The following is a 57,671-nucleotide window of genomic DNA, read 5'->3' as shown; positions in this document are numbered from 1 at the left end:
AAGTTTACGAACCGGCCACCGAACTAAAAGACGGCCTGATGACATCGTTGGATAGAATACAAATGAACAAACTAAACGCTGAATCGTTAGAGATTAACTCTCCAAACGGGACAGCGTTTTTGATTACCGTTTCAAATGACGGAAAATTATTAGTGAATAAGAAAGGGGTTTAAATAATGAAGCTTCCAAACCTATTTTTAAAAGATGAACCAAGTCCAATGCAGAATCGAGAAGCACGCAACCAGAAACAATTTAATTGGGATTCATTGCGAAATTTTGGTAAAGGTGTAGGTGGATTTCTAGAAGATTCTGTCAATGAAGTAAATGATGCTGTAGAAGACGCCGATGATCGTGTTGGAGATTTAGAAGACCGCTATGATGACCAGATTGCTGGAGCTACTGATTTGGATGAAGTGATTGATGCGCGGAAACCTAAAAATGTGAATGGATATAAGACGTTGGGCGAGCGATTAGACAAGGAATACAATGAATTGCCATTTACGGAAACAGATACCGAGGTAAAAGAAGTGTTTAAGCAGCCCTTGGCTAGATTAGGCAGTAAGATTAATCAAAAAAACTTTAATATGGCATTTTGGACGGATGCACATTTCCAGCGCGAAGTAAAAGGCTATCCATACGGCTATTTAAGTATGAATCATCTCAATAACGTGTTGGCTGTCCAGGATAAAGTAGATGTGATAGTTGCTGGTGGGGATAACAATAATAGTTATTCGTTAGGAGTTGATTTAGTTAAACATAATTTGACTGAAATATCTGAAAGATTCTTATTTAAAGGGACAAGTGCAGATAGATTTCTGTTATTAGGTAATCATGATAATGGGGATTTCAGAAGCTATTCAGGTAGACTAAACAGACCACTTCACATTGAAGATATTGCGAGCGAGGATTATTTGAAGGAAGCATACCATACCGGTGATAGATTGTTTGATGAAGTCAGAAATGGAGATAGCCTGTATTTTTATAAAGATTATCCAGATAAGAAAATAAGAGTAATTGGGATTAATACAATGGATATCGATGATACGTTAACCAAAGAAGATGGTTCGTTGAAATACATTCGATTACACGATTTTGCAGTCAGACAAGAACAACTACAATGGCTGGCAGAAGTAGCATTGGCTAACGTTCCAGAAGATTATCACACGATGGTAGTCACGCATGCGCATGCAACGCTAGATTCAAATGGTAGTGGAGATTCTATAGAAACGCATCGTAATTTTGGATTGATGATGAATCTTTTAGAAGCTTTTAAACAAGGAAATAATGTGACATTAAACGGAATAGAAGAAGATTTCAAGGTAAATGTGACGGCTAATTTTTCAAAACAAGGCGCTAGAAATTTTATTGGTTACTTTAATGGTCATGTTCATGATGAACGAATCAGTGTCTATACACAATTTGGTAGCACATATACATGTTGCTGCTTATTGAATTCAATTGATTATAAAATTGATGAACGTCCATTGGATACGCCTGAAGAAGATGCTTGGACGGTTATTTCTGTTGATACAATAAATAGAAAAGTAAATTTAATCGGTTTTGGAGCGGCGACGGACAGAGAATTTACATATTAAAGGAGGATACGGAATGTCGACATTAAAAGGAACACTTAATATGCTGTATCGAATGATTAAAGAACACGCAGGAGCAGGCGATAAAGCTCATTCAGTGGCAGATACAGAGCATAATGGATTTATGAGTTCAAAACAAAGTGACGAATTGGACGCTGCGAGTGGTCGACGCACGGTATTACCTGTAGGAGCGGATGTATTTACGTTAACGCCTGGACATTACGAGGGAGTTAACATGATTAATTCCCCCAATAACGGTTTAGTAGAAATTGATGTATCTATTGGTGCAGGTGGCAGAAAACAAATTTTCTTATGCGTTTCAAGTACTGGACAATTATGGTCATACACTTGGCATTCTACTGGTAGTGTCGATAATTTTGGTTGGATGTCCATTCCACGTAGGAAGACACTGTGGGCTGGATCGCTACACTCACCTGGTCAAAACATGACACTTAATGATTCACTTTCAAAATTTGATTATTTAAACGTCGAATTCGACAATGGGGCTATTGGCCGAAGCGTGACAAAAATATTAATTTCTGGCGGAAATGTTGAATCAATGAATCAAGCCAAATCAGATTCTTATGCAGAAATTTCTTTATACGAGGCTGGTGTTTGGAAAAAAACAGACACCAGCATGACGCTGGTAACGAATAGGAAAATGCATTTAAGCGGAACAAATGGGTTAGTGATAGATGATAGTGGCTTGGGAGCAATCGTTAAAATAGAGGGGGTGATTGAATGATTAAAATTAGTTTAAATCACTTAAATGAGGTTATTAATTTTGCTAAAATTGGTGATATTGAAAATTCAATTGAATACGTTGGCGTAATCCCAGACGATTTTGAAGTTAAATTCAAACCGTCTTTTTTTATGCTTGAAAATGATGTGATTATCGGTAATCCGGACTATAAAGAACCGGTCATTGAGGAACCAAGTAAGGTCCCAACTAAAACGGATAAAACAATCGCACAATTAATGTTACAGCAAGCGCAGCAAAAGCTGGCCCAGGATAAATTTAACGCTCAAATGTTGTTAGAGATAGCTAAATCAAAGGAGAATACAAATGTTTGATTATATTAAGACATATTATGAAATGGGATTGTATACAAAAGAAAATCTAGAGACGTTTCAAACGTCAGGCATGATCACTGTGGGAGAATATGGTGAATTAGTTAAATAAAAAATTCAAAAATGAAATGAGGTGATGAGATTGGATAACGATAAAGATGTGGTTGACCGTTTAGCTCGCATTGAAACAAAACTAGATGTTTTTAATAAGGTCGAAATAAAAGCAAATGATGCGGCTAGAGTGGCTGATAAGGCTTACATGATTGCGAAAGAAAATAAGAAACAAATCGTCGAAATTAAAGATAACAATAAATGGATTTGGGGCTTCGTTATCACATTTGCATTAACGTTAATCACAGGATTTTTAACACATACGATTTAGCAGGCATCATAAATAGGTGTCTATTTTTATACAAAAAATTAGGAGGAAACATATGAAAAATATTAATGTAAATTGGCATTCGAAAGCACTCTGGGTATCACTAACCAGTCTATTCATTGTGTTACTTGAACAAGTATTTGCTTTATTCGGTTTATCGCTACCAGAAGGATTTGAGAGTCAAGTAGGCGGATTAATTAACACACTATTAACAATGGGCGGGTTATTTGGGATTGTATATGACACAACTACAAACAAAGGAGAACATCATGACTTATAAAATAAATAAAACATTCGCATTATCAGGGGCACAAGGCGATGCAAGAAAAGCTAAAAATAACGTTATTGTCCTGCATGATGTCGGTAACATGGGTACAACTGGTAAAGCTAATGCCTCATATGCCAGGGACAATTGGGGAAATGCATATGTCCAGTTCTTTATTGATGGTGACACTGTCTACCAAGTGGGCGAACCAGGCTATGTAGCATATGGTGCTTTTGATTGGGCAAATGAAAATTCACCAGTTCAGATTGAAATTGATAACCAAACGGATCCAGCTAAATTTAAAAAGAGCTATGCTACATTTATTGCTTTAACTCGTGATATGGCCAAGAAATATGATATTGATTTAGACTTAGATACTAAGCATGATTATGGGATTAAAACACATAAATGGGTATCCGATAATAAAACGGGTAATCATCAGGATCCATATGCCTACTTGGCTAAGATGGGTATCTCAAAAGCACAACTCGCTAAAGATTTAAAGAATGGTGTCGGTTCATCAGCTAAACCTAACAAGCCAAGCGCACCAAGTAAACCCAATAAGCCTAGTGTATCAACAGGTATTAAATGGATTGCGCAAAAAGGAACGTTTAAATTAAATTCAAACTTGCCATTAACAAAAGACGCTAGTGGTAAGGGTGCTTTAATCGCTAATATTGGTAAAGGTCAATCTATTGATTACAACGCTTATGGAATTGGTAATGGTTACGTCTGGATTAGACAACCACGAGGTAATGGATATGGTTACATGGCTACTGGTAACGCAGCGAACGGTAAACGTAAAGATTACTGGGGTAGTTTTAAATAATTAAATGCTAAAATTAAAGCCAACTTCTTATTGATTTAAGAGGTTGGCTTTTTTATTTTGACTTATTTCAATTCTTATTTTGAAAGAAAGTTTATTACTTTTTAATTCAAGTGTAGTACAATAAGTTAATAAGTTAATTAATAGGAGGTAGTAGAGCATGCAAAATTTTATTAATATAACAGTTAAGACCATTAGTGATGCAGTTGCTTTTTCAGATATTTTAAAACTTTCTAAAAAGGATACTCCACATAAAAATCAGTCAAAAACTGTAGGTGGATTTACTAATAAAGATTGGGAAAATATTGGTAGTGATATGAAGCGAGGAATAATACAGTTTGGAAAACAATAATGAAAATAGTTTAGCAAATAATTCCAATAATCTAGATAAAGACGACCAAGAAATACTTGATCAGGTTAAAAATCTTCCTATTTCAGAAAATGAAAAAGAAGATATAATTGCTACTATGGAAATGTACAGTGGTCCCATTCCTCATCCTAAAATATTAGCAGGTTATCAGGCGCTTTATCCTGATGCTGCAGAGAAAATAATTGAAAATGGATTAGAAGAATCACGTCATAGAAGAACACTAGAAACAGCTCGTCAGAAACGCAGAGGAAATTTAGCGTGGGCATCCATGATTATTCTTACTATAGTTTGTGTTGTTTTTATGATTTTTTCATTTGAATTAATTATGACAGGACATACTGCAATAGGATCAGTTTTTGGCGCTGGCTCTTTTTTAACATTTTTAGGAACATTGGTAAATAATGTTACTATATTGTCGGGAAATAATGATATATCATCAGAGAATAATGATAAAGATAATTAAATAGAAGATAAAGCCTATCTCTTAATTGAGGTAGGCTTTTTGTTTGGTTAAAAATAATTAAACATTAACAAAAATAATGTTTTGTCAAAGTTCGATATACACGTAATTGTCCAACTTCAACAAAAAAATTAATTTGTTGAAGTCTTATTTTCTCAATTAACCTAAAATATTCCAAAACGCAGTCATATCAGTTAGTCTGTTTTTTATTAATTAAACTAAAATGTTTTTTCTACTATTGATATAGTTAGTTATAAGACATCAAATAATAGTTGATTGTAATAAAAAATTCAACTCGTAATATAGATACGAATTGAATCAGAAAATAGCTATTATTCTACGTTAACCACACAAAAACCACACAAAACGTCTAAAAAGCACGGTGTTAAAGGTAATGGGATGTCCCTGATCAGAGTCGAACTGATGACCTACCGCTTAGGAGGCGGTTGCTCTATCCAGCTGAGCTACAGAGACAAATGACTAGCTACTTCAGTATAAATGGCAGAAATAAATAAGTCAATTTGATTTTAATGGTAAGGCTAATACGTGCTGGAATTTGTGATAAGATATAATAATATCTTAATGAAAGTGTGAGTAAAATGACAGGAAAAGAAAGACAAGAAAGTATTAAAGAACAATTGCGTAATAATGAAGTTTCAATTAGTGCGAATCAGTTTGCTAAACAATTTAAGGTGAGCCGCCAAACAATTGTGGGAGATATCGCATTGCTTAGAGCCCATGGTGAAAAGATTTTGGCATCGTTCAATGGTTATACCTATGAAAAAAGGCCAAATCAAATTATTAAAATGATTGTCTGCAAACACCAAGCTAGACGTGTTAGGGAAGAGTTAGACATTTTAGTTCGTAATGGTGCTGAAATGCAAGATGTCACTATTAATCATGAAATTTATGGTGAGTTGTCTGGAACGTTACTGATTAAAACGCCAAGTGATGTAAATGAATTTATGACAAGAATCAATGAGAATAAAGAACATCTTCTTTCAGAACTAACGTCAGGGATTCACACACATCTGATTAAAGTCCCATCTGAAGAAAGTTTTGTTAAAATTCAACAAGAATTAGCGGATGCTGGTCTTAGTTATCAAACAGATTAATTTGACAAGACATCCATTCATTGGCATACTTTGTTCTAGAGGATGTCAAGACACCTTTAAATAAATGGATGGAAAGAGACGTTGTTAGATGGATGCTCAGAAAAAGAAGGAACATAAATTACTTGCTGTTGCAGGATTTGCATGGTTATTTGATGCAATGGATGTTGGTCTTTTATCATTTTTAATTACAGCACTTGAAAAAGAATGGCATTTATCAGAAGTTCAAATGGGTTGGATTGGTAGTGTGAGTTCAATCGGAATGGCTGTTGGTGCTTTAATATTTGGTATGTTGGCCGATCGTATGGGTCGGAAAATTATTTTAATTGTAACGCTATTATTCTTTTCAATTGGTAGTGGGCTGTCTGCATTAGCAACAGGCCTGACCTTTTTCCTCATCATGCGGTTCTTTGTTGGAGCCGGACTTGGTGGTGAATTACCGGTAGCATCAACACTTGTTTCTGAAAATGTTGCACCTAAAAGACGTGGTCGAATTGTTGTTTTACTCGAAAGCTTTTGGGCAGGTGGATGGATTGTTTCAGCAATTGTTGCGACAGTTGTGATTCCTAGATATGGTTGGCGAGTAGCAGAAGTCGGAACGATGTTGACGGCTATTTATGCTATCTTTATGCGTTTAGGAATGAGAGACATAAACGAACCTACAGTTATTGATAAAATGCAGCGATTATCATTTTTTGCGTCAATTCGAGAGGTTTGGTCGAAAGCATACCGTCGCCAAACAAGTATGTTGTGGATTCTTTGGTTTACCGTCGTATTTTCTTATTATGGGATGTTCCTTTGGTTACCCAGTGTGATGGTGATGAAAGGATTCGATCTGGTTCATAGTTTTAGTTATGTTATGATCATGACTTTAGCGCAGTTGCCGGGTTACTTCAGTGCAGCATGGTTAATTGAAAAGTTAGGTCGCAAACTTGTTTTAATTAGTTATTTATTAGGAACGGCTTTATTTGCGTTTCTTTTTGGAAATGCAGTTAGTGTCTTCTCACTGGTTACTTATGGCGCTTTACTGTCATTCTTCAATCTCGGTGCATGGGGTGTGATGTACGCCTATACGCCAGAACAATATCCATCCGTAATTCGTGGAACGGGAACAGGGATGGCGGCTTCATTTGGCCGAATTGGTGGTATTATTGGGCCATTGTTAGTTGGTTATTTGATTAGTAATCACGTTACTGTGGGTCATATTTTCACATTATTCTGCATAGCCATCGTAATCGGTGTGATTGCCGTTTTCTGGTTAGGTGATGAAACTAAAGGAAAAATTTTGGATTAACATTAAAAAAGTATCTAAATGGTAGTCAACTAATGATTGTCTACGGCATTCGTGGATTCGCAACTATTTATCAATGGATAGAACAATTTAAATTGTTTGGAATAACCGGGTTAGAAAATTCATTCAAGAAGATTTTTTATGACTATTTCTTTAAAATAAGAGTTATTAAATGGCGTCAGATCTCAAGAAAAAGCCCAGATAATTTCTGAGCTAAGGCACTTCAAACGTGAATTGAACGTGGGTTAGGGTAGTCTTTATATGCTATACTGAATAAATAGAAAAGTGAAAAGACGGTGGCTATTCTTGAGGAGAGGTGATGCTTATGAAAATAAGTGTTCAATCTAGGAAAGGAAATGCCTGATTGTATCTAATCGGAATTGTACTTGTGATTTTAGGCGGAGTATCAGCAATCATATTAGCTTTTGCTAAAGTAATCAATGCTGTAACAAAACTCATTATTTCATGGCAAGACTTAAAAAAGACACAAAAAAAATAATCGTCTCATTATCTTTGGCGAGATAAACGATTATTAGTAATTAAAATCTGGTCACCGTCTTAAACGGTTCTATGTGAGAAGTCCTGTTGAAGCAGGGCTTCTTTTTCATATATTTAGTATAGCACAGTTAGTCATAGTAGGTAATAACTGTGCTATAATTTATCAATTTTCTTTACGTTATATGTTGTGTTCGGAAATACTGATTAGATGAAAGAAAATGATTAATTGGATCTAATCGGAATTTCGTTTGTGATTTTAGGTGGAGTATCAGCAATCATATTGGTTTTTGCTAAAGTGATTAATGCTGTAACAAAACTAGTTATCTCATTGTAAGACTTAAAAAAGACACAAAAAAAGGCTCTACAATATTTGTTGGTGATAGAAAATCGATCACTGGCGGCAATTTTTATATATAATAATACAAAAAAAGGAACTTCGTTTCCTTAATGGCCAGCCAGCCCAAAAGAAAGAGGTTCCCTCATAGTTAATCATACTAAAGTTTTACTTGGAATAGAAGGCCCAAATATTATTATAATAATATTTGGGCCTTCAGTCTGATAGTACTATTTTTAATTATGGTTGGCGAACTATTATTCTAAAATTACATAAATAAACTTTCCACTGTAAAAAATACCACGGGTACTTTTTGGCACAAACAACAACACATTGTTTTATTTCACTTAACTGCCGTAAAGCTTGTATTGAAAAGTTAAAAGAACTCGCTAATTCGACTTCGCTATAATTAGGCCCAATCGCCATTACGGAATACGGGAACTTCATTACCATCTTCACGAATACCATCGATTGACATTTTAGCAGATCCGACCATGAAATCAACATGTGTTTGGCTTAAATTTAAACCAGCAGCAGCTAACTCATCATCGTTCATTTTAGTGCCATCTTTGATAGAAAATGGATAAGCAGAGCCAAGTGCGAGATGATCACTCGCATTCTCATCGAATAATGTATTGTAGAATGTGATTCCTGACTGTGAAATGGGAGAAGGGTCTGGAACTAAGGCAACTTCGCCCAATGATTTGGCGCCATCATCAGTATCAAGTAGGTGTTTCAAGACTTCTTCGCCCTGTTCAGCAGTTGCTTCAATGACTTTACCAGCTTTGAACGTGAATTTCATACCACTTAATGTTGTTCCAGCGTAACTTAATGGTTTTGTCGAAGAGATGTAGCCATCAATGCGTCTAGAATCAGGGGCAGTGAAGACCTCTTCAGTTGGCATATTGGCCATGAATTCGTGACCTTGGGCATCAAATGAGCCAGCGCCTTCCCATAAATGATTTTTGGGTAAACCAATGACGATATCTGTGCCTGGTGCAACATAATGTAAAGCAGAGAACTGTTCTTTATTTAGTTCGTCAGCTTTTGTCCGTAAGGTTAAATCATGTTGGTGCCATGCTTCAATTGGATCGGCATGGTCAATCCGTGTTGTTTTGAAAATCTCTTCCCAAAGACGTGAAACGGCTGCTTCACCTTTTAATTCAGGGAAGACGAGTTCCGCCCAAGCTGTATCAGCAGCTGCGACAACTGTCCAACTGACGTCATTATTTTGAGTGGCTTTACGTAAAGGGCGTAAAGCTTGACCCATAGCCTTTTGACGAGAGGCAATTTTTTCAGAAGGAATCCCAGCAAAAGCATCGGGGTCATCTGACATCACTGAAATACGTGAGGCCTTTTTAGCAACCCAATCTTCAACTTCTGAAGTTGTGTAGCCAGGGACATCTACTAGGCGGTCAAGTGGGGCAAATTCAAGAAATGATTTTGACACATGACTGTCGGCCCATTTGACGATAACTTCACTTGCCCCGGCAGCATAAGCTTCATCAACGATTAAATGAGCTAATTCCTGTTGAGTAACGGAAATTTGGAGCACAATTGTTTGGCCTTTTGACACATTAACACCGACTTTAACGATTAATTCGGCGTATTTTTTGAGTTGATCTTTAAAATTTAATTTTGACATATCAAAACCTCCAAATTCATTTATGAAATAATAATAACATATTAATGAGAAAATGATTAGTGTTTAGAACATTAAATTTTTTCTAACAACTTCAGATTTTTTTCGTTTCTTTGGTATAATACTAATTAGAATCATTATTGAGGAGGCCAATCATGAAAAAAGTGAAAGTTATGACTGTATTTGGCACACGTCCAGAAGCTATCAAAATGGCACCAGTTGTCTTAGAATTAAAAGAACGTAACGCAGAATTTGAAACAGTGACGGTTGTGACAGCACAACATCGTCAAATGTTGGACCAAGTTTTAGACATATTTAAAATAATTCCAGATTATGATTTGAATGTCATGCATGCCAACCAAACATTGAGCGATACCACTCGTAATGTTTTGCAGAAATTGGATGACGTTATTAAACAGGAACAACCTGACATTATTTTAGTTCATGGGGATACGACGACAACATTTGCCGCCAGTATTTCGGCTTATTATAACCAGGTTGCGATTGGGCATGTTGAAGCGGGACTCAGAACGTGGGACAAATATTCACCTTTCCCAGAAGAAATGAATCGTCAGTTAACGGATGTCTTGGCTGATCTGTATTTTGCACCAACCTCACAAAGCGAAGCTAATTTAATATTAGAAAATCATCCGAAAGAAGCAATTTTTGTAACCGGAAATACCGCAATTGATGCTTTAAAACAAACGGTTCAAAAAGAATATAATCATGATGTGTTAGCAGAAGTAAATCCTAACAATAAAATGATTTTATTAACAATGCATCGTCGTGAAAATCAAGGTGAACCAATGCGTCGGGTTTTTGAAGCCATCAAAGAGGTTGTTAATAATCAACCAGATGTTGAAGTGGTCTATCCTGTCCATTTAAATCCAGTTGTTAAGGATTTAGCTAACGAAATTTTAGGTGAAGTAGACCGTGTGCATCTTATTGAACCGTTAGATGTTGTTGATTTTCATAATTTAGCGGCTAAAAGTTACTTTATTATGACGGATTCAGGTGGCGTTCAAGAAGAGGCGCCTTCACTTGGGAAACCAGTGCTGGTTTTGCGTGACAATACAGAACGTCCAGAAGGCGTGGATGCGGGGACATTGAAGTTGGTTGGAACTGACCCTGTAAAAGTTAAAGAAACCATGCTATCATTAATAACTAATAAGAGAGAGTACGAACGAATGGCAAATGCAAAAAATCCCTATGGAGATGGGCAAGCGGCTACTCGGATTTTAGATGCCATTGCTTACCGACTTGGAGATAGTCAGCAAGAACCTGAACGTTTCGAATAAATGGAGGATTTTTAAAGTATGAGCAAACGAACAAAACGTCCCATTATTATTGGTGTGACAGGTGGTACTGGTAGTGGTAAAACAACAGTTAGTAATGCGATCTATTCACAATTAGCTGGTGAATCAATTATGATTTTACAGCAAGATACGTACTATAATGATCAAGCTGATATGAGCATGGAAGAACGTAAAGCAGTTAATTATGATCATCCACTTGCTTTTGATAATGAACGGATGATTAGTGATTTAGAACAATTGTTGAACAATGAAGCCATTGATATGCCAGTTTATGACTACACAAAATTCACGCGTTCAAGTGAGACAATCAGAACAGAACCTCAAGATGTGATTATTGTTGAAGGAATCCTGATCTTAGGGGATGAAAAGCTCAGAAATTTGATGGATATCAAAGTATTCGTTGATACAGATGATGATTTGAGAATCATTCGCCGTATTACCCGCGATATGAAGGAACGTGATCGTTCATTGCAATCCGTTATTGATCAATACGTTAAAACGGTTAAACCGATGTATAATCAATTCGTGGAACCAACAAAACGTTATGCCGATATTATTGTGCCAGAAGGTGGCGCAAATACGGTTGCCATTGATTTATTATCAACTAAAGTTCGTGATATTTTAAAACAAGATTAGACTAAAAAACACTCATAAATTTAGGGCCTACAATATCTGTTGTTGAGTAATAGAGTTTAATTTATTACTGACAACGGATTTTTTGTATAATAACCAAAAGTCTTATGACTTTTGGTTACGGGTTCATCCAGATCCATTATTGTTCAACCACCATAGATGAATTAATAAGAAAGAAGGAATCTCCACATGTCTAAGCATACTAAATTTTGGCTTGAAATTAGAGAAAATAATCTAATGATGATGTTACTCGATTTAACGGCGTTCAACAAAGATATTTTAAATGCAGTGAGTGCCAGTCTTATTTTCCGTATTTAATAACAGAAATTGATATCATTAACCATTTATTAGAGTTATATCCTGAATTTAGAAAAACATATGAACCATGAATCAAATAAGAATAAGATCAGCCCTTCATCTGAAATCAAAAATACCCCTTTAGCCAGCACTATTCTAACGGCACTTAGGAGGCCACCAATAATAAAATCAAGGTTATTAAATGTGGTAGTTTTGGCTTTAAAAATTTTTACAGATTTCGAATCAGACTATTTTATACACTCAAAGTACATACAAAAAAAGTTCTAATCACTAAGTGATCAGAACTTTTTTGTATTATGTAACAACAGTTGATGAAGAGGGAAATATATCAGAATATCGAAATCATGCCTTATCATCTTAAATAATATTAATATGGCTAACTTTTTGGATATATTTCACGGAAATCATAAACTATATCTGATTTGTTTACCAAAAGAATTAATTATTTTTTTTATCTTTATAAGTAAAAATGATGGTAGCCAAAATAATGAATATCCAGGATGCAATCACAACTACTAGCCTATTTTTAGTAATAATTTTAGAGCGATAATTAAGTACTAATCTATTTTCCCCTATTTTAGTTGATTTAATGACCGGACTGCCCATAGGCAATAACTTAATCTTTTTTGGATTAAGTTTATTACCGTTTAGATTAACAGTTGAATGATTATATATCACGATTGGTAAGGATATAGATTCACCTTTAGTCATTGCTTTCCAACTAATGACTAAAGATCCATCACTTTTAACTATTTTCTTAACATGGGCTTTGTTCATAAGGATTTCATTTTTATAATCTCTATAAGGACGGTTACTAACTCCACGGTTAGCGGGTAAGTAGTCAGGGGTAGGTTTTTGAACTATGTTTAACCCTTTCACTAAATCTTTACTAGTAAATGATTTAGTGATTTGATTGTTACTTACATGGTCTGATACTATGATGTTCTCTCTTGCTACGATAGGATTTTCTGAATTCCAAAGTTCACTCTTTTGTTGAATTTCTCCATAAGATTGTCCTAAAATAAAAATACTTCCCACAATCAAAAATAACTTCCCGTTTTTTTGTAAGTTTTGGGAGGAGATTGTTGAACCAAATCCTGCTAATAGTAGAATAGAAGCAAAACTATAAAAGCGATAGGGAAATTGTAAAAGTGTTTGAAATTGTGGAATTATAGTTGATAGCTTTGTCCAAGGAACTAAATTTGAACTTAGAATATAAAAAAATATACCTAAAATGGTGACTATTCTATTGGATGTATTTAGCTCACTCCATTTTGAAAATAGCCAAATGATTTGTAAGATGAAGATTGTACTCATGATTAGACCAATTTGTGTATTAATATTAATACTAAAGGTTGACCTCGACATATTTAAATAAGCAACAGTGGGATATAATTTATTTGTTGTAAAGACGTCAAGGAAAGCGCCCCAAACATTAAACGTCAGAATTAACGTTAATAGACTTGCAATAAAGCATTTTATTAAAAGACTAAATTTTTGATTAGTTTTAATGAAGCCAACAATGAAAAAAACAACTAAAACTCCGATTGACATTAGGGTACTGAATACGTGTATTTGAATGAGCAATGAGACAATTAATGCTAAAGGGAGTACTTTCAAACCTTTTGCATTATTTTTAATCATCTTAAGCCCAGTCAAAACTATCAGCGGTAGTAACATAACTCCAAAGGTCATAAAATTTTGAGAGGATGACCAACGAATGATATAAAAACTACCCATGAAAAGAATAGAAGTAAGTATCGAAATTTTCTTGGTAGAATTCATCTCTCTAGATAAAAAGTACATCGAATAGCCACTAATAAAGTAAATGAAAAAAGAAGTTATAATTTCGAATTTAATCCAACTATGAACGAACAATAATAATAGTCCTAAAAGGTAAGTGATTCCGGGGCCGTATAGAGCGTTAACAATTCGACCACTTTGATGAAAACCATAATTAGATTGAAAATAATTGAAATTACCTGTTTTAAATTGCATATACGTATCATAGACACGGTTAAAATGAAATATTGAATCAGCACCCAATATTAAACTATGATTTAACATTAAAGGAAGCACTAAAAATAAACTAGTACTAAAAATAACACCAAATATAAGTCCATTTTTTTTTAAACAGCTAAAATTTCTTTCCAAAATAACATCTCCCTAAATAATTTATTTAATAGATTTAAGTAGTAAGAATATCATTATTACTAATCTTTAACAATAGATACATAATTACCGATTTTTAAAATAACGCCAAATAATAGGAACAAGAATATAAATAAACCAAATGAGTACGCCTAAAATACTTAGAATGATTCCTACGTATAGTCCGGGAGTTTCATAGTGATAAACAATTTGATGTGAACCACTTTTTAGTTTTAGACCAACAAAGGCAATATTGGTCTTTAAAACAGGAATAGAATGTCCGTTATCAGTAGCTTTCCAGCCTTTAGAATAAGGAATAGAAGAGGTTAAAATACCTACTTTACTAGTTGTCATATTTCCAGATACTTGGTTAGTTGTAAACTTTAAATCATTCAGTTTGTGACTTTGTAGTTTGCGAACCTCTTTTACATAAGTTTTACCAAGAGGAACTGCAGTCACGTTAATCTTGAATGAGTAAGTACCAGGTTTTGATAGTAAAAGATTAAGACTACTTGGAAACTTTTTCAAATACCCCATGTTAAAAGTTGTATCTGATAGTACTTTATAGAATGATGAATTTTCAACGCTTAATTGGTTAATTTTATTGGTTGTTTTTGCTGATTGAATTGAAATTGAATAACCAGTACCAGACGTACCAGAGCGTAATTGCTTTCTGAACGCCTTTTTCTCTGATAACGACCTATTTATGTCTAATAATTCATTTGACTGATTACTAGCATTATTTAATACTGACAATTGAATTTGTTTTTTTGATGATAATGATTTTTGTTTGATTCCGGATAAGGAAATGTGCAACTCGGAATTTTTATATTTTTCTGGATATTTAAATTTAATCTTAAATTGGTCTAAATCAGGATTAGTTATAAACTTATTATTTTTAATGACGCTAGTCTTTTCATTTGATTGGCCAATATTAGATTTTTTTTCGATTATGAAGGGAACATCTTCAGTGCTAGATTCTAGCGATGCTTTCGTTAATCCGGTAGAATCATTGACACTAACAGCTTTAGAAAGGTTTCTTTCTTTATCGCTTGGAGATAATTTTTGATAGTTCTTATCTGAAATGACAGTTGATTGCCAGTAGATAAGTGGAAAATTATTCTTAGTTGAGTAGCGGTCAGTTTGCGTTATTTTACCGGTATCGGTAATGGCCGATTTAGATAATGTATAACCATAAGGGATTTTTGCGATAGTATCGTTATTTTTTTTTGAAAATAGATATTTAACGCCTAAAAAGTTATTTGCGACGGTTCGATCGTCAAAGTTTTCGATGGGGACATTATTGTTGTACTGAACATTGCCTAAAATATTTGAAAATTTGCCAATATCACCATTTTGGATAGAGTAGTAAGAATTAATTATATTTAAGTGACTATTTAAGTTGTTTCTTAATTTAAAATTGGCACCTAAATCGTAGTTAGTACTACTTGTTGATGCGCGAAATGAGTTTGATGTGGGGATAGATTTATCTAAGTCAGAAAAAGCACCTGTTAACAATTTATTATAACTACCAGCTGGAATAAGGGTCTGACTGAAAAAACCGGTAAAAGGTGATGCAAACATAATACCGGTACATGCGATATTAATCAGGATTAACCCAAATATCACACGGTTTGCATTGTCTTTATTCTTATATAAAAGTATAACAATAAAGAAGAGAGTTAAAAAAATAATGGATATAAAAACGTCTGAATTTCCATTAATAAAGAATGGGATAATCAGTAGCAGAAGGTAGCCAACTAACATTTTTGTCAGAAATTTGATCTCAGCTAGTTTTATTGTGGCCAATGAGTCAATTAAAAAGGCACTGGTTAACGCGATGGGAAGAAATAAAGTCAGAATCCAACGGTTAGATGTTGATTGGAAACCATTGAATATAGCACCGAACATTGGGAATAGGAGCATAATTAGACCAATAATAAGGCTAATAGAAATTAATGGATATTTTTTATGATGATAAAAAATATGGAAAATAGCAATTACAGCAAAGCTACTTAAACCTAATTTTGTCCAAAAGGTTGATTCACCACTGGCAAGTAATTGAGCAGGAAGATTGATGTAGTAGTATGCTGGAAATAAAGTTAAGCCATTAGCAAATACCCCCCCTGAACGAGTTGAACCGAGGATTGCGATAGTTGATGGAACTAGCATGAAAGCAGATAGTAACAGACTGATTAGTGCTGTTACTATGAACGTTCTAGTTATACGTAAAAAAGATAAATTTTTTCGGTAATACAGTAGGTAGCGTAAAATTAAGTAAATTAAGGCACCAACTACCAAGATAATTGAGAAATAAAAATTATTAATAAAGGTCCATGACAGTATTAAAATAAAAAAATGTGGTTTCTGACTTTGTAAAATTTTCTCGATACCAATAATAAGTAGTGGAAAAATAATGAAGGGTGTCAGAAAGAATGGCTGCATTAATGATGAATAGAGTGTGAATGATGTAAAGGTATAGATGAAGGTTCCACCTAAGATAGAACTGTTAGTCAGATTAAAGTGTCTTGCAAAGAAAATAAAAGATGCCCCAACACAGAATAACCTCAAGATTAGTGTGAACTGATAAACAGTAATCACGGAACTTGAAGGAAATAATAAGCTGACATAAGAAAAAATATCACCAATGATATAATAGGCAAAGATTTGGAACTGATCAGCGCCAAGACCTAATTTCCATGACCACATGGTTAATGGTTGAAATGGATGTTGGAGATAAGTACCAAGCAAGTTTCGATAGTTTTCTAAGATAGGTAGATGCTGTTCTGCGGGATCATGACTTTGAATGAGTGAATATCCAAAAAAGGCATAAGTGCCAAAAATAAGAGCGGTAAGGACTAAAAAAAAGGCAATATAGTATAAGTAAACCATTTTAGACTTTTTAATACCGAATTGAAATGTCATAATAAGTGACTCCTTACTTTTTACGATTTAAATATAACAAAAAAGGTGTTTATAAATTATTATGAATACCTTGTTGATTGATTTTTTAATTAAGTGATTTCTTTCTCTTATTATGTGTAGGTAAGGATAAACCAGACTGTTAAATATCCTTTTTTGAACTGAACACATCTGATTCTTTTACAATATAAATAGGTCGATTTTTAACTTCTAAGAAAATTTTTCCAAGATATTTTCCTAAGATACCAACACAGAATAGTTGGATACCACCCATCATTAAGATAATTGAAATAGTAGAGGGCCATCCAGCAGTTGGATCACCATAGACTAAAGCTCTAATAATAATAAAGATGATAGCAAAGAAAGAGCCAATAAATGACAAAAAGCCAACGTAAGTTGCAATTGAAAGAGGTGCCTCAGAGAATGCGATAATGCCGTCTAAAGAGTATTTAAATAATCCCCAGAAATTCCAACTGGTTTTTCCGGCAATACGTTCTTGATTTGTGTACTCTAAATATTTTGTGTTAAAACCTACCCAGCTAAAAATACCTTTTGAGAACCGATTGTATTCCGACATAGATAAAACGGCATCAACCATTTGACGGGTCATCAATCGATAGTCACGCGCACCGTTTACAATTTCAGTACTTGAAATACGGTTAATTAGCTTGTAAAAAAGAGTCGCAAAGGCAGAACGAATAGCAGGTTCACCTTTACGGGTCGTTCGACGTGTACCAACACAATCGTAATCATTATCGGGATCTTCTAAAATAGCTAACATTTTAGGTAAGAAAGAAGTTGGATCTTGTAAATCAACATCCATAACTGTGACATAGTCGCCAGTAGATTTTTGAAGGCCACAATATAGGGCGGCTTCTTTACCAAAGTTACGTGAAAATGAGGCATAATGAACGGTTTCTGGATGTTTTTTTTGTAACTGACGCATTTCACTAAGTGACTTATCTGATGAGCCATCATTAATAAACCAATATTCTAATTGAATATTTGGTAAGTTAACAGATTCTTTTTCAACCGCATCAAAAAAGAGTGGGATAGATTCTTGTTCGTTGTAGCATGGAACGACAATTGAAAGAACTTTGGTTGACATAAATGGAGCCCTCCTAAATATGAATTAAATTTTATGATTTTTTGAAAATAAATAGTTTACTAAATGCATAATTAATTACAACAATGAAGACTTGGTCAATTAACTTAACAAGTGAAGCATCTAAGTGGAGTACAGAAATACCAATTGTCATAATCAGTTGATCGATGACTAATGATAGAATCCGGAAACCAAAGAATGACAGAATTTCACGCATTAGACCAGAAAAGTTAGCATTTTTTGAACCAAAAACCCAGAGCTTATTCGTAACAAATGCAAAAATAACAGAGACAAACCAAGCAATGATGTTGGCAAACTGATAGTTCACGCTAAGATAGGAATGGAAAATAACAAAAATAATAATATTTATTAAAGTTGTTAGTCCACCAAAAATTAAATACGAAATTAATGCATAATGCGTTCGAATTAATTCATTAATTTTTTTCATAGGTTAATTTTCACCAACATTTGCTTTATCAAATAATTCTTTAGCAAAACCTTCAAGTTTCTCAATATCTTCTTCTTCGGGGGCTAAATCAATTTTTAGATTAGCTGTACCCTTAGTTGCGCCAGCTGATTCAAATGCGTCACCATACTTGTCCACGGCAGTACCGAAGAATTCACCATAGAATGTATCGCCAGACCCAGCAACGCCGAATAACTTACCAGTTAGATCAAGTTCTTGTAAGTCTTCATAGAACTCCATTCCTTCGTCAGGGAGTGACCCTTCATCATAAGTGTAAGGGACAACCACACTTATATCGAAGTTGGTTAAATCAGAGGCATCTGATTGTGAGATTTCCTCCATCTCAACGGTGGCACCTAAATTCTCGAATGCTTCTGTAATAATGTCAGCAACATCTTCATTATTACCTGTAATTGTTGCAAAAATAACCTTAGCTGAAACCAAACTAAATTCCTTCTTCCATTTTTAAATAATACTCAAAGTATATCAGATAAAAAAATGATTGTGAAAGGAATTAAGCATCTCGTAACAAATTCTAATCAATTGCGGTATAATAATTAAGAAGAATTATTTATAACTTAGGAGGAAATATTTATATGATCACATTAAAATCAGATCGCGAGATTGAAGAAATGCGTGCTTCAGGTGCTATTATTGCCGGGATGCATAAGGGATTACGCGATGTTATCAAACCAGGTATTTCTAGTTGGGAAATTGAAACTTTCTCACGTAAATATATTGAAAGCCATGGCGGTGTTGCTGAACAAATTGGTTTCGAAGGTTACAAATACGCAACTTGTGTCAGCATTAATGATGAAATCTGTCATGCTTTTCCACGTAAAGGGTTAATTTTAAAAGACAATGATTTAGTTAAAGTGGATACAGTTGTTAGTTTACATGGCGCAATGAGTGATTCTTGTTGGAGCTATGTTGTTGGTGAATCAACGCCAGAAATTGATAAATTAATGGCAGTCACACATAAAGCACTTTACTTAGGGATTGATCAAGCAGTTATTGGTAACCGTATTGGTGATATTGGTCATGCTATTCAGACTTATACGGAAGACCAAATGGGTTATGGCGATGTCCGTGAATATGTCGGGCATGGTATTGGACCAACAATGCATGAAAGTCCTTCAGTTCCTCACTATGGCCAAGCTGGTAAAGGGTTACGCCTTAAAGAAGGAATGACCATTACAATCGAACCCATGATTAACGTTGGCGGTTGGGAATCAGAAAGTGACGATCCTAATGGCTGGACTGCAAGAACTGCTGATGGTAGTTTGTCATGTCAATATGAACATGTGATTGTCATCACAAAAGATGGTCCCAAGATTTTAACATCACAAGATCCAGAATTTGACGCAAAATATCTATAAAATCTTCACTAACTATATTCAAAAATTGCCTTTAGATTAAATAAGTTTATTTTTAACTTATTTAATCTAAAGGCAATTTTTTTAATTTTAAATCGAATTCATGATAGAATTTACTACTTTAAATGATTAGGTGTGATAAAATATAATTTAATAATTGTTGGGATAAGATAAAAAGGTTAGTAATTAAATGAATGGATGAGGTGTATTGGGAAGATGGAACGATTAATTATTGTAGTACCTGCATATAATGAAGAAGAATCATTACCTAAATCAATCAGGGTATTAGACGAATTATTAGAAGGTTTTATCGAACAAAAACGTATTTCAGAGAAAAGTAAGATTCTTTTTGTTAATGATGGTTCAAGTGATAAAACATGGGAGATTATTAAGAGTAGTGCTGAACAAAATAAAAACATAACGGGAATTCAATTTAGTCGTAATTTTGGCCATCAAAATGCAATTATTGGTGGATTAACAGCAGCACGTGATTATGGAGATGTTTTCATAACGATTGATGCTGATCTTCAAGATGATGTTGAGGCAATGAGTCAGATGTTGGACGCTCGGTTAGAAGGTTATGATATCGTATATGGTGCCAGAAATGCTAGAGAAACAGATACAAAATTCAAGCGATGGACTGCAGAATTATTTTACGGATTTATGAAAAAAATTGGAGTGGAAATGGTACCAGATGCGGCAGATTATCGGTTAACTTCTCAACGTGTTGTAGATCATTTGTTACAGTACAAAGAACGTAATCTCTTTTTAAGAGGTATTATTCCGAAGATTGGTTATCCTAGTACAGTTGTCTATTATGCACGGAAAGAACGAGAAGCTGGGGAATCGAAATACCCCTTAAAGAAAATGTTAGCATTCGCATGGGATGGAATTACTTCATTTTCGATGGCGCCAATGCATTTCGTTTTAGGAATGGGTGTTATAACGACCTTGGTTTCATTTTTTATGGTAGTTTATTCAATTTGGCAATATCTTTCTGGACGAGTCATTCCAGGTTGGTCGTCCTTGATGATTTCAATTTGGTTTATCGGTGGAATTCAACTGATTGGGATTTCTGTGATTGGCGAGTATGTTGGAAAAGTCTTTAATGAAACTAAAGAGCGTCCTCGATTTATTATTCAGGATAATCTGTTGGTGACGGAGAAAAAGATAAATGAAAAGAAATAATTATTTTAAATTATCATTTATAGCACCGATTTTTGTGGTACTACTGGGGTGTTTGTTAACAATAGGCTCTTCACCATTATTTCAAACAAACAGCTGGGTAGATAGCAATGCAATGTTAACGATGGGAAGAGCAATGCTTCATGGGCTTGTTCCCTATAAGGATGTGATTGATCAACGCGGACCGGTCCTATACGCAATCTACGCTATTGGTGCGATTATAAAAGAAACAAATTTTTTTGGCGTATTTCTTATACAGGTTGTAAATGTTTTGATTATTTATACGTTATCTTTTAAAATTGCTAAAGATAGTGAGACTAATATTCAGCCACAGTGGATTGCAATTCTTGGGCCCTTGTCGTTGTTTATAACTAGTTCAATGAAGCTAGGTGGTTCTCCAGAAGAATTTGCATTTACATCAGTACTGTATTTATTGTTTATTGTTAATCGTTATCATCAAGATGTTATTGATATGCCACTTAGATCATTCTTTTTTATTGGACTGAATTTGAGCTTGATTTTTTGGAATAAGTATTCAATGATTGGTCCATTTGTTTTATTTTTTATTTGGACATTTTGTCTTTTTATGTACCAAAAAAAATTCCAACGATTTATTAAAGTTTTTTTTGTATCGATTGCGGGCTTTTTAAGTGTATCACTTGTTGTTCTTACTTTTTTCGTTTGGCAAGAAGCTATTAAAAATCTAGTTCAGATATATTTCGTTCAAAATTTGACTGCATACGGTAGTACAGATCAGTCAAAAATTATGAAATTGTGGAATATGTTTTTTCTTGTTAGTAAAGAAATTTCTGCTCACTATATTGTAATATCAATTATTTTGGCCGGCTGGATTAAAATGATTATTCAGAAAAAGAAAATTGCCTTGGAAATAGCTATGTTTTTTTTCGCACTTGTATTTGTTACAATGCAGAAAAAAGGAATGGATTATTATAATTTAGTATGGATGCCTTTTTTAGGGGTTTCACTGATTCGTTTAGTATCAGTTAGACTTGATATTGAAAATAGGGACACAAAGTATCTTTTTTTACCGGTTTATTTATTAATTTCTGCATCATTGCTTAGCCTACCTTTCGTAAATAATCAGAGCTTAAATCAATTAGTATTGAGAGGCGAGAAGGTATCTTATAGTAATGAAAGCTTAAATGCTCAATCTAGTTTTGGAAAAATCATGCGTAAGACGGATAAAAAGCCAACATTAATGTTAATTAACTCTTTAGACGGTGGGTTCTTTTTAGCAACACAATCCTTACCTGTAACAACATTTTTTCATAGATTAAATATGAATTACGATCAATTACCAACTATGTATAAGTCGTTTAATCACAATATGAAAACTAAAAAAGTAGATTTTGTGATTGTCAAATTATATAAAGCTCCTGAAAAGTCAAGGCAAGCACTAATAAAACAAGTTAATGCAGCGATTGATCCTCACTTACGCGCTACGTTAGAAGCTAATTATAAAGTGAAAGCTACGGCACAGAATAGTTTTGCAGAATCTTATGTTTTATTTTATAAAAAATAAGTTGAACTATTTTTATGAGGGGCAATTTCTATAATTAATCTGAGCAGATTTTAAGGCGATTAGTAGCAGATGATTGATTATTTTTAATGAATAATCAGTATTTATAAATATGATAGAATAAAGTTATTATTTAGTAATCTGAAAAAATAAAAGGAGAAGTTAATTATGAAAGTTAGAAAAGCAATTATACCTGCAGCAGGTTTGGGAACAAGATTCTTACCAGCAACTAAAGCAATGGCTAAGGAAATGTTGCCAATCGTTGATAAACCAACGATTCAATATATTGTTGAAGAAGCTAAAGCGGCAGGAATTGAAGATATTTTAATTGTTACGGGTAAAGGAAAACGTCCAATTGAAGATCATTTTGACTCAGTTCCTGAATTGGAAGCTAATCTAAAAGCAAAAGGTAAAACAGAATTATTGAAGATTGTTGAAGCAACAACAAATATCAACTTATTTTTTATTCGTCAATCGCATCCTCGTGGATTAGGGGATGCTGTCTTAATGGCTAAAGATTTTGTTGGTGACGAACCATTTGTTGTGATGTTGGGTGACGATATCATGCAAGATAAAGTACCTTTAACGAAACAATTAATGAATCGCTATGAAGAAACACATGCGTCAACACTTGCTGTGATGGAAGTCCCTCATAAAGAAGTCTCAAAATATGGGGTCATTGCACCACAAAATGAAGTTTCAAAAGGCTTATTCGATGTTGAAAAATTTGTTGAAAAACCAGCTGTTGAAGATGCACCAAGTGATTTGGCTATTATTGGTCGCTACTTATTAACACCAGAAATTTTTGGTATGTTAGAAACACAAGAACCTGGTGAAGGAAATGAAATTCAATTAACAGATGCGATTGATCGGTTAAATAAAGTTCAACGAGTATTCGCACATGAATTCAAAGGTGATCGTTATGATGTTGGTAACAAATTTGGCTACTTAAAAACAAGTATTGAATTTGGATTGAAACATCCAGAAGTTAAAGATGAACTCAGAGAATACATTAAAGAACTATCTAAAAAATTATAATTATGTTAGAAGGCTAGGTCACTTTAGGTGACTTGGCCTATTTTTTTGGTTAAATGTGATACAATTTATTTTTACGGAGACCTATCGGAGTCGGAGGAATCACATGAAAAGTAAGTTCATTCAATTTATTAATGTCTTTAAAATGCAATTTACAAATGCTGATGTTAGTAATTCTGCGGTCATTATTGCTTATTATACGCTGCTATCTATTTTTCCAGCGATTATTTTTATTGGAAATTTATTACCTATGCTACATTTAAAAGTTTCAGTTATCCTAGAATATTTAAAAATTGTGATGCCATCAACCATTTATAATATTTTAGCGCCATTAATTGAATCATTCTTGAAAAATGGGAGTGGTGGGTTGTTGTCAATTGGGGCTGTTGTGACATTGTGGACGGCAAGTAAAGGCATTAATGCGCTTAAAAAGAGTTTTAACCATGCTTATGGTGTTGCAACTAAACAGAATGCTATTATTAGTCGGGTTGCATCATTAGTCTTAACGATTTCCTTAGTGGCCGCACTGGGCGCAATTGTTCTGTTCTTTGGATTCGGTCAGATGGTCGTTGAGTTCTTAACACCAATCTTCCATCTGCCAAATACCTTTTTAACCGTGATTACGACGGTTAAATGGCCAGTTGCTTTGATAGGTATTTTTATTATTATTTTGTTGTTATATCGCATTTTACCTAGTGTGAAACTAAGAATTAAGTCAGTTTTACCTGGGACCATCTTGACAACTATCGGTTGGATTTTACTAGCTCAGGGATTTTCAATATATGTTCGGTACTTTGGCGGTTCATTCAGTAGTTACGGTGCCATTGGGACAGTAATGATTATGTTATTTTGGTTGAACTTTGGTGCCTGGATAATTATGTTAGGTGCTGTACTGAATGCAACAATCGCAATTATTCGTCATGGAGAAATTGAAGAGCAATCAAGTCGGTTGAATACGTTAGTCAATCAATATACAGATCGATCAAATCGAAAAAAGTAGAAAAATAAGTAATGAGTGTGATGCAGATTAATATTTGCGAAAGTAACGTTTCGTAGATGTTAGTCTGTTTTTTCTATTTATATTATAGAAGGAAATAGTATAAAATAATTTTTTTGTTATTATTGATACTAAAATTATTGATTTGTAGAAATTATTGTTTAATAAGAAATTTTTTTGTATTGAAAATGAAATATTTCAATAGTAAACGTAACGTATAATTAAAGAAGCAGTACGTTTAGGCTTTGAAAGCGAAAACAAATAAAAAAGAGAGGCTTATCTATTGACAATAGAATTAAATAATGATTAAACAAAAGAATTTAAGTTTCATTTAAGAATGTTAACAGGTATAATGAATTATTGTGTTACTGTATACATCTTTAAAAAAATTATTTAGGGGTAATCAATTATGAGTGAAGAGCAATATCAACATCATCAAGGTAGTCACAAGAGGCATCATAGCCACAAAAAAAAAATAATGAGTACACCAAAAAAATGGGGAATTGGCGTTGGTGTTGTTATCGCCGCTTTATTGGTAATTGGCGGAGGAATGATGGCTAAGATTTATCTAGATGCAAAAGATGTCGTAGATAATACCTATCAAAAAGTAGAAGTTAGAAGTAAACGAGCAACTGGTGCGGTGTCATTAAAAAAAGAGGCACCCTTTTCAGTATTAATTTTAGGTATTGATACAGGTGAGGCTGGTAGAACGTATCAAGGACGCTCTGATACAATGATGGTGGCTACCGTTAATCCCAAGACGAAAACGACAATGTTGACTAGTTTACCTCGTGATACGAAGATTCCGATTACTGGACATGGGACAGAGAATAAGTTAAATGCCGCATATGCGTATGGTGATGTATCGTTAGCAATGGATACGATTCAAAACTATTTGAATATTCCAATTGATTACTACGTTGAAATGAATATGAAAGGGTTAGAAGAATTAACTGGTGCTGTTGGTCCCATTACAGTTAATAATCCGTTCACATTTACAGCTGAAAAACATTCTTATGAAAAAGGCGAGGTTGAATTAACTGAGAGCAATGTATTAGATTTTTCTAGAATGAGGCATTCTGACCCTAATGGTGATTATGGTCGTCAAAAAAGACAACGATCAATTGTGACTGCGTTAGGTAAGAATATTGCATCAGTTAGTGGTGTCACAAAGTACAAACAGATTTTAAGTGCCTTAGAAAGCAATATGAAAACAGACTTAAAGTTCTCCGATATGAAAGCAATTGCGACTAAATATAGAGGTGCAATTGGGACAATTAAAGATATACAACTTCAAGGCCAGTCACAGATGATAGGTGGCGTGTCATACGAAGTGGTCCCAACAGAACAAGTAACGAAGGTATCTAAAATGATCAGAAAACAATTAGAATTAGACTAGGAGACTTATACCAATGGAAGAAACGATTAATATTGAACAAATTTTTAATATTTTAAAGAAACATCTTAAATTAATTGGTGGATTGACAATTTTTGGAGCACTATTCGCACTTCTTGCAACAATCTTCTTTATGACACCAAAGTATGATACAACCGTTCAAATTTTAGTTAATAGAACAGAAACAGACAATAATATGGCCGCTGCATATAATACACAACAAGCAGATGTTCAGATGATTAGCACATATAAAGATATTATTCAAAATAAAATTGTGTTAGATCCTGTCAGAAAAGAAATCGCTAAAAAAGATAATTTTATTGGGACAAGTGATGACTTAAAGGGACAAATAAGTATTTCAAATGAAGAACAGTCACAAGTATTTAGTGTGACTGTTCAAGATACGAATGCGTATCGGGCTGCTGATATCGCGAATACTGTAGCTGATACGTTTAAAAAGAAAATTAAAAAAATGATGAAGGTTAATAATGTGACAATTGTTGCTGATGCAATTGCAAAGCCTAATGCTGTGTCACCAAATAAAAAAATGAACGTTTTAATAGGTCTGTTACTTGGTGCAATTATTGGAATCGCAATTGCGTTTGCAATAGAGTTGCTTGATAAAACAATCAAGGGGACTGAATTTTTGACTGACCTTGGGTTGGCTAATCTTGGTATGATTAATCATATTGATGAAACTAAGAAAAGCCAAGGTCTTTTTGGACAATCGACATTGGGAGCTCGAAAACATACTAACTTAGGCAGATAGGAGTTATATAGAATGAATTTATTTAGAAAAGAAAAAAAATTATCCACCGATAGTATTGATAATGGGGTTGGATTGATTACCGTGACGCAACCAACGTCAACAATTGCTGAACAATTCCGTACGGTTCGAACGAACATCCAATTTTCAAGTATTGATAAAGAAATGAAAATAATTATGGCAACTTCTTCAGGACCTTCTGAGGGGAAATCAACGGTCATTACTAATCTTGCAGTAACATATGCTAATCAAGGATTGAAAGTTTTATTAATTGATGCAGATATGCGTCGACCAACGGCTCATCAAACATTTGGTTTGAGTAATCAGACTGGATTGACAAATTGTTTAACTGAAAAAGATATTGATATAGCTAAAGCAGTTGAAGAAACACCAATTGAGAATCTATACGTCATGCCATCAGGTCCTACACCACCAAATCCTTCTGAATTGTTAAATACAAAACGGATGGATGCAATATTGGCTGCTGTTGCTGAACAAATGGATATGGTTATTATTGATACACCGCCATTGATTTCAGTAACAGACGCACAGATTGTGGCAACTAAAGTTGATGGCACAATCTTAGTTGTGCGAGAAGGTGTAGCCAGTAAAGGTGCTGTTATGAAAGCTAAGGAATTATTAGATGGCGTTCATGCGAAAATAATTGGAACCATTTTAAATGATGTTTCAGGTAGTGATGAATCTGGTTATTACGGTGGTTACTATGGGTATTATAAATAAAATAAGTTATTTGGGTGGAGTAAGTAAAAGTTGATATAATTTTGCATGAATTTAAAAAACTTAATAATTAAATTCAAGAATAGATTAGATGGGAATAAATCAAATGAGATTAACAAGACGTATGAAACAAGTTATATTAATATTGGTAGATATATTTTTGATTTTTTTAGCAAATATATTAGCGTTATCCTTTATTGGCCGCTACTTATATATTGAACCGAAATATATGGTTATATTTTTTTTGATTGAAATTGCTATTTATCTCATAATGGCAGGATGTTTAAAAGTATACAGCCATATAAATCGATTTACTGGAATAAAAGAAATTGATGCTATTGTGGTTAGTCTTTTAGTATCATTTGGTGTTACTGAGATGACAACATTTTTAATTGGTGAAAAATTTTCACGTCGTTTTTTTCTGTTATCACTTATTTTTTCCGCGCTATTTGTACCTGGCTCACGCTATGTATGGCGTGTAATTAATGGTATTAGGAAACGTAATACAGGAGTTGAAAAAAAAGTTCTAATTATTGGAGCGGGTCGGTCTGGTAACTTTTTTGCAAGTACAATCAAAATGGAAGATACAACTTTTGAGATAGTTGGTTTTTTAGATGATGATAAAAATAAATTTGGTATGATAATGGAAGGTAAAAAAGTTTTAGGACAGGTTAAAGATTTAGCACGTATTTTAGATAACCATAAAGTTGATCAGGTAACAGTGGCAATTAGTGAGCTAGATGGCTCTGCCTATAGCTACATTGTTGATACGGTCCATGCAACAGATACAAATATTGTCCTTAATCGTATGATTAATATAGAAGATTTAATTTCTGAAGGTGGTAAAGCAGAACTTGAAGAAATTAATATAGAAGATTTATTAAATCGTGATGAAGTGAAATTAGACATGAATAAGATTGCTAATACGATTACTGGAAAAGTTATTATGGTAACTGGTGCGGGTGGTTCTATTGGTTCTGAGATTGTTCGTCAAGTGTCTCGTTTTCAGCCAAAACAAGTTATTCTTTTGGGGCATGGTGAAAATTCAATCTATCTTATTACTAAGGAGATGCAGAGAAAGTATCCTACTGGTGAGATTGATTTTAGACCAACTATTGCAGATGTCAGAGATCGTGAATTAATGTTTAGTTTAATGGAAAAATTACACGTTGATGTTGTTTACCATGCGGCGGCACATAAGCATGTACCATTAATGGAATATAATCCTAAAGAAGCAGTGAAAAATAATGTATTTGGAACAACTAATGTCGCTGAGGCAGCTAAGGCCAACAATGTTGATCGATTTGTCATGATATCAACGGATAAGGCGGTTAATCCAACTAACGTAATGGGTTCAACAAAACGGATGGCTGAATTAATTGTTACAAACCTGAATGAAGAAGGACATACTAAGTTTACGGTTACTCGATTTGGTAATGTTTTGGGATCTCGCGGGTCTGTAGTTCCTTTATTCAAACGTCAAATTGCAGCGGGTGGACCAATTACAGTTACTGATTTTAAAATGACTCGTTTCTTCATGACTATTCCTGAAGCATCACGTTTAGTGATTCAATCAGGTGCAATTGCAAAGGGTGGTCAATTGTTCGTTCTAGATATGGGGAAACCAGTGAAAATTCTTGATTTAGCCAAGAATATGATTAGACTTTCCGGACTTTCTGAATCTGAAATAGAGATTAAAGAAGTCGGTATGCGTCCTGGCGAAAAACTATATGAAGAATTAATTTCAGATGGTGAATCTAGTGGTGAAAAGGTATTTGATAAAATATATTTAGGGATTGTTTCTAAAATAAATCCAGAAGACATTAAAACCTTTGCAAGTGAATTATTATTGTTACCAGATGATGAAGTAGAAGAAAAAATTATCGCATATGCTAACAATCATAATGGTGCAGTAGATAATAAAAAGTCAGAGCTCTCATAAGTATTAGTTATTGAAATAGACATACAATAGTGAGGCGGTAAAAATTTATGTATCAAAAACATTTTAAACGTTTAATTGATATCTTACTTTCAAGTATAGGATTAGTTGTTTTATCATGGCTATTTTTAATATTAATTATTGCCATTAAATTAACTTCGCCGGGACCAGTATTATTTAGACAAAAGCGAATTGGTAAAAATCGTAAATTATTTGAAATATATAAATTTCGTTCAATGCGCATTGATACCCCAGATGTTCCTACTCATTTATTAGATAATCCAGGGCAATGGATTACTTCAGTAGGGAAATTTTTACGGAAGTCATCATTAGATGAATTACCTCAGATGTTAAATATATTCAAGGGGGATATGAGTATTATTGGTCCTCGACCAGCGTTATGGAATCAAAATGATTTAGCTAATGAACGTGATAAATATGGTGCTAATGATGTGTTACCAGGGTTAACTGGTTTAGCACAAATATCAGGTCGTGATGAATTACCTATTCCTATTAAAAGTAGACTTGATGGTAAATATGTAAAACATATTACATTTATAGGTGATGTAAAATTATTTTTTGGCACGTTTTTATCAGTATTAAAAGCTGATGGAGTAGCTGAAGGAACTAATGGAAATGATATAGACAAGAAATAACTAGTATAGATTGATTTATGTTAATCAAGAGGTGTTTTATATATATAAAAGGATGATATGATATGAAAAGGGTTTTAATTACAGGCAAAAATAGTTATATTGGACGGTCATTTATGGAACGAGCAAAGTCTAATGGTATGGAAGTTGATGGGATTTCGGTCCGAGATGATAGTTGGAAAAATATGAATTTTGGAAAGTATGATGCGGTTTTACATGTAGCTGCTATTGTACACCAAAAACAAAGTGTTAATACGTTGAAAATATATCAAAAAATAAATCGTGATTTACCATTTGAAATTGCTAGAAAGGCTAAAGCTGAAGGAGTTAAGCAATTTGTTTTTATGAGTTCAATTGCTATTTTTGGTAAAACAGGTACTTTGAGAAATGTTGAAGTAATTGATGATACGACTGCAATTAGACCTAAAACATTTTACGGTGAAACGAAAGCTGAGGCGGAAGTTAAACTTCAATCATTAAGTGACAATAATTTTATAATAACTATATTACGACCACCAATGGTATATGGTAAAGATGCTCCTGGTAATTACAATTCACTAGCAAGGTTGGCTTTAAAATTGCCCATTTTACCTGGTATTAAAAATCAACGAAGTATGATTTATATAGGAAATTTAGTTGAATTTATTTATCAAATGATTAATCAGCAACTAGGGGGTACATTTAGTCCACAAAATGAAAAATTAGTGGATACTAATCAAATGATAAAAATGATTCGGAAGGCACATGGTAAAAAAACAATTATCTTACCATTTGGAATGTTTGCTGTTAAAATGGTGGCATATCTTACTGATGTAATGAATAAGGTTTATGGAAGTTTGATTATTAATATTAAATATAATTTTAATGGAAATTATCAATTAACAAATCTTGAAAAAAGTATTATTGAAATAGAATATATTGAGAAAAGCTAAAATAGTTAGTTATATAAGTTTAATGAATATAGTTAATGGTTTGAAAGGAAAAAAATTGGAAAAAATATCAATAGTTATGCCAGTGCATAATGCTGCAACTACATTGGAAGAATCTATTAATTCAGTACTTTCTCAAAGCTATAAAAATTTTGAATTAATAATTATTGACGATTTTTCGTCAGATACGTCACTTGATATTCTTGAAGAAATTTTGAGTATCGATTCACGAATTAACTTAATTAAAAATAAAAAAAATATAGGTGTTGCTGAAAGTAGAAATATAGGTGTTTCTAATTCAAGTGGAAAATATATTGCTTTTTTGGATGCTGATGATAAATGGAATAAAGATAAGTTAAAAAGGCAACTTGTTTTTATGGTCAAAAATAAAAGTCAATTTTCATTTATGAATTATGAGCTAATTAATTCAAAAGGATTTATTATTGGTGAAAGATTTGGAAAGGACAAGCATATAGATTTTAAAAAGATGATTCGTGGAAACCAGGTAGGGTTATTAACTGTTATGATTGAAAGCCAAGTAATTAAAAAATATAGTATGCCACATATAGGTCATGAAGATTACGCAACATGGATTGCTATGACAAAAGACAATGTTATTGTCGATTATTTGGAAACATCAAAATCAATGGCACAGTATAGAATACATAAGTCAATTTCAAGTAATAAATTTAAGACTATTATCTGGACCTGGAAAATATATAGAAATGTGGCTAAATTAAATTATTTTTCAAGTATAGTCTCAATGTTATTTTTTATTAAAAATGTTATATCTCGTAAAAATAGAAAATAAATTTGAAAACATTTGTACTAACCTTGGAGGTAATAATCAGTGGAAGATATTATTAGAATTTTACAGTTACCCGGAACAATAACTAGAAAAGACGGTAGAATGAGTGTTGTAATGAATGCATATAAAAGCATTGATAGGTCTAAATTCCAATTTGATTTCATGGCAGTAGAAGCACCTGGAGATACCTATGCTGATGAAATACGACAAATGGGTGGGAAAATATTTTTAGTGGAAAAAGATGATGCTAGTATCTCTAAATTACGAGAATCATTAAAATCCGTTATTAAAAAGTATCATTATAAAAATGTCCATTACCATGCTATTTCAGAATGGGGATTTACTTTAGGAATGCTAAAAAAGATGAAGATTCCTAATATTATTGTACATAGTCATGCAACAAAATTAAGTGAGTCATTGTGGAAGAGACCTCGGAATCGAATATTCAGTTTGAATGTACTATGGGGCGTCAATCAATATATAGCTGCTTCTAAAGAAGCGGGGAAAACCCTATTTTGGCCAAGAAAAAATTATAAGGTAATACCTAATGCTGTTGATATTGGTAAGTTTAAATATAATAATAGTAATCGATATGAAATAAGAGATAAATATCAAATTAACAATGATACTATTTTGATTGGGCATATTGGAAGGTTTGCCAAACAAAAAAATCATAAATATTTATTGAATATTTTCAAGGTACTACATTCTGAAAAACAAAATACGAAATTATTATTAATTGGATCTGGGCCAGACAAAAATGAAATAATAAAAGATATAAATAATTTTGAGTTACAAAATGATGTAATAATAATAAATTCTACGAAGAGTCCTGAAAAATTTTATTCAGCTATGGATATTTTTCTGATGCCATCATACTTTGAAGGCTTACCAATGGCTGGAGTAGAGGCACAAGCCAATGGGTTGCCAATAATTTTTAGTGATACAATCACTAAAGAAGCTAATATCGTACACGCTGAATATATTGGTATAAAAAGTAAAAATATAAAGGATTGGGTTAATAAAATTAAAGAAATTAATTTAAATAATCATGTGTGTAATGTAGAAAAGTATTTTAAAAAGAATGGTTTTGATGCAAAAACTAATTCTAAATTGTGGGAAGATTTATATTACTAACGAATAAAGGAATGATAAGTTATGATGATTTATATTGTTATGTTAATGTTTACTATCTTCAGTTCTAGTATCGTTAGATTTAGTAAAAGTGCATATTTATTTTTTTCAATTGGATTAATTTTTGTTGTAGTTGGTTGGAGGGCACTGACCATTGGGAGTGATACACCCGTATATGTATCGCTTTTTAATAGAACTAGTTCTACGGGTCCAATCTTGAATCACGGAGATAGTATTTTAAATTCCAGATTTGAAATTGGATTTTTATACTTTAATCGTATTTTAGCACATATAACAAGTAATCCTAGAATATTATTGGTCTGTAGTTCTTTTGTAGTTTGCATATTTTTATATTTTTTCTTGAAAAAATATTCGACTAATATCGTAGTTAGTATAGTTCTATTCATCACGATGGGATTTATGGCACAATCTATGAACATCATGAGACAAGCTATGGCTATCGCTGTATTAATGCTTGCTTTTAAATATCTAGTTAATGATAAAACAACTAAATTTATATTAACGGTATTTGTTGCTTTTTTATTTCATAAGGCGGCAATTTTGTTTATGATACTTTTATTTTTTAAACATGTAACAGTAACAAAAAAAATGCTAGTTTTTATACTTGTTATTACACTAGCATTAATGACTTATTTATCTCAAATCATGAATATATTTGTTAGTTTAATGCCAACATATGACTATTATGAAGGGACTACATTTGATACAAGTTTGAAATGGGGTACATTTTTTAATATTTTAGTATTAATTGTGTTTTTATTTATTGGATTGTATGCTAAAAAAAATACGACTGAGAAACTTTTTTTGGAAAACTTTAGCAATAAAACATGGAATATATTACAGATGATGCTTATATTGAATATTGTAATATTAATTTTATCAACAAAATTTGCAGTTTTGGATAGAATGGCTTTAGATTTTAGTATGGCCTATTTAATTTATGTGGGTAATGCAATTAATATGATTAATAAGCCTTGGGTTAGATTAATTATGAATATTGGTGTTATTATTTTAAGTATTTCTTATTTTGTAATAATTTTAATTTATCGTCCTAATTGGACGACTATTACTCCATATATATTTAATTAAAATGGAAATCCATGCAAAAATTAATTTAGTGGTGAATTTATAATTGAAATACAATACTCAGTTAAAATAAAAAAGCTTATAAAATACTATCATCATTTTACTGCAAATGAACGAGAAACAATACTATTAGGTGTTCATTTAAATCTATCGGTTCGGTCAATTGCAAAAGAATTGTAGCAATTACCAATCATCTGTTAGTCATGAATTACGCTGTAATCATTTCGTTTATTCAGCCGTAGACGCTCAAGTAGCCTACGGCTGAATAAATCTAAAAGAAAATTAAATTCAAAAAATAATGAGTTAAGAAATTTGGTTATTGATTTAATTACGTGACTGACTTGGTCGTCGGAACAAACATCATGTAGGTTAAAACATGAATCTAGTCAATTTTCAATTAGCTACAATACTATTTATCGAGCAATTTACTCAAATAACCTGAGAATTAAATTAAAAAATCGTAGTTTTAAAGGAATCGTTCGTAAGTTACGACATCGTGGCAAAACAAGACATTCAGCGTCTCATATTGAAACGCGTGGCGAAATAAAAATATTTAATACAATTTATGATAGACCGGAAAATGCTAACAAGCGTAATCGAATTGGTGATTGGAAAGCTGATACAGTCATTGAAAAATTAGGTCACTCAGGTATTGTCACTTTAGTTGATCGACGTAGTCGATACTTACTAACAGCTAAAGTACCTAAAAAGATTTCCATAAAAGCAATTTCAATGATGATTCGATTGTTATCAAAATTACCCAGTAGTCATATTTTAACAGCTATAACAGATAGAGAAAAATACGCTATATTAACTAATGTACTAAACGTCCCCATCTATTTTCTTGATGCGCATGCTCCATGGTAACGAGGCACTAATGAAAATGTTAATGGGTATACGTGAATATTTACCTAAAAGAACGGATGTTGATAATTACAGTCAAAATGATATTCAATAATTTATAGCTATACTTAAATAACAGATTTCGAAAAATTTTGGGATGGAAGGCACCTTATGAATTATTTTATAATAAATTGTTGCACTTGATTTGACAATTCGTCGTTAAAAAAGTAAGTCAGAGGAGAAATTAATGATATGAATATTTTACTGGTGGGTGAACATACCTTATCCAAGGGTCCAGCGATTGCAAATCGTAATTTAACAAAAGCGATACAAGATAAATACGTTGATGTACATATCATTAATTTTGAACATCAAAAATATCAAAAATCAAGGAAAATAAATAAATTATGGAAGGCAATGAGGAATTCTGACGTAGTTGTCATTTCGACGCTTTCTAAAATTAATTATTTTGCGGTTTTTTTTGCAAAGGTGCAAAAAAAAAGAATTATTTATATTGCTCATGGAATGTCATCAATAGAAGGACATAGATTTAACGAACAGGAATATAATGAGTTACAAAATGGAAACATATTCCAAGGGTGGAAATATACTAGGTTAGAAAAGTTTATGTTTCAAAATTCTAACAAGATATTTACTGTCTCAAAAAGTTTTGCAACGCTTTTAAAAATTATAAATCCGGATTATTCCAAAAAAATAGATTATTTTTATAATGTAACCCCTTATAAAAGTGGTGATAAATACGATAAAATATCGTTTCTTCAAAAAAAAGATATTGTTGTTTCTTTTGGCGGTGGAAGAGTTATGAAAAATAACATAGTCGTTGCTAAAGCAATTGATGAGTTAAATGCTAAAACAAAAATGAATATTGAATTAATCATTGCTGGAGCAGATGGTCCAGATACTGAAGACTTAAAAAAGTATGAGTGCGTAAGTTATCGCGGAAGTCTTTCTGAAAAAGAAGTAAATGCTATATTAGCAAATGCAAAATTGTATGTTCAAAATAGCACGTTTGAAAGTTTTTCATTGGCTGTTGCTGAAGCTTCATTTTTAGGTGCTAATATTTTGATTAGCCGTACGGTAGGCATAGTAGATTTATTTAAAGATATTCCTGATGAAGCAGTAATAAATAATCCATTTGATGTTGGAGAGATTAGGGATAAAATACAACAAAATATGGAATATAATTATGCATCATTTGAAATTGATAATTATATTCCAAATAATGGTGGTAGAGAATATGAGCATGATTTTAATTATTTTGTTACTAAGTTAGAAGAAATTGTAAAATAAAATTATTAGTGTGCATAAAACTTAAATGATGGTTACTCTGAATAATTTAGCAAGAAGTAATGAATTAAATTTATTTTTTGTTAACATATAGAAAATATTTTTTATTTATAGAATGAAGTTAATACCAAATATAACCGTACAAATAAATTTGTTAATAGAGGGTTAAATATGATTAAAAAATCTGTAGTGATGTCTACGTATAATGGGGCAGCATATATAAAGGAACAATTAGAAAGCCTAATTAGTCAAACTGTGTTACCTGATGAAGTCATTATTCAAGATGATGGGTCAACTGATGATACTAGTGACATAGTTCAGAGATTTATTAACGATAATTGTTTAGATAGTTGGCATTTTTCAATTAATGAAAAAAATATTGGATGGCGTGATAACTTTATAAATATCATGAATAGAGCAAGTGGTGAAATAATATTTTTATGTGATCAGGACGATATTTGGTATTCTAATAAACTACAAGTAATGACAAAAATTATGAGTTCTAATAAAAATATAAAGGTTCTTGCACATGCATACGATGAAAAAATAGAAGAAGGCGGAATACATGAGCGTAAGCAAATAAAAATAAGTAGTAAGGATAGGGTGGCCCAAATAAAATTTAATCGAAAAAATTATGATATCATTAGTCCTGGATGGTCATTAGCGGTTAGAAAAGATTTTATGAATGTTGCTAATGAATCCTTTGATATTGCAAAATGGGTTTCACATGATCAAGCAGTTTGGTCTACAGCCTTGATGAGGTCGGAAGCATATTTTGTTAGCACTAAATTAGGTAGTTGGCGAAAACATGGGAAAAGTGCTGTCAGATCAGAATCGAAAAAAAAAGAAACCGATGTATCTAAATTTAATAAGCTAAGAAAAAGAGAGATAGTTGATTATACAAGGAACATTCAGTTTCTTTCTGAAATGTATAAAATATTATTTGAGATGGATAGTGAACAATATAGAAATGAACTTGATTTAGCTAATAAGATTATATTTGAATATACAAAATCGTTTGACAGGTTTAAAAAGAAAAATATTATATCAATAATTTTTCATAGGCATGAGTATATATCGAATTATGATTGGTTGATTAATATTGCATTGTGTCTCAGAATTTTTCTTAATTAAATTTTAAAGTAATTAACATAGAAGCGATTGATGATAAGATTCATTAGAACAGCTAAAGTGCTCCTACATCAAATATCCGAATAAAAAAATTATTAATGATTTAGCTGATTTTGAATATATTTGTTGATAATTTTTCTTTAGTATTTTTAATTAACTTTAAAAAAAATTTAAAGTTAATTAAAAATTGTTAGATAGTAGATAATGAGCATATTATGAAGGGAGAATTAATTTTGAAGAGAGATGAATTACTAACGCTAGAAGAAATTCAAAAAATTGAATTTAATATTTTAGAATACGTTGTAAAAATATTAGACGAAAATAATTTAGTTTACTGTTTAGATGGTGGAACATTACTAGGAGCAGTTCGACATCACGGATTTATTCCATGGGATGATGATGTTGATTTGGTCATGCCAAGAAGAGATTATATGAAATTTATTAAAACTTTTAGAGAATCTGATAGGTATAAAATGTTATCTCCTTATGATGAAACGAGGTTTAAAGTACCATATATTAAAATTGTTGATAATACTACTACACTAAGAGAACGTCAATCTAGAATTTCTGGTGGAGCATTTATTGATATTTTCCCTAGTGATAATTTACCAGAAAATAAAAAAAAAAATAAATTATATTTAATGAAAGTGAGAATAGTTAGAAGCCTTATTACAGTAACGTTAATTATTCATCCTGATAGTGTGAAAACATTAATTCTCTGGATAATTGGAAAATTTTTATCGAATAATATATTAAATAAGTATTTTGATTTATTGGTTCAGAAATATAATAAAACGGATTCTAAAAGGGTATCTTTACTTGTTATTAAGGGACAAAGCTTGACAGATAAAGAGGGATTTCCTGAAGAATGGTTTACCAATCGAAAGAAATTAAAATTTAATGGAATTGATTTTTTTGTTCCTGGAGAATATAAAGCATATTTAAAACATAATTATGGAAATTTCATGGAAATACCAGATTTAGCACATCAGGGTACACATAAATTAGAGGTTAGTTGGAAAAAATGATATATAAAAATTAGGTATTGATACTTAATTTTGTATTATGATTCTATAGATGTATTTACGGACAAAATTTCGTTCGATATCTTATATCATAAGAGGTGCTTTTACGACAAAGCGTTATGAGCAAGATTTCAGAAGTTCTATTGACTAAAGGGTAAAATTATTCATAGTGATATTGAAAAACAGCTAATAGATAAGTTAGCTGTTTGAATCATGTCTATTAGCAAACAGGGGTAAATAGTCCTATTCATGAAAAAATCATCTATATTGAAGGATTTCATTCTTTATTTAAAAATGGGAAAATTTCCTAGCAATAATTTTAGTCGATGGAGCACGTTATGAATCAATGAATAAATATAATAACTGGTTCAATTTTAATAATGAATGGTCAAATTATTAGCAAACGTATTCAAAAAAAGCTAGATATCAAACAATATTTTTGTCCGGTAATTTACCATAAGAGCAATATTTAGATTGGGAGAAAAGTGGAAATATGGATGGAAAAATAGTTGATACATTTAAAGCAATAAAATATAATAGAATAACTTATCGAATTAAATTAGAAATAATGAGATATAAATGGCGAAAAAGTAATCATCATAATGAGACAGTTGTTGTAAATAGATTTCCTATGGAAAAAATTTCGGTTGGAAATCATACATATGGCGGTATAAAATTCGAAACATGGGGTGCTGAAAATGAAGCGCTTATTATAGGTTCGTTTGTCTCGATTGCAAAAGACGTCATATTTTTGGGCGGCGGGAATCATAAATTAAATATTTTTACTACATTTCCATTTGAGGTTAAATTTCAAAATAAAGTTTCAGAAGCAATTTCTAATGGACCTATCGTTGTTGAAGATGACGTTTGGATTGGACAGGGTGCTTTCATCTTATCAGGTGTTAAGGTGGGACAAGGGGCCGTAATAGCTGCTAAAAGTGTGGTGACGAAAGATATTTCTCCATATGCTATAGTTGGAGGAAACCCAGCTAAAATAATTAGATTTCGGTTTACAGAAAATCAAATAAAAAAATTGATTGAATTAGATTATTCTAAAATTCCTGACGAATTTTTCTCGAGTGATAACAAATTGTTGAATGGAAATATTGATACATTTTTGAACAGTAGTGAATTTAAAAAAATGTCAAAAAAAAAGGAATTATAGGATGAAACTTAAAAAAATATTGTTAGATTTTGGATACGTAATTTTTTCTAACGTGCTTGTACTTATGGTTTCAACAATTGTAATCTTAGTTGTCCCAAAATTAGTTGGTGTAAAAGAGTTTGGGTACTGGCAGTTATTTACTTTTTTTTCAAGTTATTTGGGATTACTTCCACTAGGTTGGCTTGATGGAATTTACTTACGTTACGGTGGAGAAAAGTATTCTGATTTAGATAAAAATAAATTTTTCTCTCAGTTTGTTATGTTGATGATTTTGCAACTATTTTTTGCTGTTCTAATAGTTATTTCTGGGTTATTTATGGAAAATTCACATTATGCATTTATTGCGTTTTCTTTAGCAGGATACTTAATTGTATACATAGCCCAATCTTTTTTTAAATTTGTACTGCAGTTAACTAATAGAGTCAGGGAATATTCAGTAATCACATTAATATCTAGTTTACTATATGTTATATCAATAATATTGTTACTACTTCTGGGTTACAGGAAATTTGAACTGCTAATTGGGGCATTTATTTTTGGCAACACAGTGGCTATGTTTTATGGAGGGTTTTTAATAAAAGATATATTTATTTCTGGAATTAATAATTTTCATTGGACTTGGTCAGAAATGAGATTGAATATTAAAGTTGGATCCCAATTGCTAATCGCAAATGTTGCTTCTCTTCTGATTATCGGTGTCGTTCGAATCGGGATTCAAAATGGCTGGGGAATCGAAACATTTGGGAAAATATCATTAACTTTACAAATTTCAAATTTATTAATGGTATTTATTGGCGCAATTAGTCTTGTACTTTTTCCAAAATTAAGAAGAGTAGAACGAGATAAAATGAACGAGATATATCCGATACTTCGTGATACATTAATGCCAGCCATTTTTATAGGAATTTTGGTATATTTCCCAATCAGTTACCTAATTCCTTTATGGTTACCAAAATATAACTCGGCGTTAATTTATATGTCGGTGCTTTTTCCGATGGTGGCATATCAAGCTAAATTCGAAATTTTATCTAATACTTTTTTGAAAGTGTTACGTATGGAGAGACAACTATTATTTATAAACGTGATTACATTGCTCATTAGTGTAATATTGACGATTGTTTCCGTATTTACTTTACATAATTTAACAATGACAGTATTTACAATAATAATTGTAATGGCAATTCGAAGTACCATTGCTGAACTTTATCTTAAATCAAAATTAAAAATAAAATTTTCAGTGGAAATGTTGATTGAAACCGTGATGATTATCGCGTTTATTGCTTTAGCATGGTATCTATCAGTATTTGGGGCATTTATCGGATATATAGTTATTTTAATCGTATATTTAATAATTAAAAAGAAAGATATTTTACAAGCAGTGCGTGCAATGAAAAAAATATAGTTTTAATTCAGTATCCTGAAAAATATGTTGATAGTAAACTGTTTTTCGGGATATTTGGTATAGGGGTCTATGTTTAGATATGCGCATATATTTTGAATTAATAAATTATAATATATGATAAACTAATTCAGTTATTAACATCTGTATATAGGAGGAAGTTATTTATGAAGGGAATAGTATTAGCTGGAGGTAGTGGAACAAGGCTGTATCCACTTACACGTGCATCAAGTAAACAATTGATGCCAATTTATGATAAACCAATGATTTATTATCCAATATCAACGCTCATGTTGGCAGGTATCAAGGATATTTTAATTATTTCAACACCAGTAGATACGCCACGTTTTAAGGAGTTATTGGGAGATGGTTCTGAATTTGGGATTAATTTAGAATATGCCATTCAGCCTAAACCAGAAGGATTGGCGCAAGCATTCATTATTGGTGCCGATTTTATTGGTAAGGATAGTGTAGCTCTTATTTTAGGGGATAATATTTATTATGGTCCAGGTATGACTAAAATGCTCAAACGTGCTGTAGCCAAACCAGAAGGTGCAACCGTATTTGGCTATCAAGTACGTGACCCGGAACGTTTCGGTATTGTCGAATTTGATGAAAATCATAAGGCTATTTCAATTGTTGAAAAACCTGATCATCCAGCTAGTAATTATGCAGTTACTGGATTATATTTTTATGATAATAATGTTGTTGAAATTGCAAAAAATATTAAGCCGTCACCACGTGGTGAACTTGAAATTACGGATATTAATAAAGTGTACTTGGAACAAGAACGATTACATGTTGAAATCATGGGACGTGGATTTGCTTGGTTAGATACAGGGACACATGCAAGTTTACTTGAAGCTGGTCAGTTTATTGAAACTGTTCAGAGAATGCAAAATATGCAAGTTGCTAACCTGGAAGAAATTGCTTATCGAATGGGTTATATTTCTCGCAAGCAATTAATTGAACGAGCTCAGCCATTGAAGAAAAATAATTATGGTCAATATTTGTTACGTATAGCAGAAGAGGATAAATAAAAATGGGAAAATTAAAAGTTACCACTACAAAATTACAAGATGTTAAAATTATTGAACCAGCCATATTTGGTGATAATCGTGGATTCTTTACAGAGTCATATTCAGACAAAGACTTCAAAGAAGCTGGTATAGATATTGATTTTATTCAAGATAATCATTCGTTATCAACACAGGCTGGCGTTTTGAGAGGATTACATTTTCAACGTGGTGAAGCTGCACAAACAAAATTAATTCGTGTTGTGACTGGTGCTGTATTGGATGTTATTGTTGATGTTCGAAAGGGTTCACCTACCTATAAACAGTGGGAAGGATATATTCTTTCTGCAAGTAATCATCGCCAATTATTGGTTCCTAAAGGTTATGCGCATGGTTTCGTGACATTAACTGATAATGTCAACTTTCTATATAAATGTGACGGTTATTATAATGCAACTGCAGATGGTGGTATTTCATTCAAAACCCCTGAATTAAATATTGATTGGCCAATTGATTTTGGTCAAGCAATTACTTCTGAAAAAGATGCTGCACAACCAACATTTACAGAGTTTGAAAAAGATAACCCGTTTGTATACGGCGAAATCTAAAAAGGAAAGGTGATTTAAATGAAAAATATTATTGTTACGGGTGGCGCTGGGTTTATTGGTTCTAACTTTGTTCATTATGTGGTCAATAATCATTCAGATATCCATATCACAGTGTTAGATAAGTTAACTTATGCAGGCAATAAAGAAAATTTAGCTGGATTACCTGCTGATCGTGTTGAATTAGTAGTGGGCGATATTACTAATGCTGAATTAGTTGATGAACTTGTAAGCAAAACTGATGCAGTGGTACATTATGCTGCAGAAAGTCACAATGACAATTCATTAAAGGATCCTTCTCCTTTTATCCAAACTAATATTATTGGGACATATACTTTATTGGAAGCTTGTCGTAAGTATAATGTCCGTTATCATCATGTCTCAACTGATGAAGTGTATGGAGACTTACCTTTACGTGAAGATTTACCAGGACATGGTGAAGGCGTAGGAGAAAAATTCACGCCGGAATCACGCTATAATCCAAGTAGCCCTTATTCATCAACGAAGGCTAGTTCTGATCTATTAGTTCGTGCATGGGTCCGTTCATTCAACTTACAAGCAACGATTTCTAATTGTTCTAACAATTATGGACCTTACCAACATATTGAAAAATTTATTCCAAGACAAGTAACGAATGTCTTAAGTGGTATTCGTCCTAAGTTATATGGCTCTGGCAAAAATGTTCGTGATTGGATTCACACGAATGATCATTCAAGTGCCGTTTGGGCTATCTTAACTAAAGGTCGCATTGGCGAAACTTACTTAATTGGTGCCGATGGTGAACAAGATAATAAAGCTGTTTTAGAATTGATTTTAGAGTTAATGGGTCAACCTAAGGGTGCTTATGATGTTGTTAAAGATCGACCAGGACATGATTTACGCTATGCAATTGATTCATCAAAATTGCGTGAAGAACTTGGCTGGAAGCCAGAATTTACTGATTTTAAATCAGGATTACAAAGTACCATTGATTGGTATCGAGAAAATGAAAAATGGTGGAAGACTGAAAAAGATGCAGTTGAAGCTAATTATGCTAAAAATGGACAATAATAACTAAAGACGGGCCCTAGGTCCGTCTTTTTTTGAAGGAGTTAGTCATGAAAATATTAATTACTGGTGTAAATGGTCAGTTAGGAACAGAATTAAGTCATTTATTAGATGAAAAACAGATTGACTATACGGGGACAGGTTCTAAAGAGTTAGATATAACAGATTCAAAGGCAGTTGATAATTATTTTTCAAATAATCGTCCAGAGTTAGTTTATCACTGTGCAGCATATACGGCAGTTGATGCAGCTGAAGAAGAACCTGGTAAATCAACTAACTATGAGGTTAATGTTGTTGGAACGCAAAATATAGCTAAGGCAGCTGAAAAGGTTGGTGCCACATTAGTTTATATTAGTACCGATTATGTCTTTGATGGGACCAATGACCAAATGTATACAGAAGAAACACCGGCCGTTCCTAAAAATGAATATGGGCGGACAAAATTAGCTGGTGAAGAAGCTGTTGCTAAAATAATGAGTAAATATTTTATTATCCGTACATCATGGGTCTTTGGTGAATATGGTAAAAACTTTGTCTACACAATGCTAAACTTAGCTAAAACACATGATCATTTAACTGTTGTTAGTGATCAACTTGGACGCCCAACTTGGACACGGACGTTAGCTGAATTTATGACATATGCGATTGAGAATAAGGTTCCTTACGGTTTATATCAACTTTCAAATGATAATTCATGTACCTGGTATGAATTTGCTAGTGAAATTCTAAAAGATAAACCAGTCGAAATTAGTCCGGTAACGTCTGAGGAATATCCACAAAAAGCATTTAGACCTAAACATTCAATTATGGATTTAAGTAAAGTTAAAGCAACTGGTTTTGAAGTACCAACTTGGCAGGATGCATTACAAAAGTTTATGGTAAGAATATAAGAATAAAGACTATTTCTATTGCAGATTCCTAAATAGGTAGGTAATTTTAGGGATATTTATATGATAAAAATAATAAATGGAGGAATATATTATGATTTATGCACAAATATTAGCTGGAGGTAAGGGAACTCGAATGGGTAACGTTAAAATGCCTAAACAATTTTTAATGTTAAATAATAAGCCCATTATTATTCATACACTTGAAAAATTTATTTTAGAAAGTCGATTTGATGTGATTCTTGTCTCATGTCCACAAGAATGGCTTGAGCATACAAAGTCAATTATTGCGCGTTTCATTAATGACAGTCGTATTGTGGTGATTGTTGGTGGTGCTGAACGGAACGAAACATTAATGAATGGAATTGCTTATATTGAAGAAAATTTTGGTGTGAACGATGATGATGTTTTAATTACTCATGATGCAGTTCGTCCTTTTATAACAAAACGAATTATTGATGATAACATTGAGATGGTTCAAAAGTATGCTGCTGTAGATACAGTTATTCCGGCAATTGATACAATTGTTAAAGGAGCAGATGAAATGATTACTGAAATTCCAATTCGCGAATTGATGTTTCAAGGTCAAACACCGCAGAGTTTTAATATTAAGGTTCTTGAAAAGAGTTATAAATCATTATCTGATGATGAAAAAGTGATTCTGTCAGACTCATGCAAGATTTGTTTGTTAGCCGGAGAGAAAGTTAAAATGGTTCGTGGTGAAAACTTTAATATTAAAATTACAACACCTTACGATTTAAAGGTTGCTAATGCAACAGTAGAGGGAAGGAACTAATATGTTAAATCAAGTTTATCGATTAGTTTCTGAACGACAATTTGAGAGTGTTACTGTTGAAGAAAATATCGAAAATCATATCATTGTCCGTCCGTTGTACTTGTCTATTTGTCATGCGGATCAACGCTACTTCACTGGTAGTCGTGGTGAAAAAATTCTAAAAAAGAAATTACCAATGGCATTAATTCATGAAGGTATTGGCGAAGTTGTGCGAGATGATACCGGAATGTATCAAGTAGGTGATAAGGTAGTGATGATTCCTAATACGCCAATTGAAAAAAATGATATTATAGATGAAAATTATTTAAAAACTTCTAAGTTTAGATCTAGTGGATTTGATGGGTTTATGCAGGAATATGTATTTTTAAATCATGACCGAGTGGTACCATTACCTGCAGGAATTGATTTAACTGTTGCTGCGTTCACTGAAATGGTAACTGTTGCTATGGAGGCAGTTACGCGTCTTCAAAGAGTAATGAATCGAGATCATGAGTCAATTGGTATTTGGGGAGATGGCAATTTAGGTTATATTTCCGCAATTATTGCAAAAAAACTATTTCCTGATAGTAAGGTCTATATTTTTGGTCGACATGATTATAAATTAAACTATTTTTCATTTGCTGATGAAACTTTTAATGTAGATTCAATTCCGGATGAGTTAGAAATTTCGCAGGCAATTGAATGTACTGGTGGTGATGGTAGTAAAATTGCAATTGAGCAGATTATTGATCATATCAAGCCAGAAGGGACAATTGCTTTGATGGGTGTCTCTGAAACAGCTGTACCAATTAATACTCGAATGGTACTTGAACGTGGATTAACACTACTTGGAAGTAGTCGAAGTAGTCGATTAGATTTTGAAAAAACGGTGCAATTTTTGAAAGATAATAAAGATGCACAAAATTATTTGAAAAATTTGATTGGTATGACATTAGATGTTTCATCAATTGAAGAAGCAGTTAGTTTTTTCGAAGAAGATTTAGCAAATTCATGGGGTAAAAGTGTCATGAGATGGCGAGTTTAAAGCAATTAAATTTTTGATATATATCAATTTATAAGATGTTGTTATTTTGTATGTATTTGGAGTAATTCAACAAAAAAGTTAGGCATTTTTTGGAAGCTCTAATCATTTTCATGCTAACATAGTAATAAGGAGATGATTCGAATGACAACGCCATTAGGATTAAAAGCAGGCACTGAACCTATTCAACTGCATGATCGTTTGCAGCATAAACCAGACATTTTCGAATTTTATCTTAATGAATTCGACGTCAGTGGTGATGGGTTAAAACGATTATCAGACGAGATTGATGAAGTGAAGGACACAACTAACAAGATTGTGATGCATCATCCAATGAAGTTTGGGGAGCAGGCGGTTGAGTTAGCTGTGTCTGAGACGGCTGATCCCAAGTTATATCGATTTGTTAGAGAGAGTACGGAGACATTAATTCAATTAGCGAAAGATAAGTCAATTCAAACGTTAATCCATGGGTCATATAGTAAACAAACACCTATGATTATCGCTGAGTATCCCAACTTTGAGGCTGCACAAGCAACCTTGCTTAAACGGATGGACTATTATCAACAATATGGGCAAGAACATGTGATGTTTGAAAACTCGATTTCTGATTTATTTTATTATGGATCTGAAGAATCAGATTACCTTATTTTACAAAAAGGGTATCGGTTAGCTTTTGATACATCGCATACGTTTATTAAACAATCAGGCAGTAATGCTAGTTTGCAAGCAAGCTTAAAACGCTTGATGCCCAATATCGTTCATTATCACTTAGTTGATTCAATGGGTGAATTCCACGATAGTTTACCGCTGGGCAAGGGGAAGATTGACTGGAAGCAGGCTTATACGTTATTGAACCCAAATGCAACTTCAATCTACGAAATTGATTTAGCCAATCAAAATGATTGCCGCGAAATGCTTGAAAGTCATGACTATTTACAGAATTTACTAGAAAAATAGAGCTTAGGTTTGATTCACTTCACAACAATGAATCAGACCGTAGCTCTATTTTTTTCGATTATCAAACCAGTACAATAAACAACCTAATACTAAAACGATAACGCCGAACAAGACAATTTTCCAAGTGAAACTAAAGAGTAAGTAAAGTGATACAATCAGCGCGATACTTGGAATAATTGGGCCACCAGGTAATTTGAAACCTTTTGGCAAGTTGGAATCATTATTGAATTTAAATGTTGCTAAAATAGTTGGTACATATTGGACAAATGAGGCGAAGACAATACATGACACTAGGAACAAGTAGCTTCCGCTCAGTAGCAGCAAGATACTTGTGACCGACGTTGCGATAATGGCAACAACGGGTGTATCGTGTTTGCTTTGTTTGCCGACAATTTTTGGTAATAATTGATGCTCGTTTGCTAAAGAAGCAGCGACCACAGGTGTATTGAAGGAAACTGAGATAGCGACACCAAGGATTGAGATGATCATGCCAATGACGATAATCATATACCCCCATTGCCCGAAGATACTTTTGAAGGCTTCCGCAATTGGTAAACTATGTGTCCCTAATTTAGGGCCAAGGACACCAACGGCAACCGATTGAAGTAAGACATAGAGTAAGGTTACGGTCGCAATTACACTCAATAAGGCTTTGGGAATGTTTTTTTCTGGATTATCCATTTTTGCTGCAGCAATTGGTAAGAATGAAAAACCCGTGTACATATAGAAAATCACACCAAATGCGGTATTGAATCTCGTAAACAATTGCGTACCATTGTGAATATCAGCTGGAATAATTGGTGTAAAATGGGCACTTTTAACGAATAGAGCACCCGCAATGATAAAGAGTAGCATGATGAAGACTTTCGCTGCAGATGATAGGTTATCTGCGAAATCCAAGATAGCTGTGCCAAAATAATTGATGATGCCCAAAATTGTGACTAAAATAATAGCTGTTAAATTATAAATAGGTGCTTGATTCAAGGCTGGAAAAATAATTTTTAGAATGGTCAATAGAGCGGCGATTTCAGCTGATAGCGTGACAACGCCTAATACCCAAGTGAAGATACCAACTTGGAAGCCGGTAAACTTACCGAATGCATTATAAGCATAGAGCCATGCAGCACCATCTTCCGAAAATTTACTAGCCAGTGTTGCGTAACAGAGAACAATCGTTGTAACAGCTAATGCTGCAAGAATGATTGTGACAATACTGAATGCCCCGATATCGTTATAAATGTTACCAGATAGCAAGAATATCCCCGAGCCAATAATTCCGTTAATCCCTAATAAGAAAACGGTAAAGAATGTCATTTTTTTATCTTTTATTTTGTTCATTATATCTCCCCTTATCCAGACAAATGTCCTAAATTTAGCATATCGAATGTCGTGTTAAAACGCAATTGATAGCCATTATGAGGATATAAAAAAAGCCAACGATTAAGTTGGCTTTCAAGGGTTAGACTAATTCGTTCTTGTAGATTGGTGTTTCAATTGTTTCAACAAACTGTGCTGAGACAGGGGTTACGAACATTTTTTCGTTATCACGATGGAATAAATCAGCAGCCGTGATATCGTCCATGGCTTTCTTAACAGTTGCTGGATCTAAATCTGTATTCACGTAACGTAGTTTCATATGGCGTGTTTTACCTGCTTCATTTTTAAAGGCTAAATCTAATTGTTTCATATGTTTTCCTCCTTAGTTTTTGTTTAAGCTAAAAGACTTGATTCCGTACGGATGACTAATTTAACTGTGTTATCTCCCGTTAAGGTTTCAATTGTAGTACCGAGTTGTGCAATGGCTTCGTTAGAGGCAGTTTCAGTAATGTTAGCGAATGAACGTTTACGTTCAGCCCCATCAGAACTTAATCCCTCAACGATGACGTTTGTTTTTACCCAAGTTTTACTCATGTGTATTCTCCTTTGTGTGTCTTTATTTGATAAGTGCCGCGACGCCTTACATAGATAATAAAGAATCAGTGACGCATTTTGTAAAGCAACTAGTCAAAATTTATTCTCGATTCATTTGCGCAATGACTAAAAGGGCTTTTTTACCAACGTTATTGCGCCAGTTATAGGCAGTTTGACGGCTGACGTGGTGACTTGTGGCAATTTCAGCGACTGTTTGATGTCTGATATAACAATCGACTAGATAATGTTGTTCGACGGTTGAACACAAATCGTATAGGGCTTTAAAAAGATGTTCAGTGAATAATTTTTCAGCAATGGTATCTTGCGTTTGAAGGGTTAAATCAATAATGGCATCAGTTGGGTTCGTTGAATCATCCCCATTAGGTTCTAGATGGGTCTGTTGATTGGACTGACGATTAATCAGATCAAGCAGTCGCCAGTAGACACGTTGATAGGCGTAAACCATGAAAGTCTGTTCGTTATCTTCAATACATTTAGGATATTGGTCGTAAGCTGCACTGAAAGCTAGGCGACCTTCTTGCACGAAATCATCATAGGAAGGATGATTTTGATTTAAAGCCATTTTTTTCAAGACGCCGAAGACAAGTGCTTCACGATTGTTTTCTAATAGGAAAGTTAATCCTGGATTTGGTTGATTTGTCATGTTAGATAGTAGCTCCGCTTCATTTTAGGATCCCTTGGCCAAGGTTCTTCATTAGAATACGGACTTGTTGGTTCAAAAAATACCCGACGAAATGGGATTATTTATGGGTTTTTGATGAGCATTTGTTAAATAAAGGTCATTTTTAAGCTTTCTTAAGATAAACTTAATCATTACGCTTAAGTTCACACAAGATTGTGAGCGATAAAATCTGTACCGTAAGTTAAGTTGCTTAACAAATTGAAACAAGAAAGGGAGTAAGCTATTGAATTGGAAGAAAGAAGGAAGCCGGAATTTTGAGGAAATTATTGATTATCCGGAAACACGCTTGTTATCTGTTGGGACACAATATTGGCGGACGTTGTTGGAGAACCATCCGATTATTGATGTGTTGGATGATGATTTTTTCACGGAACATGGGATAGTGACCGATAATTATCAGGTTAATATGGAGACCACATTGTATATCCATCATATGAATGAAAAACGGGGTGATCTACGTTCTATTATTTTTGATAAACATAAAGGCATTTTATTGTGTAAATATACAACAACAAATTTTGTGAACCGTTTAATTAATGAAAAGATTCTAACTTTTGTGGCAATGCGCGCAATTGGGTCATTAGTTGAAAAAAAACAAGCCTTACCTTATACCTGTGGCATGTATCAATTGTTTCCGGATAGTGGGCCTTCAAAACGTGAAGCATCGTGGACCGCAGGGCATCACTTGGCAAATATTTCTGATGTCGAAAGTGGGACGGATTTATTTTTTAATAATGGATTGAGAATTCGGGTTCAAAGTAACTATGCCCAATTCCTGAAACAATTGAATTTGGCTCATCTTTTTACGGATATTCAGGATTCCTTGGCTAGTAAAGTCGCTGCTGAGCTTGGTTATGAAACGCCAATCCCCCAATTTAGATACCATGATGCGATTTTATCATTGGTTCAAAATCGATGTGATACTTACGTGGATAAGATTGATTTTATTAAGGAAGTGAAACGATTATTAGCTGTCTATACTTTGAAAGGTTATTCTGATGAAGCTCCCGATGATTCAGTTATTAAGCAGACATGTAGTTGGACGCATACGAATAGAGGCATACTACATTACTAATTGTAAAATACCTAATTTAAACTGTTAAATAATTATGTTTATTGAAAGTTTAAATAATTAGATTATGAAAAGCATTGAATATGAGTAAAAAAAATAAGCCAGAGGGCTTATTTTCCAGAAGAACGACGTGATAATTTAACGACGGCTTCAACTTTTGATGTTTGTGGGAACATATCGATTGATTGAATGTAATCAACACGGTATGATTTTGTTAATAATTCTAGGTCTTTGGCAAGTGTCGAAGGATTACATGACACATAGACAAATTTCTTAGGACGACTCTTATTGATTGCGTCAATTAATTGATCATCTAAACCGGTACGTGGGGGATCAACGACCAAGGCGTCAGGGACAAAGCCTTCTTCTAACCATTTTGGTAAGATATCTTCTGCTTTACCGACTTCATAAGTCGTATTTTCTTGATGTGATAAGACTGCATTTTCTCTAGCATCTTCAATTGCTTCAGGTGTCGTATCCATTCCACGAACTTCTTTAGCGCCATGGGCAACATAAAGGCCAATTGTACCAACACCACAGTAAGCATCAACTAATGATTCACTCTTATCCAAGTTAAGGGCTTTACCAATTTCGTCGTACAAAACACCGGTTTGAACGGGGTTTAATTGGAAGAAAGCCCGTGCTGACAATTTGAATTTCATTTTACCAAGACGTTCCATGATGAAATCTTGTCCGGCAATGTTGATTGTTTCGTCGCCCCAAACAAGAGAGGTTTCACCTTTGTTGATATTTTGCATCACTGAAGTGACCATAGGTAATTCTTCTAAAATATGCATGACTAATTCGCGTTTCTTAGGTAACTTAGATGAGTTTGTAATGAAAGTTAATTGCACTTCACCAGTATCGAATGATTCACGAACAGCAAGTGTTTTGATAATACCTGATTTGGCTTCTTCATTATAGATAGGGATTTCAAGTTCTTCTAATAAAGCAATTACATGACGAATAACTAACATCGTTGTTGGACGTTGTGTGCTAAATTCTTTTAAGTCGACTAAATCATGACTCTTGGGTTTGTAAAGACCCGCAATCACATGACCGTCTTTTTCACGAACTTGGAATTGCGCCTTATTACGGTATTCATAAGGTGTCTGCATACCGATAGTTGGTTTTAAATCATAATGTTCATAACCACGAGGTTTGTATCTTTCTAAAGATTGGACGATAACATCTTTTTTGAAATCTAATTGACCTTTGTAGTTTAAATGTTCTAATTCGATACCACCAACTTCACCGTAAGTGGCATCTTTTGGTTCAACACGGACGGGGCTTTGTTTACGAATTTTGTGAATTTTAGCGTTGATGTAAGTGGGTGACACACTAGTTACTTCTGCCACAACGACTTCGTCTGGAAGTGCACCAGGTACGAATGTAATCTTACGTTTGTAGTAGCCGATACCTTCACCATTAATGCCTAAGCGTTTAATAGTTAAAGGGAAGCGTGAACCGGCTTCGATTTCTGTTCCAAATTCTTGATTGTCTGCCATAGTTTTTATAAACTCCTTATTGCTTTTTTCTTATTATAACACAGGAATATTGGCATTTTGGCAGTTCAAAGATATAATAACAAGATAAGCATTTAAAGGAGTAAACATGACAAAAAAAATTACAAAAATTACGACACAAAAACGTGCCGGTCGCTATAATGTTTTTCTAGATGAGAAGTATGCTTTTCCAATTGGAGAAGAAGTGCTGATTTCGTTTCATCTTGCAAAAGGGATGGAGTTAGATGACGCATTAATTCAACAAATCGCTAATGCAGATGATCGTTCAAAGGCTTATTCTAAGGCGTTGAACTATTTATCTACGCAAATGCGAACAGTCAAAGAAATTAAAGATTATTTGAAAAAATATGAAATTACTGAAGATGCAATTGAAGAAACGATTGAAAAATTAGATGAATTTAGATTAATTAATGATCTCGAGTATGCTAAGAGCTATGTGCGCACCATGATGCATACTTCTGATAAAGGGCCAACGGTTATTCGTCAGAAGTTACGATTAAAAGGTGTTGCCGTTGAGAGCATTGATGAGGCATTAGAAGAGTTTCCAGTTGATGAGCAGCTAGAAAATGGAATTAAAGTTGCCGAAAAATTAGTTAAACATTATCATGATCAATCATTTAGAAATTTAACCAATAAGGTTCGTCAGGCATTGATGACTAAAGGCTTTAAATCGGACGAGGTCTCACAAATCATGGATGCTTTAGAACTTGAGATGGATCCTGAAGAAGAATGGGATGCCCTTGTTAAACAAGGAGATAAAGTTTGGAAACGACAACGCGGCTTAGAAGGTAGTCAACGAGCTATGAAAGTGAAACAAGGCTTATTTCAAAAAGGGTTCCAGTTTGACGATATTAATGAATATATTGAATTGAAAGAACAAGATGAGGCGCTTGAATGAAGATGTGGGATGACGCAAAAATTAAAGAGTTTCAAGACACTTTGTTGACTTGGTATGATAGTGAGAAACGTGTCTTACCTTGGCGTAAAGACCATGAGCCTTATCACATTTGGGTGTCAGAGATTATGCTGCAACAAACGCAAGTCAACACGGTTATTCCGTATTATGAACGGTTTATGGATTGGTTTCCAACGGTTGAACAGTTTGCAAATGCGCCAGAAGAAAAAATTCTAAAAGCGTGGGAAGGGCTTGGGTATTATTCGAGAGTCCGCAACATGCAAAAAGCAGCTAAGCAAGTTGTTCAAGATTATGAAGGGCAATGGCCACAAACAGCTGTGGAATTACAAAATTTAGTTGGTATTGGGCCTTATACGGCGGGGGCAATTGCGAGTATTGCCTTTAATGAAGTGGTTCCTGCGGTTGATGGAAATGCATTTCGGGTCTTTTCACGGTTATTTGAGATAGAAGAGGACATTGCGAAGCCACAGACACGTGTGGTTTTTGAAAAAGTGATTCAACAAGTCATTTCTAAAAAACGGCCTGGTGACTTTAACCAAGCAATCATGGACTTAGGCTCAAGTTATATGAGTGCCAAGAATCCTGACGCTGAACATTCGCCAGTTAAAGCCTTCAATCAAGCCTATTTAGATGGAAAAGAATTGGCATTCCCAGTGAAGTCAAAGAAACCACGGCCAGTTGAAATTCCCTATGTTGCCTTGGTCATCGAAACGGACAAAGGGTATTTGTTCGAGAAACGGTCAAGTAAAGGGATGCTTGCTGATTTATTAGCCTTTCCTTTAATTAAAGTGGAAGAGTTGAAAGACAAGCCAGATGAAGAATTGTTAACAGATGATGTGGTTGCTCGATTAAGTCAATGGAGCCAGACTAATTTGGCTCATCAGTTGGCGTTTTCTGCGTTGGAAGGACAAGTAGTCAAACATACCTTTACGCATCAAAAATGGCTGATTGACTTATTTGTTGTGAAAACAACTTCGTTTGATTTAAGTTATTTTCCTGGCGAATTCGTATCTGTGCAAGATTTTGATCAGATTGCAGTGCCTAAAGTGCAACAAAAGATTTGGGACCGATATTTAAGTCTTTCCTCAAATAAATCTTAGTAAAATGGCTCTTTTTTTGGTATAATATCTTTGCAATCGATGTAAAATGTGCGACGTGTTTAGAAAGTAGGTTTTGGTAGAGATGAGTAATCAGTCAAAGGAGCCTAAAGAAGGCGACTTCATTACCATAAAGAGTTATAAACACGACGGTAGTTTGCATCGAACTTGGCGTGATACGATGGTGTTAAAAACAAGTGAGAACATGATTATTGGTTGTAATGATCATACCTTAGTGACCGAAGCAGATGGTCGACGATGGGTGACCAGAGAACCCGCAATCATCTTTTTTCATAAGCATTATTGGTTTAATATTATAGCCATGATACGTGATAACGGCGTTTCTTATTATTGTAATTTGGCATCACCAGCCACTTTGGATAAGGAAGCTTTGAAATATATAGATTATGATTTAGATGTCAAAGTTTTCCCAGATGGTGAGAAACGGTTATTGGATGTAGATGAATATGCAGAACACGGGAAAAAATGGGATTATTCTAACGATATCGATAAGATATTGAAGTATAATGTCCGGACACTCGTAGACTGGATAGATAACGGGAAAGGGCCATTTTCTAAAGAATATATAGATATCTGGTACAATCGTTACCTCGAACTAGCGGAGCGTGAGAATAAAAAATAGAAAAAAAGGATGATTCTAAGTTTGAAACAGAATTTTCCTTTTTTTCTATATAAATTAATAAGATAAATGTGATATACTTAATTGTTATTAAAATCAAAGGATGGTTATTATGGATATGGGAAAAGTATCAAAAAAAATATTACTTTTATCAAGTTTAGTTATAGGAATGGGAATAGGATTTTACAGTAACAATCATAGTATTTCTGCCGATGAAAAACCTGTAGGTGTTATGGGGTCAAAGGTTCCTGGTTCGAAAAGTGAAAAAAGTTCAATGCCTGTTAATAGATTAGTGAAAGCTGTAGCGGGTAAGTCTAATGCAGTACCTGATATTTCAGAATGGCAAGGTAAATTGACTGATGCTAAAGTTAAAACATTAAAAAAGAAAACGCCATTTATTATTTTAAGAGTTCAATATGGATCAAGCTATTATGATAAACAAATTAAAAATAATATTGCGTTAATGGAAAAATATAATGTTCCATATGGTGTTTACTCTTTTAGTCAGTATGAAAGTACTGCTGATGCTAAAGTAGAAGCAACTGATTTATATAATCGGGCTAAGAATGCAAAATTCTTTGTAAATGATTATGAAGATCAAACTGTAAAAAATGTTAATAAGAGTGATGAAGCAGCAGAAGAATGGTATAAAACGCTTAATAAATTAACTGGTGGCAATAAAAAAATATTGCTCTATTCTTATGCTTCATTTATGAAAAGTTACGCTTCGGAAGCAGTTAAGACGTATGATGGATTTTGGTTAGCAGCATATCAACAGAATGAACCTGCTGATACTGCTCATGATATGTGGCAATACACCGATTCGTATACGAATAGTGGACTTGGTGGGGCAGTGGATGCAAGTACGACGAATCATGACAGTAGCTGGTATCTAAACGGCAAGAGTTCATCAAATGGATATCATAAAGTAGTGACAATAAAAAAAGGTGGATACAATATTTGGGGTAATTTCAACTGGAATTATTCTAAGGGAAAAAGTATTGTAGGGCAAACGTTTAATGCGAAGTATGCTTATTCAGTTAATGGGACTACCTATTATTCCTTATATGATGGTAAAGGAAACTGGAAGGGCTACATTAATAGTGGGGCAGTTTATGCATTGTCTGCAGAAACTTTTAATGAACAAGTTAAAGTTAACAAAAAAGGATATGGTATTTGGGGTAATTTCCTTTGGAACGCAAAGAAGAGTAGTAGTGATAAGTATGTTGGTCAAGTTTTAAATGTTAGACGTCGATATGTATTGGGCGACGGAGTAACGTATAATTCATTATACGATAATGCGGGAAACTGGGTTGGATACTTGCGTAGAGGCGCAGTAAGTAAAGTAAGTGCAGTGAGTGTTGGATATCATAAAGTAGTGACAATAAAAAAAGGTGGATACAATATTTGGGGTAATTTCAACTGGAATTATTCTAAGGGAAAAAGTATTGTAGGGCAAACGTTTGATGCGAAGTATGCTTATTCAGTTAATGGGACTACCTATTATTCCTTATATGATGGTAAAGGGAACTGGAAGGGCTACCTTAACGGTGGGGCAGTTTATGCATTGTCTGTAGAAGGTTTTACTGAACAAGTTAAAGTTAACAAAAAAGGATATGGTATTTGGAACGATCTTCTTTGGAAAACAAAGAAAAGTAGTAGTGATAAATATGTTGGTCAAATTTTAAATGTTAGACGTCGATATATACTAGGTGATGGAGTAACATATTATTCAGTATATGATAATGCGGGTAATTGGCTTGGATACTTGCGTAGAGGCGCAGTAAGTACCTTTAAGTAGTAAAAAATTCATTTGAATTGTGTTAAAATCTGTAATGCGAAACCAGGATATTGGGGCTAAAATCCAATATCTTGGTTTTTTAGTATAGCTAATTAAATTAAGTGTTTTCCAATTTAAACTTTTCTAAAGTATGGTAATTAATGTATAAAAGGCAATTTATAAGGTGTATTATCTTTTGTATTAAATATAGAATTTAGATCTTATTTCAGGTAGAATATAATAAGTATATTATTTAAAAGGAGAAAATAATGAAAATTTTCAATAAATTCAAGGTAATTATTAAAAAAATTCGAAGTCCATACTATAAATTAAATTATGGCTTCATTAAGTACTATGAAAAGGAGAAGGTCCTTAGGAATACTATTTTATACGAAAGTAGAGATGGGAGTTCTATGACTGATTCGCCTTATGCTATTTTTGAGTATCTATTAAAAAATGATCCAGAAAAAAA

Annotated in this window: 58 protein-coding genes, 1 tRNA gene and 2 pseudogenes (2 of these 61 running past the window's edge); 49 read left to right on the top strand and 12 right to left on the bottom strand. The window is 33.3% G+C overall.

Translation table 11 applies throughout. The features are described 5' to 3' along the window. The 10 genes from ACVPPR_RS06920 to ACVPPR_RS06875 all read left to right on the top strand — a co-directional run. Nucleotides 1-173, top strand: partial view of a hypothetical protein gene (locus ACVPPR_RS06920; RefSeq protein ID WP_462303995.1) — the end only. It extends 181 nt beyond the left edge of the window; only the last 173 of its 354 coding nucleotides appear in the window; its start codon lies off the left edge, out of view; it ends in the stop codon at nt 171-173. Nucleotides 174-176: 3 nt separating this feature from the next. Next, nucleotides 177-1,595, top strand: coding sequence for a metallophosphoesterase family protein (locus ACVPPR_RS06915; RefSeq protein WP_462303994.1), 1,419 nt, complete (start codon nt 177-179; stop codon nt 1,593-1,595). 13 nt (nt 1,596-1,608) lie between these two features. After that, nucleotides 1,609-2,337: a hypothetical protein gene (locus ACVPPR_RS06910; RefSeq protein ID WP_462303993.1), complete on the top strand. Its 729-nt coding sequence runs from the start codon at nt 1,609-1,611 to the stop codon at nt 2,335-2,337. Next, entirely contained in the window at nt 2,334-2,666 is a 333-nt protein-coding gene (locus tag ACVPPR_RS06905) for a DUF2977 domain-containing protein (RefSeq protein ID WP_462303992.1), read from the top strand. The genes ACVPPR_RS06910 and ACVPPR_RS06905 overlap by 4 nt, the downstream gene beginning before the upstream one ends. Continuing rightward, entirely contained in the window at nt 2,659-2,775 is a 117-nt protein-coding gene (locus tag ACVPPR_RS06900) for an XkdX family protein (protein ID WP_462303991.1), read from the top strand. The genes ACVPPR_RS06905 and ACVPPR_RS06900 overlap by 8 nt, the downstream gene beginning before the upstream one ends. A 30-nt stretch (nt 2,776-2,805) precedes the next feature. Next, complete coding sequence (locus ACVPPR_RS06895; RefSeq protein ID WP_462303990.1) at nt 2,806-3,045, top strand: hemolysin XhlA family protein; 240 nt, start codon at nt 2,806-2,808, stop codon at nt 3,043-3,045. Nucleotides 3,046-3,097: 52 nt separating this feature from the next. Beyond that, entirely contained in the window at nt 3,098-3,322 is a 225-nt protein-coding gene (locus tag ACVPPR_RS06890) for a phage holin (protein WP_462303989.1), read from the top strand. Beyond that, nucleotides 3,312-4,136, top strand: coding sequence for an N-acetylmuramoyl-L-alanine amidase (locus ACVPPR_RS06885; protein ID WP_462303988.1), 825 nt, complete (start codon nt 3,312-3,314; stop codon nt 4,134-4,136). Before ACVPPR_RS06890 ends, ACVPPR_RS06885 begins: the two co-directional genes overlap by 11 nt. Nucleotides 4,137-4,293: 157 nt before the next feature. Next, nucleotides 4,294-4,485, top strand: a complete 192-nt coding sequence (locus ACVPPR_RS06880; protein ID WP_462303987.1) for a hypothetical protein — start codon at nt 4,294-4,296, stop codon at nt 4,483-4,485. After that, nucleotides 4,472-4,966, top strand: a complete 495-nt coding sequence (locus ACVPPR_RS06875; protein WP_462303986.1) for a DUF2335 domain-containing protein — start codon at nt 4,472-4,474, stop codon at nt 4,964-4,966. The genes ACVPPR_RS06880 and ACVPPR_RS06875 overlap by 14 nt, the downstream gene beginning before the upstream one ends. A 397-nt stretch (nt 4,967-5,363) precedes the next feature. Here the strand turns inward: ACVPPR_RS06875 and ACVPPR_RS06870 are convergent. After that, nucleotides 5,364-5,437 (bottom strand) — tRNA-Arg (locus ACVPPR_RS06870). A 125-nt stretch (nt 5,438-5,562) separates the two neighbouring features. Between ACVPPR_RS06870 and ACVPPR_RS06865 the strand changes: the two genes are divergently transcribed. Next, nucleotides 5,563-6,078, top strand: coding sequence for a 3H domain-containing protein (locus tag ACVPPR_RS06865; protein ID WP_462298671.1), 516 nt, complete (start codon nt 5,563-5,565; stop codon nt 6,076-6,078). An 88-nt stretch (nt 6,079-6,166) separates the two neighbouring features. After that, on the top strand, nt 6,167-7,369 hold the full coding sequence (locus tag ACVPPR_RS06860) for an MFS transporter (RefSeq protein ID WP_462298670.1): 1,203 nt from the start codon (nt 6,167-6,169) through the stop codon (nt 7,367-7,369). A 1,238-nt stretch (nt 7,370-8,607) separates the two neighbouring features. On the opposite strand, the gene ACVPPR_RS06855 is transcribed toward ACVPPR_RS06860, so the two are convergent. Next, entirely contained in the window at nt 8,608-9,843 is a 1,236-nt protein-coding gene (locus ACVPPR_RS06855; RefSeq protein ID WP_462303985.1) for an aminopeptidase, read from the bottom strand. A gap of 152 nt (nt 9,844-9,995) precedes the next feature. On the opposite strand from ACVPPR_RS06855, the gene wecB reads away from it, so the two are divergent. From wecB to ACVPPR_RS06835, 4 genes and pseudogenes are all read left to right on the top strand, one after another. Then, the gene (gene wecB, locus ACVPPR_RS06850) at nt 9,996-11,138 is read left to right on the top strand and encodes a non-hydrolyzing UDP-N-acetylglucosamine 2-epimerase (protein ID WP_462303984.1); all 1,143 of its coding nucleotides are present in this window, start codon (nt 9,996-9,998) and stop codon (nt 11,136-11,138) included. Between the two features lie 18 nt (nt 11,139-11,156). Further along, nucleotides 11,157-11,792, top strand: coding sequence for a uridine kinase (gene udk, locus ACVPPR_RS06845; protein WP_462303983.1), 636 nt, complete (start codon nt 11,157-11,159; stop codon nt 11,790-11,792). Between the two features lie 186 nt (nt 11,793-11,978). Further along, nucleotides 11,979-12,107: a hypothetical protein gene (locus tag ACVPPR_RS06840; RefSeq protein ID WP_462303982.1), complete on the top strand. Its 129-nt coding sequence runs from the start codon at nt 11,979-11,981 to the stop codon at nt 12,105-12,107. A gap of 149 nt (nt 12,108-12,256) precedes the next feature. Beyond that, nucleotides 12,257-12,385: pseudogene (locus tag ACVPPR_RS06835) on the top strand (transposase); the annotation flags it as partial. 160 nt (nt 12,386-12,545) lie between these two features. On the opposite strand, the gene ACVPPR_RS06830 reads toward ACVPPR_RS06835, so the two are convergent. From ACVPPR_RS06830 to ACVPPR_RS06810, 5 genes are all read right to left on the bottom strand, one after another. Beyond that, nucleotides 12,546-14,174, bottom strand: coding sequence for an MFS transporter (locus ACVPPR_RS06830; protein WP_462303981.1), 1,629 nt, complete (start codon nt 14,172-14,174; stop codon nt 12,546-12,548). A gap of 171 nt (nt 14,175-14,345) precedes the next feature. Beyond that, complete coding sequence (locus tag ACVPPR_RS06825; protein ID WP_462303980.1) at nt 14,346-17,183, bottom strand: YfhO family protein; 2,838 nt, start codon at nt 17,181-17,183, stop codon at nt 14,346-14,348. 139 nt (nt 17,184-17,322) lie between these two features. Next, nucleotides 17,323-18,288, bottom strand: coding sequence for a glycosyltransferase family 2 protein (locus ACVPPR_RS06820; protein ID WP_462303979.1), 966 nt, complete (start codon nt 18,286-18,288; stop codon nt 17,323-17,325). A 31-nt stretch (nt 18,289-18,319) separates the two neighbouring features. Next, nucleotides 18,320-18,733 (bottom strand): GtrA family protein, encoded by a 414-nt coding sequence (locus tag ACVPPR_RS06815; RefSeq protein WP_462303978.1) that lies wholly within the window; start codon nt 18,731-18,733, stop codon nt 18,320-18,322. Between the two features lie 3 nt (nt 18,734-18,736). Then, nucleotides 18,737-19,195, bottom strand: a complete 459-nt coding sequence (locus tag ACVPPR_RS06810) for a flavodoxin (protein WP_462303977.1) — start codon at nt 19,193-19,195, stop codon at nt 18,737-18,739. A 152-nt stretch (nt 19,196-19,347) separates the two neighbouring features. Between ACVPPR_RS06810 and map the strand changes: the two genes are divergently transcribed. The 27 genes and pseudogenes from map to ACVPPR_RS06675 all read left to right on the top strand — a co-directional run bounded on the left by map (nt 19,348) and on the right by ACVPPR_RS06675 (nt 47,554). Beyond that, nucleotides 19,348-20,130 carry a type I methionyl aminopeptidase gene (map, locus tag ACVPPR_RS06805; protein ID WP_462298657.1) on the top strand — a complete coding sequence of 261 codons (783 nt, stop codon included), beginning with the start codon at nt 19,348-19,350 and terminating at the stop codon, nt 20,128-20,130. A 213-nt stretch (nt 20,131-20,343) separates the two neighbouring features. After that, a complete protein-coding gene (locus tag ACVPPR_RS06800; RefSeq protein WP_462303976.1) occupies nt 20,344-21,315 on the top strand; it encodes a glycosyltransferase family 2 protein in 972 nt (323 codons plus the stop codon). Beyond that, a complete protein-coding gene (locus ACVPPR_RS06795) occupies nt 21,302-22,855 on the top strand; it encodes a teichoic acid glycosyl transferase (RefSeq protein WP_462303975.1) in 1,554 nt (517 codons plus the stop codon). Before ACVPPR_RS06800 ends, ACVPPR_RS06795 begins: the two co-directional genes overlap by 14 nt. A 165-nt stretch (nt 22,856-23,020) precedes the next feature. Further along, nucleotides 23,021-23,890, top strand: coding sequence for a UTP--glucose-1-phosphate uridylyltransferase GalU (galU, locus tag ACVPPR_RS06790; protein WP_462303974.1), 870 nt, complete (start codon nt 23,021-23,023; stop codon nt 23,888-23,890). 103 nt (nt 23,891-23,993) lie between these two features. Further along, nucleotides 23,994-24,887, top strand: coding sequence for a YihY/virulence factor BrkB family protein (locus ACVPPR_RS06785; protein WP_462298655.1), 894 nt, complete (start codon nt 23,994-23,996; stop codon nt 24,885-24,887). A 406-nt stretch (nt 24,888-25,293) separates the two neighbouring features. Further along, nucleotides 25,294-26,283: an LCP family glycopolymer transferase gene (locus ACVPPR_RS06780; RefSeq protein ID WP_462303973.1), complete on the top strand. Its 990-nt coding sequence runs from the start codon at nt 25,294-25,296 to the stop codon at nt 26,281-26,283. A gap of 13 nt (nt 26,284-26,296) precedes the next feature. Then, nucleotides 26,297-27,049, top strand: coding sequence for a YveK family protein (locus tag ACVPPR_RS06775; RefSeq protein WP_462303972.1), 753 nt, complete (start codon nt 26,297-26,299; stop codon nt 27,047-27,049). Between the two features lie 12 nt (nt 27,050-27,061). Beyond that, nucleotides 27,062-27,787: a CpsD/CapB family tyrosine-protein kinase gene (locus ACVPPR_RS06770; protein WP_462303971.1), complete on the top strand. Its 726-nt coding sequence runs from the start codon at nt 27,062-27,064 to the stop codon at nt 27,785-27,787. 103 nt (nt 27,788-27,890) lie between these two features. After that, on the top strand, nt 27,891-29,726 hold the full coding sequence (locus tag ACVPPR_RS06765) for a polysaccharide biosynthesis protein (RefSeq protein ID WP_462303970.1): 1,836 nt from the start codon (nt 27,891-27,893) through the stop codon (nt 29,724-29,726). Between the two features lie 47 nt (nt 29,727-29,773). Continuing rightward, on the top strand, nt 29,774-30,379 hold the full coding sequence (locus ACVPPR_RS06760; protein WP_462303969.1) for a sugar transferase: 606 nt from the start codon (nt 29,774-29,776) through the stop codon (nt 30,377-30,379). Nucleotides 30,380-30,441: 62 nt separating this feature from the next. Beyond that, nucleotides 30,442-31,308 (top strand): NAD-dependent epimerase/dehydratase family protein, encoded by an 867-nt coding sequence (locus ACVPPR_RS06755; protein ID WP_462303968.1) that lies wholly within the window; start codon nt 30,442-30,444, stop codon nt 31,306-31,308. A 22-nt stretch (nt 31,309-31,330) separates the two neighbouring features. Then, nucleotides 31,331-32,116, top strand: coding sequence for a glycosyltransferase family 2 protein (locus ACVPPR_RS06750; RefSeq protein ID WP_462303967.1), 786 nt, complete (start codon nt 31,331-31,333; stop codon nt 32,114-32,116). Between the two features lie 39 nt (nt 32,117-32,155). Beyond that, nucleotides 32,156-33,250 (top strand): glycosyltransferase, encoded by a 1,095-nt coding sequence (locus tag ACVPPR_RS06745; protein ID WP_462303966.1) that lies wholly within the window; start codon nt 32,156-32,158, stop codon nt 33,248-33,250. Nucleotides 33,251-33,271: 21 nt separating this feature from the next. Beyond that, on the top strand, nt 33,272-34,357 hold the full coding sequence (locus ACVPPR_RS06740) for an EpsG family protein (RefSeq protein ID WP_462303965.1): 1,086 nt from the start codon (nt 33,272-33,274) through the stop codon (nt 34,355-34,357). A 333-nt stretch (nt 34,358-34,690) separates the two neighbouring features. Beyond that, nucleotides 34,691-35,221 carry an IS30 family transposase gene (locus tag ACVPPR_RS06735; RefSeq protein ID WP_462304813.1) on the top strand — a complete coding sequence of 177 codons (531 nt, stop codon included), beginning with the start codon at nt 34,691-34,693 and terminating at the stop codon, nt 35,219-35,221. A 228-nt stretch (nt 35,222-35,449) separates the two neighbouring features. Continuing rightward, entirely contained in the window at nt 35,450-36,508 is a 1,059-nt protein-coding gene (locus ACVPPR_RS06730; protein WP_462303964.1) for a glycosyltransferase family 4 protein, read from the top strand. A 168-nt stretch (nt 36,509-36,676) separates the two neighbouring features. Further along, nucleotides 36,677-37,639: a glycosyltransferase gene (locus ACVPPR_RS06725; RefSeq protein WP_462303963.1), complete on the top strand. Its 963-nt coding sequence runs from the start codon at nt 36,677-36,679 to the stop codon at nt 37,637-37,639. Between the two features lie 212 nt (nt 37,640-37,851). After that, complete coding sequence (locus tag ACVPPR_RS06720) at nt 37,852-38,664, top strand: LicD family protein (protein WP_462303962.1); 813 nt, start codon at nt 37,852-37,854, stop codon at nt 38,662-38,664. Nucleotides 38,665-39,520: 856 nt separating this feature from the next. Further along, a pseudogene (locus tag ACVPPR_RS06715) lies at nt 39,521-39,680 on the top strand (LbetaH domain-containing protein); the annotation flags it as partial. Nucleotides 39,681-39,827: 147 nt separating this feature from the next. Continuing rightward, nucleotides 39,828-41,228, top strand: a complete 1,401-nt coding sequence (locus ACVPPR_RS06710) for a lipopolysaccharide biosynthesis protein (protein ID WP_462303961.1) — start codon at nt 39,828-39,830, stop codon at nt 41,226-41,228. A gap of 164 nt (nt 41,229-41,392) precedes the next feature. Then, on the top strand, nt 41,393-42,265 hold the full coding sequence (gene rfbA, locus ACVPPR_RS06705; RefSeq protein ID WP_462303960.1) for a glucose-1-phosphate thymidylyltransferase RfbA: 873 nt from the start codon (nt 41,393-41,395) through the stop codon (nt 42,263-42,265). A gap of 2 nt (nt 42,266-42,267) precedes the next feature. Next, complete coding sequence (gene rfbC, locus ACVPPR_RS06700; protein ID WP_462303959.1) at nt 42,268-42,849, top strand: dTDP-4-dehydrorhamnose 3,5-epimerase; 582 nt, start codon at nt 42,268-42,270, stop codon at nt 42,847-42,849. An 18-nt stretch (nt 42,850-42,867) separates the two neighbouring features. Then, nucleotides 42,868-43,896, top strand: a complete 1,029-nt coding sequence (gene rfbB / locus ACVPPR_RS06695; protein ID WP_462303958.1) for a dTDP-glucose 4,6-dehydratase — start codon at nt 42,868-42,870, stop codon at nt 43,894-43,896. Nucleotides 43,897-43,943: 47 nt separating this feature from the next. After that, complete coding sequence (rfbD, locus tag ACVPPR_RS06690) at nt 43,944-44,783, top strand: dTDP-4-dehydrorhamnose reductase (protein ID WP_462303957.1); 840 nt, start codon at nt 43,944-43,946, stop codon at nt 44,781-44,783. 91 nt (nt 44,784-44,874) lie between these two features. Next, complete coding sequence (locus ACVPPR_RS06685; protein WP_462303956.1) at nt 44,875-45,576, top strand: IspD/TarI family cytidylyltransferase; 702 nt, start codon at nt 44,875-44,877, stop codon at nt 45,574-45,576. Between the two features lies 1 nt (nt 45,577). After that, entirely contained in the window at nt 45,578-46,600 is a 1,023-nt protein-coding gene (locus tag ACVPPR_RS06680; RefSeq protein ID WP_462303955.1) for a ribitol-5-phosphate dehydrogenase, read from the top strand. Nucleotides 46,601-46,741: 141 nt separating this feature from the next. After that, nucleotides 46,742-47,554, top strand: coding sequence for a TIM barrel protein (locus ACVPPR_RS06675; RefSeq protein ID WP_462303954.1), 813 nt, complete (start codon nt 46,742-46,744; stop codon nt 47,552-47,554). Between the two features lie 45 nt (nt 47,555-47,599). Here ACVPPR_RS06675 and ACVPPR_RS06670 read toward each other — a convergent pair whose 3' ends face one another. The 4 genes from ACVPPR_RS06670 to ACVPPR_RS06655 form a co-directional block, all read right to left on the bottom strand. Continuing rightward, on the bottom strand, nt 47,600-48,892 hold the full coding sequence (locus tag ACVPPR_RS06670; protein WP_462303953.1) for an APC family permease: 1,293 nt from the start codon (nt 48,890-48,892) through the stop codon (nt 47,600-47,602). A 121-nt stretch (nt 48,893-49,013) separates the two neighbouring features. Next, nucleotides 49,014-49,241, bottom strand: coding sequence for a DUF2922 domain-containing protein (locus ACVPPR_RS06665; RefSeq protein ID WP_462303952.1), 228 nt, complete (start codon nt 49,239-49,241; stop codon nt 49,014-49,016). 23 nt (nt 49,242-49,264) lie between these two features. Continuing rightward, entirely contained in the window at nt 49,265-49,465 is a 201-nt protein-coding gene (locus ACVPPR_RS06660) for a DUF1659 domain-containing protein (protein WP_462303951.1), read from the bottom strand. A gap of 100 nt (nt 49,466-49,565) precedes the next feature. Then, complete coding sequence (locus ACVPPR_RS06655; RefSeq protein ID WP_462303950.1) at nt 49,566-50,129, bottom strand: sigma-70 RNA polymerase sigma factor region 4 domain-containing protein; 564 nt, start codon at nt 50,127-50,129, stop codon at nt 49,566-49,568. A 262-nt stretch (nt 50,130-50,391) separates the two neighbouring features. Here ACVPPR_RS06655 and ACVPPR_RS06650 point away from each other — a divergent pair, with 262 nt between their 5' ends. Beyond that, the gene (locus tag ACVPPR_RS06650) at nt 50,392-51,243 is read left to right on the top strand and encodes a hypothetical protein (protein WP_462303949.1); all 852 of its coding nucleotides are present in this window, start codon (nt 50,392-50,394) and stop codon (nt 51,241-51,243) included. A 107-nt stretch (nt 51,244-51,350) separates the two neighbouring features. Here the strand turns inward: ACVPPR_RS06650 and rlmD are convergent, their stop codons facing one another. Further along, on the bottom strand, nt 51,351-52,748 hold the full coding sequence (gene rlmD / locus ACVPPR_RS06645) for a 23S rRNA (uracil(1939)-C(5))-methyltransferase RlmD (RefSeq protein ID WP_462303948.1): 1,398 nt from the start codon (nt 52,746-52,748) through the stop codon (nt 51,351-51,353). Between the two features lie 106 nt (nt 52,749-52,854). Here rlmD and recX point away from each other — a divergent pair, with 106 nt between their 5' ends. From recX to ACVPPR_RS06620, 5 genes are all read left to right on the top strand, one after another. Beyond that, nucleotides 52,855-53,664: a recombination regulator RecX gene (gene recX, locus ACVPPR_RS06640; protein WP_462303947.1), complete on the top strand. Its 810-nt coding sequence runs from the start codon at nt 52,855-52,857 to the stop codon at nt 53,662-53,664. After that, complete coding sequence (gene mutY / locus ACVPPR_RS06635; protein WP_462303946.1) at nt 53,661-54,782, top strand: A/G-specific adenine glycosylase; 1,122 nt, start codon at nt 53,661-53,663, stop codon at nt 54,780-54,782. The genes recX and mutY overlap by 4 nt, the downstream gene beginning before the upstream one ends. 82 nt (nt 54,783-54,864) lie before the next feature. Beyond that, nucleotides 54,865-55,422 (top strand): nucleoside tri-diphosphate phosphatase, encoded by a 558-nt coding sequence (gene ntdP, locus ACVPPR_RS06630; RefSeq protein WP_462298630.1) that lies wholly within the window; start codon nt 54,865-54,867, stop codon nt 55,420-55,422. Nucleotides 55,423-55,531: 109 nt separating this feature from the next. Then, nucleotides 55,532-57,220 carry a GH25 family lysozyme gene (locus ACVPPR_RS06625; protein ID WP_462303945.1) on the top strand — a complete coding sequence of 563 codons (1,689 nt, stop codon included), beginning with the start codon at nt 55,532-55,534 and terminating at the stop codon, nt 57,218-57,220. A 248-nt stretch (nt 57,221-57,468) separates the two neighbouring features. Further along, nucleotides 57,469-57,671, top strand: partial view of a CDP-glycerol glycerophosphotransferase family protein gene (locus tag ACVPPR_RS06620; RefSeq protein WP_462303944.1) — the beginning only. Its footprint extends 3,355 nt past the window's final position; 203 of the gene's 3,558 nt are visible here — the first part of the coding sequence; the start codon lies at nt 57,469-57,471; the stop codon falls past the right edge of the window.

It is taken from the genome of Dellaglioa sp. L3N (assembly GCF_054941095.1).
Note: the sequence above shows the minus strand (reverse complement) of the source record. Positions and strands in the feature narration are given on the sequence as shown.

Bases quoted from the DNA above. Each gene is read 5' to 3' on its own strand.
- ACVPPR_RS06890 (WP_462303989.1), top strand. From the start codon at position 3,098: ATGAAAAATATTAATGTAAATTGGCATTCGAAAGCACTCTGGGTATCA.
- ACVPPR_RS06880 (WP_462303987.1), top strand. From the start codon at position 4,294: ATGCAAAATTTTATTAATATAACAGTTAAGACCATTAGTGATGCAGTT.
- ACVPPR_RS06770 (WP_462303971.1), top strand. From the start codon at position 27,062: ATGAATTTATTTAGAAAAGAAAAAAAATTATCCACCGATAGTATTGAT.
- ACVPPR_RS06720 (WP_462303962.1), top strand. From the start codon at position 37,852: ATGAAGGGAGAATTAATTTTGAAGAGAGATGAATTACTAACGCTAGAA.
- ACVPPR_RS06855 (WP_462303985.1), bottom strand. From the start codon at position 9,843: ATGTCAAAATTAAATTTTAAAGATCAACTCAAAAAATACGCCGAATTA.
- ACVPPR_RS06750 (WP_462303967.1), top strand. From the start codon at position 31,331: ATGAATATAGTTAATGGTTTGAAAGGAAAAAAATTGGAAAAAATATCA.
- ACVPPR_RS06740 (WP_462303965.1), top strand. From the start codon at position 33,272: ATGATGATTTATATTGTTATGTTAATGTTTACTATCTTCAGTTCTAGT.
- ACVPPR_RS06670 (WP_462303953.1), bottom strand. From the start codon at position 48,892: ATGAACAAAATAAAAGATAAAAAAATGACATTCTTTACCGTTTTCTTA.
- ACVPPR_RS06840 (WP_462303982.1), top strand. From the start codon at position 11,979: ATGTCTAAGCATACTAAATTTTGGCTTGAAATTAGAGAAAATAATCTA.
- ACVPPR_RS06795 (WP_462303975.1), top strand. From the start codon at position 21,302: ATGAAAAGAAATAATTATTTTAAATTATCATTTATAGCACCGATTTTT.
- ACVPPR_RS06820 (WP_462303979.1), bottom strand. From the start codon at position 18,288: ATGTCAACCAAAGTTCTTTCAATTGTCGTTCCATGCTACAACGAACAA.
- ACVPPR_RS06655 (WP_462303950.1), bottom strand. From the start codon at position 50,129: ATGACAAATCAACCAAATCCAGGATTAACTTTCCTATTAGAAAACAAT.
- ACVPPR_RS06760 (WP_462303969.1), top strand. From the start codon at position 29,774: ATGTATCAAAAACATTTTAAACGTTTAATTGATATCTTACTTTCAAGT.
- udk (WP_462303983.1), top strand. From the start codon at position 11,157: ATGAGCAAACGAACAAAACGTCCCATTATTATTGGTGTGACAGGTGGT.
- rfbA (WP_462303960.1), top strand. From the start codon at position 41,393: ATGAAGGGAATAGTATTAGCTGGAGGTAGTGGAACAAGGCTGTATCCA.
- ACVPPR_RS06785 (WP_462298655.1), top strand. From the start codon at position 23,994: ATGAAAAGTAAGTTCATTCAATTTATTAATGTCTTTAAAATGCAATTT.
- ACVPPR_RS06625 (WP_462303945.1), top strand. From the start codon at position 55,532: ATGGATATGGGAAAAGTATCAAAAAAAATATTACTTTTATCAAGTTTA.
- ACVPPR_RS06865 (WP_462298671.1), top strand. From the start codon at position 5,563: ATGACAGGAAAAGAAAGACAAGAAAGTATTAAAGAACAATTGCGTAAT.
- ACVPPR_RS06755 (WP_462303968.1), top strand. From the start codon at position 30,442: ATGAAAAGGGTTTTAATTACAGGCAAAAATAGTTATATTGGACGGTCA.
- ACVPPR_RS06765 (WP_462303970.1), top strand. From the start codon at position 27,891: ATGAGATTAACAAGACGTATGAAACAAGTTATATTAATATTGGTAGAT.
- ACVPPR_RS06660 (WP_462303951.1), bottom strand. From the start codon at position 49,465: ATGAGTAAAACTTGGGTAAAAACAAACGTCATCGTTGAGGGATTAAGT.
- rfbD (WP_462303957.1), top strand. From the start codon at position 43,944: ATGAAAATATTAATTACTGGTGTAAATGGTCAGTTAGGAACAGAATTA.
- ACVPPR_RS06775 (WP_462303972.1), top strand. From the start codon at position 26,297: ATGGAAGAAACGATTAATATTGAACAAATTTTTAATATTTTAAAGAAA.
- ACVPPR_RS06830 (WP_462303981.1), bottom strand. From the start codon at position 14,174: ATGTTAAATCATAGTTTAATATTGGGTGCTGATTCAATATTTCATTTT.
- recX (WP_462303947.1), top strand. From the start codon at position 52,855: ATGACAAAAAAAATTACAAAAATTACGACACAAAAACGTGCCGGTCGC.
- ACVPPR_RS06815 (WP_462303978.1), bottom strand. From the start codon at position 18,733: ATGAAAAAAATTAATGAATTAATTCGAACGCATTATGCATTAATTTCG.
- ACVPPR_RS06780 (WP_462303973.1), top strand. From the start codon at position 25,294: ATGAGTGAAGAGCAATATCAACATCATCAAGGTAGTCACAAGAGGCAT.
- rfbB (WP_462303958.1), top strand. From the start codon at position 42,868: ATGAAAAATATTATTGTTACGGGTGGCGCTGGGTTTATTGGTTCTAAC.
- ACVPPR_RS06685 (WP_462303956.1), top strand. From the start codon at position 44,875: ATGATTTATGCACAAATATTAGCTGGAGGTAAGGGAACTCGAATGGGT.
- galU (WP_462303974.1), top strand. From the start codon at position 23,021: ATGAAAGTTAGAAAAGCAATTATACCTGCAGCAGGTTTGGGAACAAGA.
- ntdP (WP_462298630.1), top strand. From the start codon at position 54,865: ATGAGTAATCAGTCAAAGGAGCCTAAAGAAGGCGACTTCATTACCATA.
- ACVPPR_RS06860 (WP_462298670.1), top strand. From the start codon at position 6,167: ATGGATGCTCAGAAAAAGAAGGAACATAAATTACTTGCTGTTGCAGGA.
- ACVPPR_RS06680 (WP_462303955.1), top strand. From the start codon at position 45,578: ATGTTAAATCAAGTTTATCGATTAGTTTCTGAACGACAATTTGAGAGT.
- ACVPPR_RS06730 (WP_462303964.1), top strand. From the start codon at position 35,450: ATGAATATTTTACTGGTGGGTGAACATACCTTATCCAAGGGTCCAGCG.
- ACVPPR_RS06910 (WP_462303993.1), top strand. From the start codon at position 1,609: ATGTCGACATTAAAAGGAACACTTAATATGCTGTATCGAATGATTAAA.
- mutY (WP_462303946.1), top strand. From the start codon at position 53,661: ATGAAGATGTGGGATGACGCAAAAATTAAAGAGTTTCAAGACACTTTG.
- ACVPPR_RS06900 (WP_462303991.1), top strand. From the start codon at position 2,659: ATGTTTGATTATATTAAGACATATTATGAAATGGGATTGTATACAAAA.
- ACVPPR_RS06675 (WP_462303954.1), top strand. From the start codon at position 46,742: ATGACAACGCCATTAGGATTAAAAGCAGGCACTGAACCTATTCAACTG.
- rfbC (WP_462303959.1), top strand. From the start codon at position 42,268: ATGGGAAAATTAAAAGTTACCACTACAAAATTACAAGATGTTAAAATT.
- ACVPPR_RS06800 (WP_462303976.1), top strand. From the start codon at position 20,344: ATGGAACGATTAATTATTGTAGTACCTGCATATAATGAAGAAGAATCA.
- wecB (WP_462303984.1), top strand. From the start codon at position 9,996: ATGAAAAAAGTGAAAGTTATGACTGTATTTGGCACACGTCCAGAAGCT.
- map (WP_462298657.1), top strand. From the start codon at position 19,348: ATGATCACATTAAAATCAGATCGCGAGATTGAAGAAATGCGTGCTTCA.
- ACVPPR_RS06885 (WP_462303988.1), top strand. From the start codon at position 3,312: ATGACTTATAAAATAAATAAAACATTCGCATTATCAGGGGCACAAGGC.
- rlmD (WP_462303948.1), bottom strand. From the start codon at position 52,748: ATGGCAGACAATCAAGAATTTGGAACAGAAATCGAAGCCGGTTCACGC.
- ACVPPR_RS06665 (WP_462303952.1), bottom strand. From the start codon at position 49,241: ATGAAACAATTAGATTTAGCCTTTAAAAATGAAGCAGGTAAAACACGC.
- ACVPPR_RS06710 (WP_462303961.1), top strand. From the start codon at position 39,828: ATGAAACTTAAAAAAATATTGTTAGATTTTGGATACGTAATTTTTTCT.
- ACVPPR_RS06725 (WP_462303963.1), top strand. From the start codon at position 36,677: ATGATTAAAAAATCTGTAGTGATGTCTACGTATAATGGGGCAGCATAT.
- ACVPPR_RS06825 (WP_462303980.1), bottom strand. From the start codon at position 17,183: ATGACATTTCAATTCGGTATTAAAAAGTCTAAAATGGTTTACTTATAC.
- ACVPPR_RS06905 (WP_462303992.1), top strand. From the start codon at position 2,334: ATGATTAAAATTAGTTTAAATCACTTAAATGAGGTTATTAATTTTGCT.
- ACVPPR_RS06915 (WP_462303994.1), top strand. From the start codon at position 177: ATGAAGCTTCCAAACCTATTTTTAAAAGATGAACCAAGTCCAATGCAG.